Below are 57,671 nucleotides of genomic sequence, written 5' to 3'. Positions count from 1 at the left end.
AATTGCAATAGGTATCGTAAAGGCTGCGCTTCAAAAGGGGATTTCTATTCCGGATGATTTACAAATTATCGGATTTGATGGGATTTCTTTAACAGAGATGATGTATCCATCTATTACAACTGTTGCGCAGCCAATTTATGAAATGGGGAAAGTTGCAACAGAACTGTTGTTAGAGCAGATGGAAGGAAACGTATTAGAAGAGAAACACTATCGTTTACCGATTGAAATTATAGAACGAAATACAACGAAGTAAGGAGATGAAATAGATGCCAAATATTGCAGTAGTAGGTAGTATTTCAATGGACTTAGTGGCCGTTTCAAAAAAACGTCCGAAAGCAGGGGAAACAGTAATTGGTGAAGCATTTCATACAATTCCAGGAGGGAAAGGAGCTAACCAGGCGGTTGCTGCAGCTAGATTAGGCGCAAATGTAGCGATGGTTGGAGCAGTAGGAGACGATAATTATGGAACTGTAGTGAAGAAAAATTTAGAGAACGAAAGCGTTTTTATCGACTATGTGGTACCGGTTACAGATGCGGCGACAGGAATTGCTCATATCGTTTTAGCAGAAGAAGATAACAGTATTGTTGTCGTGCAAGGGGCGAATGCTCTTGTAAATGAGTCGGTTGTAAATCGTTCAAAAGATCTTCTTATAAAAGCTGATATGGTTGTGCTTCAACTAGAGATTCCGCTTGAAACAGTAAAATATGTATTGGCTATTTGTGAGGAACACAAAATCCCGGTTATGTTAAATCCAGCACCGGCACAAGTGTTATCAGAAGATATTTTAGAAAAGGCAACTTATATTACACCAAATGAACATGAGTGCCGCATCGTATTAGATGATTTCACATCGCCAATTGAAGATTTACTGGCTAAATATCCGAATAAACTATTGATGACAGAAGGTTCTAACGGTGTACGTTTCCATAATGGTACGGAGATTGTACATGTTCCTAGCATTGCTGTTGATGTAGTAGATACGACTGGAGCTGGTGATACATTTAATGGTGCATTAGCAGTTGCGCTTTCTGAAGGAGAAACACTTCAAAAAGCAATTCGTTTTGCGAATATTGCTGGTGGTCTTTCTGTAACGAAGCTTGGGGCGCAAGGCGGTATGCCAACGAGAGATAGAGTACGTGAAGTGCAGGTGATTGTCGGGTGAAAAAGCACGGCGTATTAAACAGTGAGATTGCAGCAGTGCTTGCTTCACTTGGGCATACGGATACGATTGTAATCGCTGATTGCGGTTTACCAATTCCTGACGGAGTAAAGAGAATTGATCTAGCTGTTGAAATAGGAAAACCTAGCTTTTTAGATGTATTGCAAGTGGTAGCGGATGATATGGCAATTGAAAAAGTGACGTTAGCAGAAGAAGTCATTAACAACAATGCGGAAGTAAATAAAGAAATCGAGCTAAAATTAATAGAACCAGCGTTTGAATATGTATGTCATGAACAATTTAAAGAGCATACAAAGAAAGCGAAAGCTATTATTCGTACAGGTGAGGCTACGCCTTATGCCAATGTAATTTTACATGCAGGCGTGATTTTTTAATAAAGGGAAGTGATGGGAATGCGTATTGAAATGAAAAATATTTCAAAGGCGTTCAATGGCAATCCTGTTTTGAAGAATGCACAGTTTATGATTGAAACAGGAGAAGTCCATGCATTGATGGGGGAAAATGGAGCGGGTAAATCAACGCTCATGAAGATTTTAACAGGTGTATACAAAAGAGATGGTGGAACGATCACGATTGATGGACAAGAACGAACTTTTAAAAATGCGAAAGAAGCTGAAGAGTACGGTATTGCATTTATACATCAAGAATTGAACATATTACCGAACTTAACAGTAGCTGAAAATATGTTTCTCGGTAAAGAGTTAATGTATGGAAAGACAGGTATTTTACGTACGCGTCAAATGAACGCGATTGCGCAGCAGCAACTAGCAGAGTTAGGATTACATGTAAAAGGCGCTATGTTGGCAGGAGAGTTATCGGTTGGACAACAGCAAATTATCGAAATTGCGAAAGCACTAATGACAAACGCGAGCGTTATTATTATGGATGAACCTACAGCTGCATTAACAGATCGTGAAATTGAAACGTTGTTTACCGTCATTAATAAATTACGTAAAGAAGGTGTTTCGTTCGTTTATATCTCACACCGAATGGAAGAAATCTTTTCAATATGCGATGCCATTACGATTTTACGTGATGGGGAATACGTCGGAAAGAGATCCATTCAGGAAACATCGTTTGATGAGGTAGTGAGTATGATGGTGGGGCGCAGCATTGGTGAACGTTACCCAGAACGAAATAGTCAAATTGGCGATGTTATTTTTGAAATGCGTAATGGAACGAAAAAAGGGAAGTTTGAAAATGTTTCGTTTCAAGTTAGAAAAGGTGAAATCCTTGGTGTAGCTGGCTTGATGGGAGCTGGCCGCACAGATATTATGAAAGCAATATTTGGATACGAACCTTTAGATTCTGGCCAAATTTTTATAAATGGGCAAGAAGTAAAGATTGATAGTCCGATAGATGCGATTAGACAAAGAATCGCATTCATTACAGAGGATAGAAAATCTGAAGGATTAGTGCTAGATTTCTCAATTCGAGAAAATTTAGCCTTACCGAATTTAGAAAGTCTTTCAAAGGGAAGCGTCTTAAGTAACGAACTAGAACAACAGTTTACAGCGGACATGATGAAACTTCTTAATGTGAAAGCATCTAGTGGAGAGCAAGCTGTGAAATCTCTTTCTGGTGGAAATCAGCAAAAGGTTGTTATTGCAAAATGGTTAGGTATTCACCCGCAATTACTCATTTTAGATGAGCCAACAAGGGGTGTTGATGTTGGAGCGAAAAAAGAAATTTACTCTATTATGAATAAGCTTACCGAAGAAGGAGATGCCGTTATTATGGTATCATCTGAACTTCCAGAAGTTTTAGGGATGAGTGATCGCGTTCTTGTTATTCATGAAGGAAAAGTCGGCGGCATTTTAGAGAAAGATGAGGCATCGCAAGAGTCTATTATGGCACTAGCTACAGGGGGAGAGTAAGGATGGCTAAGAAGGGGAATGTATTACAACAACTTGGGTCTTTAATTGGACTAGCGCTAATTATTGTAGTAATTACGGCTTTAAATCCAGCGTTTATTGAAATTCCAAATTTATTTAATATACTGCGTCAAGTATCGATTAATGCGCTTATTGCATTCGGAATGACCTTTGTAATTTTAACAGGGGGTATTGACTTATCGGTCGGTTCTATTTTAGCATTATCAAGTGCACTTGTTGCTGGAATGATGGCAAGTGGCATGGACCCGTTCCTTGCGATGGCAGTTGGATTATTAGCTGGTCTTGTAATGGGAATTGTAAACGGTATCATCATAGCGAAGGGAAAAGTAGCTCCGTTTATTGCGACTTTAGCAACAATGACTATTTTTCGCGGGTTGACGCTTGTTTATATGGACGGACGTCCGATCACTGGTCTTGGTGATCATTTAATGTTCCAAATGTTTGGCCGCGGTTATTTTCTCGGTATTCCAGTACCAGCTGTTACAATGATGATCGCTTTCGCAGTACTGTACTTCATTTTGAAGAAAACGACATTTGGTCGCCGTACATTTGCAATTGGTGGAAATGAAGAAGCAGCAGCATTATCAGGTATTAATGTTACGAGAATTAAAGTAATGATTTACGGTCTTTCCGGAATTTTGGCAGCGCTTGCAGGTATTGTCTTAACATCACGACTAGATTCTGCACAGCCGACTGCAGGTACTTCTTATGAATTAGATGCAATTGCAGCAGTTGTATTAGGTGGAACAAGTCTTTCTGGGGGAAGAGGATGGATTGTTGGTACATTCATCGGTGTACTTATTATCGGTGTACTAAATAACGGTTTAAATTTATTAGGTGTATCTTCTTTCTTCCAACAAGTTGTAAAAGGACTTGTAATCTTACTAGCTGTATTAATTGATCGTCGAAAAGAAGCGTAATGGAGGGACAGTTTATGAAGAAATGGTTACTTATACTCGTTGCATGTATGATGGTCATTACTGCTGGTTGTTCAATGGAACCACCAGAATGGGCAAAGGATTCTAGCGATAAAGGTCGAAATAAAACTATTAAAGTTGGATTCTCTGTTTCAACTTTAAACAATCCATTTTTTGTAACTTTGAAAAAAGGGGCAGAAAAGAAAGCGAAAGAAAGCGGCATTGAATTGATTGCTGTTGATGCACAAAATGATGCAGCAAAGCAAACAAATGATGTTGAAGATTTAATTCAAAAAGGTGTCGATGTAGTTGTTATTAATCCAACCGATTCAGATGCTGTTGCTTCAGCAGTAAGTGCGGCAAATGCAGCGAATGTCCCTATTATTACAGTAGACCGCGTTGCGAATTCAGGTAAAGTTGTTTCTCACATTGCCTCTAATAATATTGAAGGTGGTCAAATGGCTAGTGATTACATTCGTGAATTAGTCGGCGAAGGAGCAAACGTTGCTGAATTAGAAGGAATCCCTGGATCCTCTGCTGCTCGCGAGCGCGGGAAAGGATTCCATAACGTAGCTGATAAGTCTTTAAAAGTAGTTGCAAAACAAGCAGCTGATTTTGATAGAGCGAAAGGATTATCTGTTATGGAAAATATTTTGCAAGCAAATGGTGATATTAAAGCCGTGTTTGCGCATAACGACGAGATGGCATTAGGTGCACTTGAAGCATTGAAGTCTGCTGGAAAAACAGATGTAGTCGTTGTTGGATTTGATGCAACAGAAGATGCTGTGAAAGCGGTTAATGATGGGCGCATGGCTGCAACTGTTGCTCAAAAACCGGAATTAATCGGAGAGAAGGCGATGCAAACAGCAAAAGAGATCACGCAAGGTAAAAAAGTGGACAAATCTATTCCGATTGAATTAGAGCTTATTAAGAAAAATAAATAAATATAAAAATGAAAATTAGGAAGGAAGAATAACAAATGAAATTCTTTATTGATACAGCAAACATTAACGAAATTAAAGAGGCAAATGCATTAGGCGTATTAGCTGGAGTAACGACAAATCCATCACTTGTAGCAAAAGAAGGCGTAGATTTCCACGAGCGCATTCGTGAAATTTGCAACGTTGTAGAAGGACCTGTAAGTGCAGAAGTAATTAGCTTAGAAGCAGATAAAATGATCGAAGAAGGAAAAGAATTAGCGAAGATTGCTCCAAACGTTGTTGTAAAAGTTCCAATGACAACAGAAGGTTTAAAAGCAGTAAAAGCGTTCTCTGACTTAGGAATTCGTACAAACGTTACATTGGTGTTCTCAGCAGTTCAAGCATTACTTGCAGCTCGTGCTGGTGCAACATACGTTTCACCATTCTTAGGTCGCTTAGATGATATCGGTCATAACGGTATGGACTTAATTCGCCAAATCGCAGAAATCTTTGCAATTCATGGCATCGAAACAGAAATTATCGCAGCATCTGTACGTCACAGTGTTCACGTAACTGACGCAGCGTTAAATGGTGCACATATTGCAACAATCCCAGCAAACGTAATTGCTTCATTAGTGAAGCACCCATTAACAGATCAAGGAATTGAGAAATTCTTAGCTGATTGGGAAAAAACACAAGAGAAATAATAGAAAATCAAGAATCCTAGTTTAAGTGACTAGGATTCTTTTTTTTATTTAAAAGAATTTTCATGCAATTTTGCATATTGTCTTTTAAATTTGTTATATAAACTATTTAATATATACAAATCACTCTTTATTTTTCATATTTTGATATAGACAGATAGAGAGTCTGACCAGAAAACTGGAGGGCATGATTCTATAACAGAAGGCTTAATGGTTATAGAATTATGCCTTTTTATATAGGGAGGGCAGAAAGTAGAGCTTTTGATTTAAATGCACTTATTTATCTGAATTTTAAGTTTTATAAAAGGAGAGACATAGAATGAGAAGAAAAGCGCCACTTAAAGTGTTATCGTCATTAGCAATTGCGGCAATTATCGGATGTACATCTGTAATGAGTGCTCCATTAGCGTATGCAGAAACGCCAGCAAAAGAGAAAGAAAATGTGTCTACAACACCAATTGATTACAATTTAATTCAAGAAGATCGTCTAGCGGAAGCGCTGAAAGAAAGAGGAACAATTAATCCAGCATCTTCTAAAGAAGAGACGAAAAAGGCTGTAGAGAAATATATTGAAAAGAAACAAGGGGATCAGGCAAATAAAGAAATTCTTCCAGCTGATACTGCTAAAGAGGCATCTGATTTCGTGAAAAAAGTAAAAGAGAAAAAAATGGAAGAAAAGGAGAAAGTAAAGAAACCTGAAAAAAATGTTAGCCCTGAGCAAAAGCCTGAACCAAATAAAAAACAATTGAATGGACAAGTTCCAACATCTAAAGCAAAGCAAGCGCCATATAAGGGGTCTGTTCGAACGGATAAAGTATTAGTATTACTCGTTGAATTTAGTGATTATAAACATAATAATATCGATCAAACACCAGGGTATATGTATTCGAATGACTTTAGTAGAGAGCATTATCAAAAGATGTTATTTGGTAATGAGCCGTACACATTATTTGATGGTTCAAAAGTAAAAACGTTTAAACAATATTATGAAGAGCAGTCTGGCGGTAGTTATACGACTGATGGATATGTAACAGAATGGTTAACTGTTCCAGGAAAAGCATCTGACTACGGTGCTGATGGTAGCAGTGGTCATGATAACAAAGGTCCAAAAGGCGCACGTGATTTAGTGAAAGAAGCTTTATATGCAGCTGCTGAGAAAGGTTTAGATTTATCTCAATTTGATCAGTTTGATAGATATGATACAAATAGTGATGGAAATCAAAATGAACCTGACGGTGTAATTGATCATTTAATGGTAATCCATGCTGGTGTTGGTCAAGAAGCTGGTGGAGGTAAATTAGGGGATGATGCCATTTGGTCACATCGTTCAAAATTAGCAATAGATCCAGTAGCAATTGAAGGGACAAAATCAAAGGTAGATTACTTTGGTGGCAAAGTAGCAGCACATGATTACACAATTGAACCAGAAGATGGAGCAGTAGGTGTATTTGCGCATGAATTTGGACATGATCTTGGCTTACCAGATGAATATGATACGAAATATACTGGAACTGGTTCACCTGTCGAAGCTTGGTCATTAATGAGTGGAGGTAGTTGGACAGGGAAAATTGCAGGAACAGAGCCAACTAGTTTTTCACCACAAAATAAAGATTTCTTACAAAAGAATATGGGGGGCAATTGGGCAAAAATTTTAGAAGTAGATTACGATAAAATTAAGCGTGGTGTAGGAGTTCCTACATATATTGATCAAAGTGTTACGAAATCAAATCGTCCAGGCGTTGTACGTGTTAACTTACCAGGCAAAAGTGTTGAAACGATTAAACCGGAGTTTGGAAAGCATGCATATTATAGTACAAGAGGCGATGATATGCATACAATATTAGAAACACCGTTCTTTGATTTAACAAAAGGAACAAATGCAAAGTTTGATTATAAAGCAAATTATGAGTTAGAAGCAGAGTGCGATTTTGTTGAAGTTCACGCAGTAACAGAAGATGGAACGAAAACATTAATTGATAGACTTGGAGAAAAAGTAGTCCAAGGAGATAAAGATACAACAGATGGAAAATGGATTGATAAATCATATGATTTAAGTCAATTTAAAGGAAAAAAAGTGAAACTGCAATTCGATTATATTACAGATCCAGCTGTAACATATAAAGGTTTCGCGATGGATCATGTAAATGTAACTGTTGATGGACAAGTAGTATTTTCTGATGATGCAGAAGGACAGTCTAAAATGAATTTAAATGGTTTTGTTGTTTCTGATGGGACAGAGAAAAAAGCTCATTATTACTACTTAGAGTGGAGAAACTATGCAGGATCAGATAATGGATTAAAAGCAGGAAAAGGTCCAGTGTATAATACAGGTCTTGTCGTTTGGTATGCAGATGATAGCTTTAAAGATAACTGGGTTGGGGTGCATCCAGGTGAAGGATTCCTTGGGGTTGTAGACTCTCATCCAGAAGCATTTGTTGGCAATTTAAACGGAAAACCAACTTACGGTAACACAGGTATGCAAATTGCAGACGCTGCATTTTCATTTGATCAAACACCAGCATGGAGTGTAAATTCATTAACACGTGGACAGTTTAACTATTCTGGATTACAAGGTGTTACAACTTTTGATGATTCAAAAGTATATAGTAACAACCAAATTGCAGACGCAGGAAGAAAAGTTCCGAACCTTGGACTTAAATTCCAAGTTGTTGGACAGGCAGATGATAAATCAGCAGGCGCTGTTTGGATTAAACGTTAATAACAGAAAAGCACATTCTTCATATGAAGAGTGTGCTTTTTAAATTGTACAGTAAGTTATTATTTTAGCTTATGTAATACAAGTGTCTGTTCATATGTAGTGTATCAAATTATGTAGGGAAAGGAAATATTTCCGAGGAAATTGTCGAAGTATTGTTGGTATTGATACACTTTTTTTGTAAAAGAAGAAATGTAGTATTGTCTTTATACATAAGTTTATTTACAGTATTACTTGGTTATATGCAAAAGTAATATATATTAGGCGAAAAAAAGACAATGATGGAGTTATCCCATCATTGTCTTTTTTACTTTGCTTTTTGCTTTACTTTTTACTTTGCTTCTTACATAAATCATTCCAGCAAATGTTAATAAGAATGCAGTTCCAATAACGAAGCTGACGCTAGGGGATGCCCCGATTGCTCCAACTGTAAAGGATCCAGCAACAACTCCTAATGAGAAGAAAGCATAAAACAATCCGAATGCTTTTCCGCGTTTATCATCTGTCGTATTTTCAACAAGTAATGCATTTATCGATGGGAAAAGGATAGCGAATCCAATGCCATAAATCATCATAACGATAAAGAGCATGCCTTTTGTTGCGAATAATCCAAGTAAAGATAATGCTAATGCCATTACTGCAATACCAATTAACATTAGTTTTGAACGATTAAATCGATCGTAAATACGATTTGTCGGTAGTAAGAAGAAGAGGATAGCGGTAATGCCGAATACACTTAACATCATGCCTGTTGTAGATGCTTTAAGTGCCAATGCCTCAACTTTCACTGGTAACATATACGTGACAATTCCTTGTGAAAACATGAGTGTGAAAGCACCAATATACGCCTGTAATAACGGTTCTGATTTCAATAGTTCAAACATATCTTCTTTGTTCATCATTTGTGTTCTTGAAGTATCTTTTCTTGATACGTTATTTGGTAAGAAGAATAGAGATACGATTGTACCAAGAACCATTAAAATAGAAATGGTAATGAACACCCACTCTATACCAGCAGTTGCTTTCATAATACCGCTAAAAGCAGGTCCTACAATTGCCGCGGTTCCAACAGCAGCACCAGATAGAGCCATTGCCTTACCTTGTCTTGCTGCATTTGTTTGTTTTGATAAAAACGTAAAGGCAGCGGGAATTAAAAATCCGTCACTAAAGCCATGCATAAAGCGCACAACTAATAGTTGTTCACCACTTTGAACAACAGTGTATAACAAGACTATGAAACTCGTAAGTCCCATGCTTATATAAAGTATTTTTTTTGCACCAAATTTATCGACAGCAGCGCCAGCAATAATATTACCGATCATATTAGCGAATGAGTACATGCCGACAACTAGCCCAATAATAAGAGGGGATCCTCCAAGACTTTGAGCGAACGTACTCATAATAGGTAATTGTGAAAATGTATCTAGAAACGCTACGATAACAATAAAGTAAATAAAATATTTCAAGCGATATTCACCTCTCCTATGCTATTATGGCATAATGCGAATTTCAACCGCAATGAAATTCGCATTAACAGATGTGGAAAAAAGTACAAAGTGACAAAATATTGAACGTTATTTGTTAAAATTTAGTGGAAATGAGATTGTTTTTTTGAAATATATGGATAGAAGTATTATAATAGATTTGTAAACTTCACCAGGTTAAGTATATACATAGAGAGGGATGTATAAAATGAAAGCATTACTTTGGCATAATCAACGTGATGTAAGAGTAGAAGAAGTACCAGAACCAACTGTAAAACCAGGAGCAGTTAAGATTAAAGTTAAATGGTGTGGTATCTGCGGGACAGACTTGCATGAATATTTAGCAGGACCTATTTTTATTCCGACAGAAGAGCATCCATTAACACATGTAAAAGCACCGGTTATTTTAGGTCATGAGTTTAGCGGTGAGGTAGTTGAAATCGGTGAAGGCGTTACATCTCATAAAGTGGGAGACCGCGTCGTTGTAGAACCAATTTATTCTTGTGGTAAATGTGAAGCTTGTAAACATGGACATTACAATGTTTGTGAACAACTTGTTTTCCACGGTCTTGGCGGAGAAGGCGGCGGTTTCTCTGAATATACAGTAGTACCAGAAGATATGGTTCACCATATTCCAGATGAAATGACGTATGAACAAGGTGCTCTTGTAGAACCAGCAGCAGTAGCGGTTCATGCAGTACGTCAAAGTAAATTAAAAGAAGGGGAAGCAGTAGCAGTCTTTGGTTGTGGTCCAATTGGACTTCTTGTTATCCAAGCAGCTAAAGCAGCAGGAGCAACTCCTGTTATTGCAGTTGAACTTTCTAAAGAGCGTCAAGAGTTAGCAAAATTAGCAGGTGCGGATTACGTATTGAATCCAGCGACTCAAGATGTATTAGCTGAAATTCGCAACTTAACAAATGGTTTAGGTGTAAATGTAAGCTTTGAAGTAACTGGTGTTGAAGTAGTACTTCGTCAAGCAATTGAAAGCACAAGCTTTGAAGGACAAACTGTAATTGTTAGTGTATGGGAAAAAGACGCAACAATTACTCCAAATAATCTTGTACTAAAAGAAAAAGAAGTGGTTGGTATTTTAGGATACCGTCATATCTTCCCAGCTGTTATTAAATTAATTAGCTCTGGCCAAATTCAGGCAGAGAAATTAATTACGAAAAAAATCACAGTAGATCAAGTTGTTGAAGAAGGATTTGAAGCACTTGTAAAAGATAAAACACAAGTGAAAATTCTTGTTTCACCTAAATAATATAGAATAGTAAAAAGTAGCTCTTTTCTAGAAATAGAAGAGGGCTACTTTTTTTCTATACAGAAAGGTGATAGACTTTCCTGTAACTACAGGTATTTTGTTTGGAAGGGGAAGTCTAATGCTTTCATTTATGTTGACATTGAAAAGGATGCTAAAAGCTTGTTTACGAGCGTGGAAAGATAAAGAATTTCAAGTATTATTCGTATTAACATTTTTAACATTAACATCAGGTACGATTTTTTATAGTACAGTTGAAGGATTACGTCCTCTTGACGCTTTATATTTTAGTGTGGTCACGTTGACGACTGTCGGTGATGCTAATTTTAGCCCGCAAACTGATTTTGGAAAGATATTTACAATCTTATACATATTTATTGGGATTGGATTAGTGTTTGGATTTATTCATAAGTTGGCAGTTAATGTGCAATTGCCGAGTATATTATCGAATAGAAAAAAAGAGTAAAGCATGTGGATGCTTTACTCTTTTTTTACATTAGTTTAGATAAGCCTTAATAATAGTTTATTAAAATGAAAGTGTATTCATTCATTATATTCACTGTGTATAAAGTTATAATGATATGAAAATCTGCATATTTTAATTTAGTGATAGAAATTTCGTGAAAGGTGGGATATTCTAGTCATAGGTTAACCGGACGACATCATAGGATCCTAACAAAAAGTTTACAATAATTCGATTATAAAATGGAGGATTTCAGATGAAAAAGAAAGTACTTGCTTTAGCAGCAGCTATTACATTAGTAGCTCCTTTACAAAACGTTGCATTTGCTCATGAAAACGATGGGGGAAGTAAAATAAAAATAGTTCACCGCTGGTCTGCTGAAGATAAACATAAAGAAGGCGTAAATTCTCATTTATGGATTGTAAACCGTGCGATTGATATTATGTCTCGCAATACAACACTTGTAAAACAAGATCGAGTTGCACAATTAAATGAATGGCGTACAGAGTTAGAGAACGGTATTTATGCTGCTGACTATGAAAATCCTTATTATGATAATAGCACATTTGCTTCACATTTCTATGATCCAGACAATGGAAAAACATATATTCCATTTGCAAAGCAGGCAAAAGAAACCGGAGCTAAATATTTTAAATTAGCGGGTGAATCATACAAAAATAAAGATATGAAACAAGCATTCTTCTATTTAGGATTATCTCTTCATTATTTAGGAGATGTAAATCAACCGATGCATGCGGCAAACTTTACAAATCTTTCGTATCCACAAGGATTCCATTCTAAATATGAAAACTTTGTAGATACGATAAAAGATAATTATAAAGTAACGGATGGAAATGGATATTGGAATTGGAAAGGTACAAATCCAGAAGATTGGATCCATGGAGCGGCAGTAGTGGCGAAACAAGATTACTCTGGAATTGTAAATGATAATACGAAAGATTGGTTCGTAAAAGCAGCTGTGTCACAAGAATATGCAGATAAATGGCGTGCTGAAGTTACACCGATGACAGGTAAGCGATTAATGGATGCACAACGTGTTACTGCTGGATACATTCAGCTTTGGTTTGATACGTACGGAGATCGTTAAGGATTTAAAAAAGGTCAAATCTCACAATAGAGTATTTGACCTTTTTATTACTATACACATGGAGGTATAAAACGTGAAAGGTAAATTGCTAAAAGGTGTACTTAGCTTTGGGATTGGTTTAGGAGTTTTATACGGAGGATCCTCAGCTCAAGCAGATACGTCTACAGATCAAAACAATACTTTGAAAGTGATGACGCATAACGTGTACATGCTATCAACTAACTTATATCCGAATTGGGGACAAAGTGAGCGTGCTGATTTAATTGGGGCGGCAGATTATATTAAGAATCAAGACGTTGTTATATTAAATGAAGTGTTTGATAATAGTGCTTCAGATCGCCTTTTAGGAAATTTGAAGAAAGAATACCCAAATCAAACAGCTGTATTAGGTCGTAGCAACGGAAATGAATGGGATAAAACGTTAGGTAGCTATTCATCTGCAACTCCTGAAGATGGAGGCGTTGCAATCGTTAGCAAATGGCCGATCGTTGAAAAGGTTCAATATGTATTTGCAAACGGATGCGGACCAGATAATTTATCGAATAAAGGATTTGTATACACGAAAATTAAGAAAAATGATCGTTTCGTTCATGTAATTGGGACGCATTTGCAGGCTGAAGATAGTATGTGCGGAAAAACTTCACCTGCATCTGTACGTACAAACCAGTTAAAAGAAATTCAAGATTTTATTAAAAATAAAAATATACCAAATGACGAGTACGTCCTATTTGGTGGTGATATGAATGTGAATAAAATAAACGCTGAGAACAATAGTGAATCAGAGTACGCATCCATGTTCAAAACATTACATGCTTCTATTCCATCTTATACAGGACATACAGCAACTTGGGATGCAACGACAAACAGTATTGCAAAATATAATTTCCCTGATAGCCCTGCCGAGTATTTAGATTATATTATTGCAAGTAAGGACCATGCGAATCCGTCATTTATAGAGAATAAAGTATTACAACCGAAATCTCCACAGTGGACTGTTACATCATGGCTCAAAAAATATACATATAATGATTACTCTGATCATTATCCAGTCGAGGCGACTATTTCTATGAAGTAGTCTTAAAAAGTTTCTTCTTAATAGGAAGAAACTTTTTTATTTTGTAGAGGAAATTTCAACTTTCTTTCCAATATGTATAAGACATATTGAAAAGAGGAGAGAAAAATGTGGATCGAGGAATTTTTAAAGAAGTTCCATTACCTTGTGCATTTTTGGATGAAGTGGCTTTAGATAGAAATATTCAATCGATTATAGAATTAAGTGGAAATAAGAAGATTCGTATAGCGAGTAAATCGTTACGTTCTGTTCCGATTATGCAAAGGATTTTGGCTGCAAGTGATCGATTTCAAGGTATCATGTGTTTTTCACCTAGGGAAGCTTTGTTTTTAATTGAACAAGGATTCAATGATTTATTGCTCGGATATCCTGCTTATGATGAAAGAGCGTTACATGAAATAAGTTTGCTAACAAAGCAAGGGCTCATTATAACTTGTATGGTGGATTGTGAAGATCATATTGTTTATTTAGAAAAAATTGCCGAGAAGTCTAAAGGATGTTTTCGTGTTTGCTTAGATATTGATATGAGTAGTCGTTTTTTTAAGTTCCATTTTGGGGTCAAAAGATCACCGGTAAAAGATGGGCAAGGTGCTTTGAAAATAGTAAAAAGGTTGAAAGAATCATCATTTTTAATACTAGACGGTGTAATGGGATATGAAGCCCAAATTGCTGGGGTAGGAGATCACATACCGAATCAACGAGTGAAAAGTAAAGTGATTTCATATTTAAAGAAGAAATCAGTGTTAGAAGTTAAAGAAAGAAGAGGACATATCGTAAAAGAAATACAAAATCTAGGTATTGAACTAAGGTTTGTAAATGGGGGAGGCACAGGAAGTATAAAAACAACTGAGCAAGATTATTCAGTTTCAGAGATTACAATAGGTTCGGCTTTTTATGCCCCAAAGCTGTTTGATTATTATAAAGAGGTGCAATTTCATCCAGCTGTCGGATTTGCTTTACCAGTTGTGCGTAAACCAGCCCCAACAATTTACACTTGTCTAGGTGGCGGATATATTGCCTCAGGCGCAATTGGGAAAGATAAAGAACCTGAGATTTGGAGGCCGGGTGGTGCAAAACTATTAGCTTTAGAAGGCGCTGGTGAAGTGCAAACACCGATTTTCTATAACGGTGAGGAACGAGTAGAGATAGGAGATTCTATCTTGTTTCGCCATAGTAAAGCTGGAGAATTATGTGAGCGGTTTCCTTTTTTATATTGTGTGAAAGAAGGAGAGATTGTTGGGGAGTATTCAACATATCGGGGGGATGGCCAATGCTTTCTATAAAAGGACAAAAATGGAGAAATTGGACAGGGAATGTAGAAGGAACACCGCATTATACGATGTATCCAGAAAGTATACAAGATGTAGTAGAAGTTATAGAGCTTGCGCGAAAGAAAGGGAAGAAAATTCGTGTTGTCGGTTCAGGGCACTCATTTACACCTCTTGTGCAAACGGAAGAAATTTTAGTTTCTTTAGATGAAATGAAGGGAATTGTGAATATTGATACGGAGAAGATGATTGCCGAGGTATGGGCAGGAACAAAGTTACATGAGCTAGGGAAGTTACTTGAGGAAAAAGGTTATGCGCAAGAAAATTTAGGGGATATTGATTCGCAATCTATTGCAGGAGCAATTAGTACGGGTACGCATGGAACGGGTATTACCTTTGGAAGTTTATCAACACAAGTTATAGAGATTACGGCAGTTTTATCTACAGGTGAGACTATAGTTTGTTCGGAAACGGAGAATGTGGAATATTGGAGGGCCTTTCAGTTATCACTTGGGATGCTAGGCATCATTGTAAGGATAAAATTGAACATTATTAGGGCGTATTCACTTGTGTATGAAAGTGAAAAACAGTCATTAGCTACTGTAATGAATAAATTAGAAGAATATAAGAAGAATCGTCACTTTGAATTTTTTGTTTTTCCTTATTCAGATGAAGTGCAGGTGAAAGTTACAAACGAAACAACGGGTAAAAAAAGTGATTTGAAATGGCATAAGCTAAAAGTAGAATTACTAGAAAATAAGATGTTTTCTTTGTTATCTAAAGGATGTAAATGGTTTCCTTCTATAAGTAAAGGAGTAAGTCGATTATCGGCTAAAGCTGTACCGAATACAAAAATAATTGGTCCGAGTTACGAAGTATTTGCTACGTCGCGTGCGGTTCCATTTTATGAAATGGAGTATAGTGTTCCTTCAAAGTATATGCAGGCGGTTGTAGAAGAAATTTCAAACCTTATTGAAAAGAAAAAGTATAAAGTGCACTTCCCAATTGAATGCCGTTATGTGAAAAGGGATGACATATGGCTCAGTCCAGCGTATGGAAGAGATTCTGCGTATATAGCGGTTCATATGTATAAAGGTATGAAGTATGCTGCTTATTTTGGTGAGGTGGAGAAAATTTTTCTAAAGTATGAGGGACGCCCGCATTGGGGGAAAATGCATACGTTAACGTACGGAAAATTACAAAATATATATCCAGAGTTGCATTCGTTTCTAAAGGTGAGGAAGTTATTAGATGAAGCAGAAATGTTTTCAAACCCTTACACAGAAAAATTATTTACGATTATGAAAAAAAGCTGACAAAGTATTATTTGTCAGCTTTTTTTAGTATGATCGCATTTCTTGTTTGACTAATGCGCTCGTAAAATAGTAACTTATCACGACTAAATACATGTAATAAAACATGAACAATAAATAGACCGTTAATTACGAGTTGGAATAATACTATAACTATTAATACTAAAGGCTCTTTAAGGTTTAAGATAGAGCTACTCGACAGAATATAGTTGATTCCGCCTAAAATGAAATAGAATATACCGTAACGGATGAATAGTTCCTTCATCGTAATACGATCTGATTTTCCTTTCACATAAACACGAAGCAATGCTTTACCGATTGTTTTTCCATTCGTAAAGTATGGAATGATAATAAAGTAAATCAAGATTGAACACGTTATGAAAATAAGTTCGTATATGTTCGTATAAGCTTGAATATTAGAAACGAAGAAAGAATTTCCTTTGTTTTTAATGACAGGTACAACGATGGATAAGAAAATCCAATCAATTTGCATCGCGATAAAGCGACGAACGAATCCGACTCGTTTCGTTTCCAAATCAACATGACTATCTAATTCGTTTGCTTTCGGAAGGAAGTACATAAATATTGGTGCAATGATAAAGCCAATTACGCCGCCTAATGTATTTAAAAACAGATCATCTATATCAAATAAGCGGTATGCACAATTGTATATACCGTATAGTCCGGTTACTTGTGTTAGCTCGAAAAAGAGTGAAAGACAAAAAGAAATACAAATTGTTTGTAAGAAACTACGTCGGAAATAATAACGTAAGTAAATACCGAATGGAACGGTTAATAGAACGTTAAAAGCGACTTGTAAAAACGCAGATTCTTTTAATAGGTAGAAATAAGTAGCTGGTTTCGTTAAAATTGCCGAAGTACGATTACTAATTTCTTGTATGAAATAAAATGGTGATAGTTGCATGTGCTGCGTATTAGCCGGTTGTAGGCTACAAGTATCATATGTTTGTGGCAACGGCAAAATCACAAGAAAATAGGCATTTAATAAGTAAAGCAATAATGAGTATAAAATAAATGAACGCCATTTATTTAAATAACCATACTTTCGATAATTAAATATTAAAAAAGGGATTAATAGAAACATTGCTAAAAAAGGAAATAAAATAAATGCTGTTTTTACAGGGAATAAATATGCAGTCAAAATGAAGCTCCTTTCAATGAAAATTCGTTTACCATTATAACGTTAAAGGAACCTTAAAACAAAATTAAAATATTTTGAAATAGAAAAAATTATAAATTTTAATAGAATTAAGTTATACTAAGTTTAATATAAGGATATTATGATTATTATAAGTTGAGAGAGGGTACAAGATATGCGATATGAGCTTTTTTCTGTAAGTGGGAATCATATTACAACTTTTGAAAGTGCGTGGCGTTTTCAAGAGGGAGAACAGATTTTTGTTCATGATGATCAAACAAAACGAAATTTTATTATTATCCGGCTAACGCATGATGTATTTCAACAATATAAACATGTTATTCGTTTGTATTGTCAAGAAAAGAAAGTATACGCATAAAAAAGCGAGTCATCCTAGTGTAATAGAATGACTCGCTTTTGATTTGTAAGTTTCACTTTATAAGAAAATAAGAGTAAGTACACCTACGATAATGCAATAGAAAGAGAAATATTTTAAATTTCCTTTTGCCATGATGTTCATAAACCATTTTAACGAAATATACGTCATGATAAATGTTGCGATGAACGCAACGATATATGGTACGAATAATGTGTCTAGATTTGGATCTTTTGCAATGTCTGTAATACTTAGTAATAAACCACCTAAGCTAACAGGGATATATAGTAAGAATGAGAAACGAAGAGCCGTTTCCTGCTTCATACCAAGTAACATCGCGGCTACGATTGTTGCACCAGATCGGCTAATTCCAGGGATTAGTGCGCAAGCTTGTGCTAATCCGACGATGATCGCATCTTTCATAGAAAGATCGCCATCATTTTTACGTCCACGTAAGTTTCTAATAATCCAAAGGCCGACGGCAGTAATAAGAAGCGAAATCCCAACCATCTTCACACCTTTTAAGTACTGATCGATGTAATCTTTAAATAAAACACCAATAACACCTGCTGGAATGGTCGCAATAACAAGGTAAATAATAAAGAAGAAATCTGATTTTGCATCTTCTGCTCTTGTAAATATATAAGATAGACCATTCTTCGTTAGACGAATTAAATCATTTCTATAAATAAGTAATACAGCTAATAATGAAGCTGAATTAACAAGTAGTTCGAAGCTAAACCCTTCTATTTTTAGTCCTAGCAAGTGCTGTGCTAAAACGAGGTGACCGCTTGAAGAAATCGGAATTGGTTCTGTAAGTCCTTGGAACAGACCAAGAATTAAATATTTTAAAATGTAGTAAAACTGTTCCATAATAACCTCCTTGTTTATTATTCGAAAGAAACAACTTATCCATTATAACAAAGATATGGATCAATATTGAGAAGAAATAAATATTCAAAATATAATAAAAATCCCTTATAACAGTATAAGGGATTTTTATTATTAATGAGAAACTACTGTTTCTTCAAGACTTTTCGTTAATTGAACATCGACTTTCTCAGCATCATGAATGTGATTCATAATAGTAGTATTTAACTTTTGGAACATTTGTTGTGTATTAGCGAATTCTCGTAATATATCATCATTACAAGACTTTTGGTTTTCAATAGCTTTAATAACATTAGTAGCACCGTTTTGTAACGTTTGAATCATAATTAAAATATTTTCAATTCTAGCATTTGTATCAGCACTCATTTCTACACCTTCATCGACTAAATGCAAATTATCTTTTGTATTATCGTATGCTTTTTCAATTTCTTCTTGAATTTTTTTCGTTAAGTTGCCGATGTTTTTTGTACTTTCAGCGGTACTTTCCGCTAGTTTTCTTACTTCATTGGCAACGACAGCGAATCCTTTACCGTGCTCTCCAGCACGTGCAGCTTCAATACTCGCATTTAAAGCAAGTAAATTCGTTTGTGCTGCAATGTTTTGAATGACTTCTACAATTTGCTCAATTTCTTTTGAGCGTTCACTTAAATGATTCATACTATTAGACGTGCGCTGTGATTGTTCACCTAATTTATTAATTACAATAAGTAAGCGATGAACAGATTCTTTTCCTTCATTAGAGCAGTCGATAATCTCTTCAATAGATTGAATTAAGCTTTGTTCTTTTTGTAACATTTCATTATTTAATTCATTGGAATGTGTCGTACGCGTTGAAACATTTTCGAAACATGAGCTTAATTGTTGAACTAAATTTTGGAGTGTATTGTGCTGGTTATTTACAAGTTGATGCTCTTGAACAACATTTTGTACACGATCGTGGATAGAAGAAATAGTCTCTTGTTGTTCGATATCTTTTTGTTTTAATTCTGCTTCTAATTCTTGTATACGATTTTCTAATTGATCAATTTTATGTTGGAGTGATTTCTTTTGAGTAAACATATATTTATTTCAACCGCCTTTAGAAGTTATATTTTCTCTATATTTGGATTTTAGCATCTTTTATAATTTTTAAATATAGGAATTGTTAAATATTTAAGAATCTATTACATTTTATTCATAATTCCCTTTTTTTCGTCATGAAAAATAAACTGTATTTAATGGTATTGTAAACAAACTGTAAAATAAATCATGTATAACTGTATAAGAAGGGAGTCGGATTATGAACTATTTTAAGCGAATCAGTAGTCTAGTATTAGCAGGAATTATCGGTCTTTCTAGTACAGTCGCTGTTAAAGCAGAGTCAAACGACGAGAAACTTAACAACATGCAACAGCAATTGCAGCAAAACGATGCAGAAATGCAAAAGAAAGAGCAAGAGAAGCAAGCTGTTAGTAAAGAAATTCAAGGTATCGAAAACGAACTACATAATTTAAATAATACAATTGCAAAAAATAAAGAGGATCAAGCTGCTATTCAACGTAAAATCGATGAAACACATAAGCAGATTGAGCAAAAAAAGAACGAGATTGTCGTTTTAGAGGATAAAGTTCTTGCTCGCAAGGACATTATGAGAAAGCGTATGGTTTCTGTTCAAAACAGTTCAAATACAAGTTTAGTAGTAGAAGTTGTAGTAGAGTCAAAGAACTTTGCAGATTTCTTACAACGTATGAACGCAGTTTCTACTATTTTAGAAGCTGATAAAGAAATTTTACGTCTACAAGAACAAGATCTTCGTCAAATTGAAGAAGATAAGAAAACAATTGATGAAAAAGAAGCATCTTTAGTAGTAGACAAACAAAAATTAGCAAAAGCACAAGCTGAGTTGCAAGATAACTTGAAAAAACGTCAAGCTAACTTACAAACAGTTCAAGCTAAATATAATCAGGTTGCAAGCCAACTTAATTTAGCAGCAGAAGAAAAAGCTAAAATTGAGTCAAATATGAAGGCAGTACAAGAAACAATTGCTCGTGAACAAGAAGCAGCGAGAATTGCAGCAGAAGAGCGTGCAAAAGCAGAAGCAGCTGCAAAGGCTGAGCAAGAAGCTTTAGCTAAGGCACAGGCGGAAGTTGCTGAAAAGAAAAAGCAAGAACAAGCTAGTAAACCAGCTGAACCTGTTGCTAATAATAATTCGAAGGTAGAACCTGTACAACCTTCTAAGCCAACTGCTGGTGGAAGAGAAATCTATGTACATGCAACAGCTTATACAGCAGACCCAGCTGAAAATGGTTATGGACCAGGTCAACAAGTATACTCTGCATGGGGAGGCTATAATTTAACTGCAAACCCAGGAATGAAATTAATTGCGGTAGATCCATCTGTTATTCCATTAGGTTCTCGTGTATATGTTGAAGGATACGGAGAAGCAATTGCAGCAGATACTGGTGGCGCGATTAAAGGTCACAAAATCGATGTTTTAATGCCAGATAAAGCTTCGTCTAGTAAGTGGGGCAGAAAAAATGTTAAGCTTACAATTTTAAGCTAACACAAAATCCAACTTTACATATTGTAAAGTTGGATTTTTTTGTGAAAATAATGTTAAGTTGAGTTTACATTTTGTTAAGGAGAACATACAATAGGATTAAGAGGTGGTAAATTTGACCATTTTAAATAGAGTAAAGGAATTAAGAGCTCGGTTTAATTTTTCGCAAAGTGTATTAGCAGAAAAGGTGGGAGTGACGAGACAAACAATTGCGGCAATTGAAAAAGGGGATTATGTTCCTTCTTTGTTATTAGCACTTACAATTTGTGATGTATTCGAGTTAAAGATGGAAGATGTGTTTGTTTTAAATAAGGAGGGGAAAGAGGATGAATAGAATTGTTGCTTCGTATATTATAAATTTATTTTACAGTGTATTGGCATGCTGGGCATTTGTAGAGTTTTATGATTTTTGGATACAGTTTGCTGATATTATTAAAAATGAGAGTTTACCATCCAAAATAACTATGAGTTTGACACCTGTTGTATTACTATTTATTGTAGCTATCATACTAGCGTTCTTTAAAAGATTGCATAAGAAGAAATATAAAAGATCATCATTGCAATTGTATCCGTTATTATTTCCCCAAGAAGATGAACGCGAGAAGGATATTACAGATAGAGCATGTCGAACAACATTTGTATCATTGTGGTTTGTATTACCTTGTGCACTAGGATTATTAATATTTACACCTGTAGCAAATTTATATATTTCGGCATACCCTTTATATGTTATGTATTTGATTTATTTAATTCAAATGACAGTCTTTCACGTATCACTATACAGAAATAAATTAGCTTAAAAAGAAACCTTCTTGCATCAGCAAGAAGGTTTCTTTTCAGCTTATACTTGTACATACAGCAATATTATCTTATCATTTTATATAGAGTAAGATTTTGTAACGGAAAGGAATTGTATATGAATAAGCAAAGAATTTATAGTATAGTAGCAATCCTCCTATTTGTTGTAGGTGGTGTATTAATCGGCAAGCCATTTTATGATGGATATCAAGCTGAAAAGAAACAGACTGAAAATGTACAGGCCGTCCAAAAGATGGATTATGAAAAACATGAGACGGAATTTGTAGATGCTTCGAAAATTAATCAACCAGATTTGGCAGAAGTAGCGAACGCATCATTAGATAAGAAACAAGTAATTGGCCGTATGTCGATTCCAAGTGTTTCATTAGAACTTCCTGTTTTAAAATCTTCTACTGAGAAAAACCTATTATCAGGTGCAGCAACAGTAAAAGAAAATCAAGTAATGGGAAAAGGGAACTATGCATTAGCAGGACATAACATGTCTAAAAAAGGTGTTTTATTTAGTGATATAGCGTCTCTAAAAAAAGGTGACAAAATTTATTTATATGATAATGAAAACGAATATGAGTATGCGGTTACTGGTGTGTCTGAAGTGACTCCTGATAAGTGGGAAGTTGTTGAGGATCATGGGAAAGATGAGATAACGCTAATTACATGTGTATCAGTGAAAGATAATTCTAAACGTTACGTTGTTGCTGGTGATTTAGTAGGAACGAAGGCGAAGAAATAAAAAAAGATGAGGGAAATCCCTCATCTTTTTTTAATCCATCCATTTCACTAATTTCTTAGAAATTAATAATAAAACACAACCTAATACAATTGCTACAGCGCCAATAACTGTAAATACTTCAGCATATCCAAGTGAAGTTGTGAAGCTTGCAAGTTGTCCACCTAAAATGTTGGCGATACCTGAACTCGCTAACCATACGCCCATTAGTAAAGATGCTAGTTTTACTGGAGCAAGTGCACTAACCATTGATAGTCCAACAGGTGATAAGAATAGCTCACCTAACGTATGGAAAAGATACGTAAAGACGATAAATAATAAGTTTGCTTTTTCTGTAATGTTATGTTCATCACTACCTGTTTTTAATGTAGCGATAACGAGAATGATATAACCGATACCGAGCAAAATCATACCAAGTCCCATTTTTGTTGGGATTTTTAAATCCCCGCGCTTGCGAGTTGCAAGTTTTGCCCATAATGCCGAAATAACTGGAGCAAGTAAAATAATAAATAATGGATTGACCGATTGGAACCAAGATGTTGGAACTTCCCATCCGAACACAGAGCGGTCTACAAATTTGTTTGTATATAATGTTAATGAGCTACCAGCTTGTTCAAAGCCAGCCCAGAAGAAGACAACGAAGCATGTTAAAATGACGATAACTGCAGTACGCTGTTTTTCTTTTTTTGTTAACGGTGTATCTCCTACTGATGGTTGTCCATCTGTTGTTTGCAAATCGCGAGTTGGTTTTTTACCGATATCACCAAGGAAGCGATTTGATAATGTTGTAAATAAAATTTGTCCGATAATCATTCCAATTGAAGCGGCTAAGAAACCGTAACGGAATCCGTAATGTACAACGCCATCAACTGTTGTTTTGAATAAATTTTCTGATAAAAATCCGCAAACGAGTGGAGCTAAAAATGACCCGACGTTAATACCCATATAGAAAATAGTAAATGCACTATCACGTTTTGGATCGTTCTCTTCGTATAATTCCCCAACCAGTGTAGAGATATTCGGTTTGAAGAATCCATTACCGATAATAATAAGCGCTAATCCGAGGTATAGGCCGACTTGGTTTTGCATGGCGAATAGTGTAAGGTTACCGATTGCCATTGTTATACCACCAATTGTGATGGCTTTTCGTCTACCTAGGAACCGGTCTGTTAAGTATCCACCAATCATTGGTGTGAAATAACAGGCTCCAGTATAAAATCCGTAAATGGAGAGTGCCCATGCGGGACTAAACCCAAGACCACCGCTTACTAAAGCTGTCGTTAAATATAATGTTAATAATCCTCGTAATCCATAGTAACTAAATCTTTCCCACATTTCTGTAAAGAAGAGTAAGTATAAACCTGGAGGATGTTTCTTTTTTCTTTGTTGTTCTTTTTCTAGTTGTATCGCTGATTCCATGTTATTTTCCTCCTGACACAAACAAAAACAAAGTTAATAATTTTGTACATTTAATATTTTACCTTATTAACTATTATAAGTCAATAAAGGTTGATTTTTCAGAAGAAATTGGAAAAGAGAGATAGCTATAGAATGGGTGTTTCTTTTATGTTAGACTATGGACTATGTTTTCTTTGTGAGGAATCGCTTTATTGCACTTTTTTATATGTGAAATTGATTTCATAAAAGATGAAATTAAAGAAGGAGAAAGAAATGAAATTGTTACAGAAAAAAGAAATTTTACTTATTAGTCTTATGTTATTCTCGATGTTCTTTGGAGCGGGGAATCTTATATTCCCACCTTTTCTTGGTTATGAAGCAGGCGAACATGTGTGGATTTCATTAGTAGGATTTATTATATCGGCAACAGGTCTTCCTATATTGGGAGTTATTGCGATTGCGAAAGCAGGAAGTTTCCAAACGTTAGCGGGTAGGGTTCATTCCTCATTTGCAATTATTTTTCCGTGTATCGTGTACTTGTTTATTGGGCCAGGACTTGGTATACCACGTGCAGGAAGTTTAGCTTTTGAAATGGGGCCAGGTCAGTTCTTCCCAGAAGCGGGAAGCATAGTTTTATTATGTTATACGGTTATTTTCTTTAGTATTGTGTACTGGTTAAGCTTATCACCGTCTAAATTAATGGGGTTGTTCGGAAAGGTTTTAACACCATTATTATTAGGTATGATTGCCCTTATCTTTATAAAAAGCATGTTTACATCAGTAGGTAGTGTGAAAGAGGCTGCTGGAAACTATGGACAAGCGCCTATGTTCCAAGGGTTTTTAGATGGATATTTAACGATGGACGCATTAGCAGCTTTAATTTTTGGGATTGTGATTGCAAATGCTCTTCGTGCAAAAGGTATTGAAGATGATAAAGGTTTAGCGAAATATATGAGTATTGCTGGAATTGGTGCAGGACTATTATTATCTATTATTTATGTCATACTTGGATATGTTGGTTCAATGAGTGGTTCATTGGGGACATTTGATAATGGCGCGCAAGTGTTAGCACAAGTAATGACTACACTATTTGGACAAGGTGGAGTCGTTTTATTAGGACTTATTTTTACGATCGCATGTTTATGTGTTTCAATCGGACTTGTTACATCGTGTAGTCAATTTTTCGCAAGTGCATTTCCGAAAGTAGCATACAAAGTTTGGGCATTTATCTTAAGTTTTGTTAGTATGATTTTAGCAAATTTAGGATTAACACAAATTTTAAAAGTATCGGTACCAATTCTTGGATTTATTTATCCGGTTGCATTAACGCTTATTATTTTAGGGTTATTCCAGAAGTATATTGGAAAGTATGCATACGTATATGCAGTGACAGTTGGGATTGTAGCCGTATTTAGTGCAATCGATATTTTCAATAAAAATGTAATGTTGAATCAATGGACATCAGTATTAAAGTACATTCCGTTTTATACAGAAGGTGTAGGATGGATTGTTCCAGCTATTATAGGTGCTTGTATTGGTGTTATCGTTAGTTTTGTTTTCAATAAGAAGAAATAAGTAAGAGGTGTTTTCCTATTTCGGAAAACACCTTTCTTTTTTTTGGAAAAATAGTATTGAAAATGAATAGACTAAGAGTATGATAAAGGTAATTGGTAATATATAGGTTTTGAATGAATGATGAGGGGGGAACGTATGAAGGAGGATTTGAATAAGAAAATAGAAGCGCTCGAAACGACAATTGAAACGATGCAAGAAGCACTTTTTGAATTGAAAGCAAAACAAAGAGAAATAGAAGTAGAAAATGCTCAGCAACATGTTAGTAAGGAAAAGAAAGAATATATTGAAACGGTGATAGAGGAAAAACAAAAAGAAGAAGTAGTTACAATAAAAGAACCTGTGCAAGAACGTGAGGTAAAACAAGTAGATATATCTGCTTTTAAACCAGAACCATTTAATATTATTAAGTTTTGCCAAACGTGGTTGCCACGTATTTTTGTAGGAATTATGTTACTTGGAGTAATCTGGTTATTTAAAGCAGGGGTAGATGCTGGACTATTAACACCAGCAATACGAATTGTGTTTGGTATTGTCCTATCAATTGGTTTTTATTATATAGGGGATATTCAAATTAAACGAGAGCGGCAAGCGTTAGGGTTAGTATTAGCAGGAGGAAGTATTACGGGTATAGTTTTAACGACATTTGCGGCACATTATTTATATGGCTTTATTCCAGCAAGTGTTGCATTTGTGTGTAATATTGCATGGGTTATTTTAGGTATTTATATAGCGAAGAGGTATCAATCAGAATATCTTACTATCTTCGTAGCGGTAGGAGCCTTCTTTGTACCATTCTTATTAAATAGTACAACTCCTAATCCGTACATTTTCTTTGGATATGAGATGATACTAACACTTAGCTTATTATGGTATGCGTTGAAAAATCGTTATCAGTATTTATATATGATTTCTTATGCGGTTGCTGCTATTGTTCTTTTTGTCTTCTTTGCTGTTATGTCAATGTTAGTAGAGGATTTACAAGTACAGTTAACAGTAGTTTATGGCTTAATTCACTTACTATTATTTTGGCATATGTTTACGGAGAGAAGTTTTATAGTAGAACCACGCTTGGCAATATTTAGTGCGAATGCAGTTTTCTTTATATTAGCTATTTCAAAAATACCTGAATTTACAACATGGGGATTAATGATAAGTGCACTCGTACACGCTACTATGTTCGTGTTTGAATATAGGAAGAATCGACATTCTACGTTTACAAATCTTTTATTTGGTTTCGCAATGGGGGCATTTAGTTTAGCGATTTTATATGAGTATAGTTTAGTGAATGCAGCGATTGTACTATTATTACAAGGTTTCCTCGGCATGGTGACTTCTATTAAAGGAAAACAACAGATAAAATTATATATTAGTGCGACGATTTATGCGATTGGAATGATACAGACTATTTTTAGCCCATTTGATCATTTCCTTTCAGCTGGTTTCGTTGCTCATATTATTTTAATAGGTACATTTTATTACTGCATGAAGCAAGCGAAAGATGTGTTAATGAGCTTTGGAAAATATGTATATTCTATAGCGCTCTATTGGTTTATGGTTATCATATTTATTGCAATTACTAGAGTTGGTGAAGTCCTTTCTACAGATGGAAGCATAATTAGCGTATCTGTATCGTTATTATGGATGGTATATGCTTTATTTGCAGTTTGGCTTGGACGGAATAAACATATGAATGAAATATTGTATGCTGGATTAATCGTTTTAGTTGTAACGATAGGGAAGCTATTCCTTCTGGACCTACCAGAAGTATCGATGATGATCAGGGCGGTGTTATTCTTAATCGTAGGTAGTATAGGTATCGTTATTTCAAGAATGTTTTTCTCAAAAGAAGAGAAGTAGAAAAAGGCAATCCATATCCGGATTGCCTTTTTCATTATTTCTTATTAATCGTTACAGTCTCACTATATTTCGCTGTTGTATTTTGGCGTAGACGAAGTGTTGCTTGTCCAGTTGTATTTGGATCGATTTGTACGTTCACAATTTTTTCAGCAGAACCTAAGCTGTTTGTTGTGAAAGAAAATGCACTACTATATCCGAAAGTAGATGGCCAAGTGCCGTTTGTATTTTGAACTTTTGCTATTTGTGTACCGCCAGTAGTGAATATACCTAAAGAATAATTATTGTATGTTGTGTTTGGTAATAAGTTATTTACTTGAATTTTGATTTGGAACACTTCATTGTTTGGTAGAGTGCTAGGGTGTGTAACTACGTAGTCATTTGCTGTTACTGCACCGTTATAGCCATATGAACCAGGTTTAAAAGTATTTGTATTAAACCATTGATAACCTGCATTTGGCGCACTCCAAGGTTCAGGTTGTGGCTCAGTTGATAAGCTTGGTTGTTCAAATGTTTGTAAAGTGGTAGGTAAATCAAGTTGTAAACCATTTACTTGGTCTAAACTTGTAAATGTTTCTTTATTCGATAGCCAATTTACGATATTTTCTAGTAAAATCGCATCGTTTTCTTCTTTATATCCATCGTAAGTTTTCTTTGTTTGGCCAGAGTCTTCACGAACGTATTTTGGCGTAGCATCTTCAACAGGAGAAGAGTCTCCAATAAAGGCAGCTTTTCCAAGTCCTACTTTTGCGATAGCAGCATAAGGACCTTCTGCAACACCACCGCCGTTATACACACCGCTATCAACAGCGTTATTCCATTTTGCTGGGTTTTCTGGAAGATAAACAAGTCCTTTTGCTAGTTTTGGATTTGTAATTGCTAAAGTAGAACCAGCATGCATTGCTACAGATGAAACCCCTTCTGTAATTCCGAATGATTGTTCAGGTGATACAATATTTTTAGCGGAAACATCACCGATTGCATTATAGCGGAAGCGAATACCGAAGTTGTCAGATAGCCAATCAGAGCTTTCTACTCCTTGCATAGCTTGTGAATTGGCTTCTTCGTTAGACATTCCTTTCGCTGGATTATCCCAAGCACCGCGTCTATATCCGTTAAATACTTCAGAAGAGTCCCAACGATTTTTATTACGATCTGCATTATAATGATCGGCAATGAAGAAGATACTACCGCCATTTTTCACGTATTGTAACATAGCATCTTGTTCAGATTTTTTGTAAGGAATATTTGCCTCTGGAACGATAAACACATTGTAGTCTTTTAAATCTTCGTATGTAATTGGTGTTGATTTACGTAGTTCTTTTACATGATAGCCGTTTTGAGCGATACCATTTCCGAAATCAGAAAAGCCGCCATCAATAACCCAGTCAGCTGTCCCGGCAGTTTGACCGTGTGTATTATCGAATAATACTTTCTTCTCATTATTTTGGTTTACAACTTTTGCAGCAATTTCAGGAGCTGGGTCTACAGAGCTTTCGGCATAAGTAGACGGTATGAACGAAGCTCCTATACTTAGTGTAATTGCTGTTGCTAAAGAAAATGTAATCCATTTTTTATTCTTCATAGAAGAATCCCCCTAATAATAAATATATGTGCTTTAATAATGTAATTTATTTTTTTGTAAAAATAAAGACGGAAAACATAAAAAATATTAAAAAATTGTAAAAATACCGTGAAATTTGTTGAGAAATATTTATATAGACATAAAAACACCCCTTCCAATCAATAAGGAAGGGATGTTTTGTTTAACTAATTTTTGAATTAGGTGTTTCATCAATCTTATGAAACCCTTTCATGTAGTACACGATAGCTAAGCCGATAAGCCAAATAGGACCGACGATTAATGCGATTCGTGTATCTTCTGAATACGCCATTATACCTAATACTAGTACAAGGAAAGCAAGTGAGAAATATGAACTTAATGGGTATAAGGGCATTTTATACGATAACTTTTGTCTGTTTTGCGTTGGCAAACTTTTACGGAATTTAATTTGAGCGACTAATATGATTCCCCAAGTCCAAATTGCGCCGAAAGTGGAAATACTAGTGAGCCATGTAAATACCTTTGCAGGTACGAGATAGTTTAATATAACGCCAATGAGTAAAACGATCGCAGTTGCTACAATTCCTTGACTTGGAATGCCATTTTTATTTAAACGACCGAATCTTTCAGGTGCTTTCTTCTGCTGAGCCAATGTATACAGCATACGGCCTGTACTAAATAAACCACCATTACAAGATGAAAGAGCTGCTGTTAATACGACAAAGTTAATAATCCCTGCTGCTTTTGCAATACCGATTTGTTGAAATGTTAATACAAATGGACTTCCTTTCTCACCCAGTTCGTTCCATGGATAAATTGCCATCATAACGAATAGAGCTCCAACGTAGAACAGTAATATTCTCCAAAATACGTTATCGATTGCTTTTGCGAGTGTTTTCTTCGGGTTTTGAGCTTCACCAGCTGTAACACCGATTAATTCAACGCCTAAATAAGCGAATAATACCATTTGCATGGAGAGTAGTAACCCAGAAAATCCATTTGGAAACCAGCCACCATGTGACCAAAGGTTTGAAATACCGGTGGCTATTCCGCCATTTCCGAATCCGAATAAAATAATACCAGCTCCAACTACTATCATACAGATAATTGTGACAATTTTAATAAGAGCAAACCAAAATTCAAGTTCTCCAAATACTTTTACGGATAAGAAGTTGAAAGCGCTCATTAATAATAAAGCGAGTAGCGCCCAAGTCCAACGCGGAATATCTGGGAACCAGTACTGCATGTAAATGCCAGCTGCTGTAATTTCAGCCATGCAAGTAACAACCCATAAGAACCAGTAGTTCCAACCTGTAATATAACCAGCTAGCGGTCCGAGATAATCATATGCATATTTACTAAAAGAGCCGGCAACAGGTTGTTCAATTGCCATTTCTCCGAGCGCTCGCATAATGAAAAAAATAACGAGTCCAGCAATCATATATCCTAGTAAAATAGAGGGCCCAGCTAGTTTAATAGCAGAAGCAGATCCTAAAAATAGTCCAACGCCAATAGCTGAACCGAGTGACATTAAAGTAATATGTCGTTCTTTTAAACCGCGGTTTAAAGTTCCAGATTTGTTTGAGTGTTGCATAAGAAGAATCCCCCTTGTAGAGTGAACGATGTTTGAATGCGCTTACTAAATATTTAACTATTTCAAATTATAAAACATTTCTATCTGTTATGCTACAAAAATAATCATAATGAACTGTACTACATCTAGACTTGTCAGACTTAAACTTAAAATTCGAACTATTAGAGAATATATTGACTCTTCTTTTTATTGATTGTTAAGATTAAGTATTATATTTTCTCGCATACTAGTAAGAAGAGAATGTGTGATAATAATTCAGGTGTAGGAAGGGTACATAAGCATGTTTCAATTACAAAAATATAACACTTCTGTGAAGCAAGAGTTTTTGGCTGGCATCACAACTTTTTTTACATTTGCGTATATTCTTGTCATCAATCCGAAAATATTATCTGATGCAGGTGTACCATTTGACCAAGCGTTTACAGCAACAATTATTGCAACTGTTGTTGGAACAATAGGTATGGCGATTTTTGCTAATTATCCAATTGTTATTGCTCCAGCTATGGGGATGAACGCATACTTTGCGTATTCTGTTGTACAGAAAGCAGAAGGGATTACATATGTAATTGCCTTTTCAGCGGTATTTGTAACAGGGATTATTTTTCTTTTATTATCTTTTACTTCGTTTAGGCAAAAGTTAATTTTAGCAATTCCTGATAGTTTAAAGCATGCAATTGCAGGTGGTATTGGACTATTTATTGCTTTTATTGGATTACGCCTTTCTGGAATTATCGTTGATCATCCATCAAATTTAGTTACGATTGGTGATTTTCATTCTCCAGCCGTTATTTTAACTCTTATTGGTTTAATATTAGCGGCGGTATTAATGGCATTGCGTGTGAGCGGTGCATTATTTATTAGTATGATTGTGACAGGAGTTATCGCCTTTTTTACAGGGCAACTGAAGTTCACGGATAAAATTGTTGCGATGCCTCATTTACCAGAGGGTATTATCGTTTCAAACCCAATCAATGCCTTTTCAGATGTAATTGAGTACGGCTTATATGGTGTTGTATTTTCATTTTTACTTGTACTGTTATTTGATACGACAGGTGCATTACTTGGATTAATTAAACAAGCGGGTTTAATTACGGATAATACAGAGAAACGTTTTGGTAAAGCGTTTATTGCGGATGCAATTGGCGGTACTACAGGCTCTATCTTTGGGACAAGTCCAACAGCAGCGACGATTGAATCGTCAGCTGGTATTGCTGCAGGTGGTAAAACGGGATTAACAGGTATTGTAGTAGTCGGCCTAACGATTATAACGGCGTTTTTCAGCCCTGTTATTGCTTCTTTATCAAGTGTAGCTGCTATTACAGCTCCTTCATTAATTATTGTAGGTAGTTTAATGGCACAAAGTATTCGTGATATTAATTGGAATGAATTTGAAGATGCATTACCAGCATTTTTAATTTTCGTTGGTATTCCGTTAACGTCTAGTATTGCGAATGGAATTGCAATTGGATTTTTAGTGTATCCAGTCTTGAAAATTGTGAAAGGGAAAGGGATGGAAGTACATCCATTACTATACTTATTTACAATTTTATTTGGATGTCATTTATTCTTATAATATAGGAGAGGGGGCTTCTTATGAGGGGCTCCTTTTTTGTGTATAATAAAGTGAAACTTAAATTAGTAATGTAAAATATAAATTACTTATTGGAATATATATGTTACAATAAAGGCAGAGGAGGAACATGAATGGCTGTAAGTAAAATAAAAGTCGCGCGTGTTCAGTTAGATTTAACACAGCAACAATTAGCAGAAAAAGTAGGAGTTACAAGGCAAACGATTAGTTTAATTGAGAAGGGCAAATACAATCCGTCTTTAGATTTATGTTTGAAAATCTGTTATGCAGTAGATAAAACTTTGAATGATTTGTTTTGGGAGGAAAAGGAGTGATTCGATGAAAATCGTGAAAGATGAACGTTTAATGATTGAGGGGTTAAAACATATTAGATTAGTTTTCATCTTACAAAATATCTTTATACTAGGTATTGTTTTTTATCGCTACGTTTTGCAAGATGCAGGATATGAAAGTGTTTCGGATTTATTAATGGTATTTATGGGTGGGATTGTAGTTATTAACCTTTTAAATCTGAAAAATTCAGTGGAAGTGTATGAGCATACAGGGGGAGTATCACGTAGCTATTTCATGAAACTATTATTAGTGCCTGTAAGTATTGTTATTGGGATTTTAGCTATTTGTATCGTTGTAACACCAGATATTTCGATAAAGGAAATTAGTATGACAGGACTTATTATGTTTGCTTGTTTTTTAGTTCCTAGTCTGTTTATATACATATATATGAAAAAGATAAAAAGTGAAGATTGAAATATAAGAAGAGCTTTCCTGTTGCGGAAAGCTTTTCTTATATTCTTTTATACAGTACTTTATGAAGGCCAATTGGTTCAATTTCAAAGATTTCACCATGTTCTTGGAAGCCTAAGCGCTTGTAATAGTCAGCTACAGTAATTCGGCCATTACACCATAATATATTTGCTTGACGCTCTTGTAAGATTTGTTCTGCATTCTGAATTAAGGAGCTTCCAGCGTGGTTGTTTCGAAATTCAGGTAATGTTGCCATTCCTCGTAGACGATAATGCATACCTGCTTGTAAGTCAGGATGCATTTCCTTTGAGAAAGAAGCGATACTAATAAGTTTATCATTTATAAATGCGCCTAAGTGAAAGGTATCTGTTTCATAGTCGGAAGAGTATTTACAATCTGCTAATGTTTGACTCGGGCGTAAAATTTTTTGACGTAATACGTAAGTTTCAGATCCATCAATATTTTTCACGGTAATCATATTAACATCCTTTCTTATAAAGCTTTTTCTGTTAATTGTATAAAGAAATAGGCAGGTGCGGCGAAAAGTCCGAGTATGCTAGCGGTTCCGAGAAGGAGTGAAAGTAAGAGACAAGAGTACTTTATTCCATTTGATTTTTTCCATCCATAACTACAAATTTCAATGCTAACACCGATGAGAATAATGGCAACGAGTATTTCTGCTAATAATAAGAGAGCTAAAGTTATAATAGACATAATGTAATCCATCCTCATAATATGTGATAGTAACATTTTACCATATGGAATGGAAAAAAATGCCCCTTAATTATGTAAGGGGCATTTTTCTATTCTAATATGCTTTTTAGTGTATCGATATGTTCTTTCGAGCCTGTTACAAGTAATGTATCACCGTGTTGTAGTCTTGTATCACCATGCGGGATTAATGCTTTATTCCCACGATAAATTTGAATGACTAGTACATCGCCTAAAAACGGAAGGCGACGAAGTGCAACGCCGTTATATTTATTGCTTCGTAGTTCAACTTCACGGACTGTTTCGTTTGCTGTTGTAATTAAGCGAACGAGACTCGGTTTATCAATTAATGCACGTAATAGAATACGTGTAGAGTTAATGGTTGAGAATACGGCGATATGTTCTTGCGTTGCTTTTTCTTGTAGAAGCGGATCTTCTACACTTGCAATAACATGTTCAACACCTAGTTCTTTTGCATGTTCTGCTAATAGTAAGTTTTGTTCATCATCGCTTGTTGCAACAACAACGCGGTCTGCATGAAATGCTGTTTGTTCAGTTAATGATGCAATTGTGATGTCATCTAATTTCACAATAGGGAAGTCGTGCGATTTCGCTTCCTCATCATTTATTTTATTTTGACGCATCATATATAGTGTTACGTCATAATCTTCTCGTTTTAAATCAAGTGATAACGGAAGGGTAATTCTACTCGCACCAATAATTGAAACTTTTGGTTTTGGTGTTTCCACTTTTGGGAACATCTTTTTAAATAATATAGGTGCGAAAATACAAGTAATAACTGCGCTTAAAATAAGGGAGGCAGATAAACTTGGACTAATGATTCCTAGTTTTTCACCAATTTGTGCAGCTGCAATAACTAAAGAAAGTGTCGATGTTAATAAGATGGCACTTCCTAGTACGATATTACGTGGATACCATTTTCGTAAGACGAGTGATGGTATCAGTTTTGAAATAAAGAGTCCTACAATTAAAATTGGGATCATGAGCATGCTAGAAGGTTCTTTGAAAATAGACCAAACTTCTAAATTTACACCAACCATTACGAAGAAAATAGGAATGAAGAAACCGTATCCGATAGAATCCAGTTTTTCAACCATATCTTCATTTGGTGATAATAATGATACGAGTACACCTGCTAAGAAGGCACCTAAAATATTTTCGGCTCCAACGGATTCAGATAACCCAACTAATATTAAGATGAGTGCAAAAACAGCTCTTGTATCAATTTGTACACTACCAGCTTTTAAGCTATCTAAGTATGGAATGTTTTTAAAACGTTTTGCAACGAAGTAAATAACAATACCAGCGCCGAATAGAAGAAGAAGGAGCCACATGCTTTGGCCGCTTTCGGAATTTAATCCGACGAATACAGCAAGTAAAATCATTGTAACTAAATCCGCAATAACAGCGACCAATAAAATGATTTGTCCAATTGCTGTTTTTCCTAGGTTATTCTCTTTTAATGTTGGTACGACAACACCTAAAGAGATTGTTGAAATAATTAAAGTCATAAACATTGCATTATCTACAAATCCTAACCATACGAATAGTAATGATAGGGCATAAGATAAGATGAAAATAAATAAGAAGATAACACTTGCTGCTTGGAATGTGTTTGGTTCGTTTGTCGTATTCTTTTTCCCTTTTTGTTTAAAGATAGAAAAATCAATTTCTAAACCGCTTAAAAACATAAGAAAGATAAATCCTAGTGTCGATAAGACTTGAAGCCACATATCTGGCTCAATAATATTAAACCCACTTTTACCTACAAAGATTCCTGCGATGATTTCTGCAACGACGACAGGAAGTGCTTTTAATTTAAAGCGTTGTAACAAAAGGGGAACGAAAAACGCGATTGCAACGACAACCATAAGTGATAGAACAGAAGTATGATGTTCCATTGCGTTCTCTCCCTTCAAATAAATATAGTAACTATTTAGCCATATAATAGGTAGAAAAGCAACGCATATGGATTCGATTTCATAAAGAAAGAGTTTTCTTAACATTTGTCATAATAAGTATATTTTTCATGATTCTGTTGTTAATTCCGTAATGTGGGTGTAATAGGGGGAGGGAATAAAAAAAGACTGCTGAGAAACCTCAGCAGTCTTTTCATGTACATTACATTGAGAAGAAGATCCATACAGTTAAACCAACTGTTGCTGTTGCAACGAAGAAACTGTAAATCATAGTAAGAATTTGAACTCTTCCTTCTCCTTCTTTTAAATGCATGAACATAATTAATTGTAACAACGCTTGCGCAACAGCCATTACGATAATGGTAGTTAGGATCGTTGATAGTGGCAGGTTTGTGTAAAGTGCCACGTATAGAGCTAGAAACGTTAGTGCAAGCGATAAAATAAATCCGAAAACGTGTGACCAAGGGAATCCGCTATGCGCATGCCCGTTTGCTTGGTTGTTATTTTGACCCATTTACGCCACCATCCCGTTCAAGTAAACTAGTGTGTAAATAAAGACCCAAACTAAATCAAGGAAATGCCAGTATAAGCTGATAATGAATACTTTACGAGCTGTAACTGGTGTTAAACCTCGTTTTAAAATTTGGATAATAACACAAATTGCCCAAATGATACCGCCTGTTACGTGGGCTCCGTGCGTTCCAAGAAGAACGAAGAATCCAGATAGGAAAGCACTTGTTTGAATTGTTGCGCCTTCACCAATATACATAATGAACTCTTCAATCTCGAAGAATAGGAAGCCTGCACCTAAAAGTAATGTAAGGACGAACCATCCAAGCATTGCTTTTTGGTTGTGCTTACGCATTTCGTGAATCACGATACCACATGTGAAACTACTTGTTAAAAGTAGTAATGTTTGAATTAAAAGCGTTTTAAGTTCAAACAGTTGTGCTGGTGTTGGGCCATCTGCCGTACGACCAGCAAGTACTAGATAAGAGGCGAAAAGTGTTGCGAACAGCATAATTTCAGCCCCAAGAAAAATCCAGAATCCTAGGATATTCAATCTGCTTTGTTCGGATTGATATTCCAAAGGTAAGCTTTTATCTAAAGCCGCCATATCATTTCACCTCTCATGCTACATGTTCTGATTTTTTAATTTCATCAACACTAATATAGTAACCTTCATCGTAATCGAATGAACGATAGATTAAGCAAGCTAAAATACCAATGCCGCCGATTGCTGCAAGCCAGAACCAGCTAAATACTAATGCGAAACCTGCAAGACCGAAGAATCCAGACGCAATAATAGGCACACCAGAGTTACTTGGCATGTGAATTGGTTTGATGTCTTCTGCTGCTGGTGTAACTGTTTCTCCGCGTTTCTTCATGTACCAGAAAGCATCAGCTTCTTTGATTTCAGGAAGTTTCGCGAAGTTGTAATGTTGTACAGGAGATTGAGTTGCCCATTCAAGTGTACGGCCGTCCCATGGATCTCCAGTTGTGTCACGTTCACCGTGACGAGCACTCCAAATTACGTTGTAGCAAAGAAGTAGGAAGCCGATACCCATCATTACCGCACCAACAGATGCGATTTGGTTTAGCCATCCCCATCCAAGACTTTCAGAGTAAGTGTACATACGACGAGTCATACCGTCTAAACCTAAGAAGTACATTGGGAAGAAACAGATGTTGAATCCGCTCATAAAGATCCAGAATGTCCATTTACCTAGGCGTTCATTTAACATATGACCAGTCATTTTTGGATACCAGAATGTGAATCCAGCAAGCATAGCGAATACTGTACCTGCGATTAATACGTAGTGGAAGTGAGCAATTAGGAAGTAGCTGTTATGGTACTGATAATCAGCTGCTGCCATTCCAAGCATAACCCCTGTAACCCCACCGACTACGAAGTTTGGAATAAATGCCAATGACCAAAGCATTGGAACTGTAAAACGAATACGTCCTTTATACAGTGTAAACAACCAGTTAAAGATCTTAACCCCGGTTGGAATCGAAATCGCCATTGTCGAAATCGAGAAGAATGAGTTAACCGCTGGACCTGCACCCATCGTGAAGAAGTGGTGAAGCCATACGACGAAACTTAGTAAAGAAATTGCAACCATTGAGTATACCATCGCACTGTAACCGAATAGACGCTTACGTGAGAATGTACTAATGATTTCAGAGAAAATACCGAATGCCGGTAAAATAACGATATATACTTCAGGGTGACCCCATACCCAGAATAGGTTGGCCCATAACATTGGCATACCGCCGCTCGCCATCGTAAAGAAGTGAGCATCGAATAGACGGTCAAATGTCATTAATGCAAGAGCAACTGTTAATACTGGGAAAGCGAAAATAATGATAATTGTTGTAATTAAGATTGACCAAGTAAACATTGGCATTCTCATTAAAGTCATACCAGGTGTACGCATTTTTAAGATAGTAACAAGGAAGTTAATACCTGTCATTAACGTACCGAGACCTGAAATCTGTAATGCAATTGCGTAGTAGTTATTTCCTACACCAGAAGTAAACTCTGTACCTGCCATTGGGAAGTAAGAAGTCCATCCAGCGTCTGGAGAACCACCGATTACGAAAGCGATGTTGAATAACATTGCTCCGACAAAGAATAACCAGAAACTTAAAGCATTTAAGAACGGATATGCAACGTCACGAGCACCAATTTGTAATGGTACTACAAGGTTCATTAATCCCATAACGAATGGCATCGCCATGAAAAGAATCATAACTGTACCGTGTGTTGTGAAGATTCCGTTATAGTGTTCAGCGTTTAAATAAGTTGTTTCTGGGAATGTTAACTGTGCACGGATCATTAAACCGTCCATACCACCACGGAATAACATAATAACCGCAGAGATAATATACATGGCCCCAATCTTTTTATGGTCAACAGTTGTTAACCATTCGTCCCAAAGCCATTTCCATTTTTTATACTTTGTTAGTACGAAAATGATTGCTAATGTCACAAGAACGATAGAAGCGTCTGCACCGTAAATAATCGGGTCACCTGTGACAAAGAATTCATCAAGCTTCACTGTGTTCACTCCAATCTGTTGGAATTATAGCTATTATTTTTTGTTTTTGTAGTAGTTGTAATCACAATATTCAAGTGATTTTGGATCTACATAACTTAAGTGATGGCTAGAGAATGTCATACGACCAACTACACCAGGTTTAACAATTTCGTTGTACTTATCTTCTGTTAGTTTAGGAGCAGTTTGTTGTACTTCTTTAACCCACTTGTCATATTTCTCTTTAGTTTTTGCTTCAACTTCGAACTCCATGTGAGTAAATCCTTCACCAGAGAAGTTCGCGCTACGGCCTAGGTAAGAACCTGGCTTATCAGCTTGTAAATAAAGGTCCATAATCATGCCATCCATTGTGTACTTCATACCACCAAGTTCTGGTACCCAGAAAGCATTCATTGGGCCGACAGAAGTCAGTTTGAATTGAATTGGTACACCAGCTGGGATGTTTAAATAGTTAACGGTTTCAATTTTTTCCTCTGGGTAACTGAATAACCATTTCCAGTTTGCAGATGTAACATAAATCTCCACTGGTTTAATATGTTTGGACTCTTCCGGAACCTCTTCCGAAGCATAAGTTGCTTTTACTGTTGGAATCGATAATGCGATAACGATAATAACAGGAACAAGCGTCCAAATGATTTCTAATAATGTGTTACCGTGTTGTTCAGGTGGCTCATAGTCCATATTCTCTGGTTTTTCACGATAACGAATCAAGATGACTGTAAACAAGATGAATACAATTGCGATAATTAATGACATAAGCAAGAATGACCAAACAATTAAATCATACTGTGCTTTTGCAACAGGTCCTTGCGGATTTAATACTGCGAGTTTTTTATCACAGCCACCGAGGAACAGAAGTAATGATAACGGAAGAAGCGAAGCCAACTTCCAAAACGCTTTCTTTAGTTGCACGATTGAAAATCTCCTTTCTCCTTGGATTGAAACTATGCCAATAAAACAATATAAACCTATTAATTTATAGAAGGCAATAGTTTTTGAGATATTGTTAAAAAATAGACACAAATGCACACTTTTTAAGGTGAATATCATTTGTAACTTGATTACATTGTAAACTATTTTCCAGAGAAAAATGCGATTGTGAAAATTTTAAGATAAATAAAGTTATACCAGGATATCCAAGAAATAGTAAAAAGCTATCTTATTATAAGAAAATAGCTGAATATTTTGTATATTTAGTTTATTCTTTTTGAGATAGTCCGTTGTTGTTCAAATGTGACAATTTTTTTATACTTCATTTGATATAAAATGCAACAAATAACCATAAATGGAATGCCGCAATAAAGAGCAATTCTTTGATCAGGAATGAAAACTAAACTAACAAATGTGAACAATAATTCACAGAATCTTTCTAGCAAACTAGTAAGAAGCAAGGTACAATGATAGGAGGTATGTCTGTAAAATAATAATTAATGGAGTTTTGTTTAAAATGAAAAAGTTAAAATATCTTTTTGTTTTTGGAATTATATTTGCTGCCGTGTTCTTTATAGGAAAAGATAAGATTATACAAAAGGCACAAGTGCTACGCTTAGATTTTCTATCTGAAATGAAAGAAGCGGCTATGATTGAAAATGTTCCGTTTATAAAGCAGTTACCAGAATTACCTCGTGGATGTGAAGTGACAAGCTTAGCTATGTTGCTACAATATAAAGGTGTGCAAGTAGATAAGATGCAACTTGCTAGTGAAATTCATCGAGTTCCATTTGAACAAGATGGTTTGCGTGGAAATCCTTATGAGGGATTTGTTGGAAATATTTATACGAAAGCTGAACCAGGATATGGTGTGTACAATAAACCAATCTTTAATTTAGCGGAAAAATATGTTTCTGAAAAAGTAATTAATCTAACAGATAGAGACGTGAATGATTTATATAAGGTAATTAGTTCTGGTTCTCCAGTATGGGTGATTATTAATACGACGTTTAAGCCGCTAGCTGAAAGTAGTTTTGAAACATGGAATACAAGTTCTGGTGAAGTGAAAATTACATATTTTGAGCATAGTGTAGTAGTAGTTGGATACGATCAAAACTTTGTATATGTAAATGATCCTCTAAAAAATAATCCGCGTTTCGCTGTTCCACGAGCAGAGTTTGAGAAAGCGTGGGAGCAAATGGGGAAACAAGCGATTACTATTTTATAATAATGAAAAAGTCATCATTTTGATGGCTTTTTATTTTTAATTTTTTATAATAGAAAATTCAGAAGATTCTTTTAAAAGTTAACAATTCACGTTATAATAACATTTAACTTGGTGAAGAAGGGGAGAAGAGAAATGGATGTTGCAAAAGAACTTGTTTTGTCAAAGGATCAGTTGGTTGAGTGGAGAAGGCATTTTCATAAGTATCCAGAGTTATCTTTTCAAGAAGAAAAAACATCACAGTTTGTATTCGACATACTTCGGAAAATCCCATGTTTAGAAGTGTCAAGACCTACTAAATATAGTGTAATGGCAAGGTTGATTGGAAAGCAGTCTGGTAAAACTATTGCGGTTCGAGCTGACATGGATGCTCTTCCTATTCATGAAGAAAATGAGTTTGACTTTATTTCTGCATATCCAGGTGTAATGCATGCATGTGGCCATGATGGACATATAGCGATATTACTTGGAGTTGTACATAAGTTAGTAGAAGCAAGAGAGAAGATTAAAGGAGAGGTTCGTTTTCTATTCCAGCATGCTGAAGAAAACTTTCCTGGCGGAGCAGAGGAAATGGTCGCGGCAGGTGTAATGGAAGGGATCGATTATATTGTTGGTGCTCACCTTTGGGCGTCATTAGAGGTTGGGAAAGTAGGTGTAATTTATGGTCCTGCAATGGCTGCCCCAGATGTTTTTAAAATTACGATAGAAGGAAAAGGTGGACATGCTGGAATCCCTCATGAAACAGTCGATAGTATTGCCATCGGCACACAAGTCGTTTCGCAACTTCAGCAAATTGTATCTCGCCTTACAAATCCGTTAGATTCTCTTGTAGTATCTGTTACGCAATTTCACGCTGGGACAACTCATAATGTGATTCCAGAACAAGCGGAGATTGAAGGTACAGTGCGGAGTTTAAAGCATGAATTGCGAGAAGAAACAGAGAGAAGGATTGAACAGATTGTAAAGCATGTGACGGAAGCTTACGGAGCGAAATATACGTTTTCTTATGAATATGGGTATCGACCGGTAGTAAATGATTATGAAGTTACAGAGATTATTGAGAAAACAGCATTACAGCTTTATGGAAGGGAACGAGTTACTCGTTTACAGCCGACGATGGCTGGAGAAGATTTTTCAGCGTTTTTACAAAAGGCACCAGGGACATTCTTTTTTATCGGAGCAGGAAATAAAGAGAAAGGAATTATATATCCCCACCATCACCCTCGTTTTACGATTGATGAAGATGCATTACCGGTTGGCGTGGAAGTATTTGTATCATCGATTATGAATTTCATAAGTAAAGGAGAATGAGATGAAGAAAATACACGTATTAGCGCTTATTCCAGTTTTTTGTTTAGTAGTTGGACCCGTATTTGCTAATTCAGTTACTCCTTACATATTAGGGATGCCATTTTTATTATTTTGGATATTATTATCAGTGCTTATTACATCTCTTTGTATGGGGATTGTGTACGTATTTGATCCTGCTAATAAGGAGGATGTAAAATGACCGCATTACTTATCATTATTTTATTTTTGTTTCTCGCACTATTTTTAGGAATTCGGGCACAACATGGAAAAGATATGAATTTAGAGCAATGGTCAGTTGGAGGGAGAGGTTTTGGTACTATTTTTGTTTTTCTTCTTATGGCAGGTGAAATTTATACGACATTCACATTTTTAGGTGGAAGTGGATGGGCGTATAGTAAAGGAGCACCTACTTTTTATATTTTAGGTTATGGTGCGTTAGCTTATATTTTATCTTATTTTTTATTACCACCAGTTTGGAAATATGCAAAAGAGCATAATTTAGTTTCACAGCCAGATTTTTTTGTGAAGAAATATAAGAGTCAGGCGCTTGGTCTTATCGTTTCTATCATTGGAGTTATTTCGATTATCCCATACCTTGTTTTACAGTTGAAAGGATTAGGAATTATCGTTTCGGAAGCGTCTTACGGAAGGGTATCACCAGTTATCGCGGTGTGGATTGGCGCAATTGTTATAACGATATATGTAATGGTTTCAGGTATACACGGCTCTGCTTGGACGGCCGCTTTGAAGGATATTATGATCCTGTTTATCGTTATGTTTTTAGGTATATATTTACCGTACCATTATTACGGAGGATTTCAGCCGATGTTTGAAGCTGTAGAAGCAGCAAAACCAGGATTTTTATCTTTACCTGATGAAGGAATGAGCATTTCTTGGTTTGTTTCTACTATTATATTAACAGCTCTCGGTTTCTATATGTGGCCCCATACATTTGCCTCTGCTTTCTCTGCAAAAAATGAAAAAGTATTTCGTAAAAATGCGGCCATTATGCCACTGTACTCTTTAGTTTTACTTTTCGTGTTCTTTGCAGGGTTCGCAGCTATTTTGCAAGTTCCTGGATTAAAGGGAGGGGATGTAGACCTTTCGTTATTCCGTCTGGCTCTTCAAACGTTCGATCCTTGGTTTATTGGGATTATTGGTAGTGCTGGAGTTTTAACGGCATTAGTTCCAGGTTCTATGCTTGTCATGGCCGCTTCTACATTATTAGCGAAAAATATTTACCGAACAATGGTCCCATCTGCCTCGGATCGACAAGTGGCAAAAGTAGCGAAATTATTTGTTCCTGTAGTAACGCTTGTAGCTGTTTTGTTTACTTTTAAAGGTGGAGAAACGATAGGAGCACTTCTTTTAATGGGATATAGTATAGTGACACAACTTTTCCCGGCACTTGTATGTAGTTTGTTTCCACGTCAGATTATTACGAAGCAAGGAGCAATTGCAGGGATGGGGATTGGGTTGTTAGTGGTTGCGTATATTACTTTATCTGGTTCAACTATAGCTACGATGTTTCCGGGTTTCCCTCAATATATAAAAGATTTAAATGTAGGTATAGTCGCATTATTAATGAATATGATTGTGATGTTTATCGTTAGCGGATTCACCAAAAATGTATCTATAAAGAAAGACAATATAATAGTAGAAAAGTAATTCGTATGCTAGAGCTATCTTTGAAAAGAGATAGCTCTTTTTTTGTATATATTTTCTTCTATTAGCGGAATCTAACTAAAAACTTGTTGAAAAGGAAGTTAGGTGGGGGACTTGATAGAGCTAAAAGGTAACTTATTTGAAGTTATGAAAGAAATTAGGGATGAGTTAGGTTCGCCTAATGATTTAACAATTAGGGAAGTTGCCCTTGCTGGTAGTTTTACACGCTGTGCTGTTGTTTTTTTATGTGGGTTAACAGATAAGGATAATGTTTATAAATATGTCGTTCGTACACTTCAATATGAAGAAATACAAAAAGACGAAGCTGTTGTTCAAACATTATTGGATCGCTTTATTTCTATTGCAGAAGTAGGTAAGAAGACAACGTTTCCCGATATTATAAATGCGATTTTAGCGGGAGATACAGTTATAGTAATTGATAATATTCAAACTGCTATCGTAATTAATAGTAGAGCTTGGGAAAAAAGAAGTTTAGAACCGCCAGTAACAGAAGATTTAATACGTGGACCGAGGGTCGGATTAAATGAAGATATTAACGTAAATAAAATGTTAATTCGCCGTAGTTTACGTGACCCAAAGCTGAGATTTCAATCTTATATTATGGGGAAGAGATCGCAAAAAGAAGTGACTTTAGTATATATAGAAGACATCATTAATCCTTACATTGTAAAAGAGCTAGATCGGCGTCTTCAATCCATAGTGACAGATGTCGTTTTTGAGACGGGTACAATTGAGCAATTAATTCAAGATAATAATTTGTCACCGTTTCCGCAGTTTTTGAATACGGAAAGGCCAGATAATATTGTGGCCTCATTAGCGAAAGGAAAGGCAGCTATTTTGGTGGATGGATCACCGTTTGCCCTTATAGCTCCGCTAGTATTTGTTGATATTTTTCAATCTGTGGAAGATCACTATGAGCGTTGGGTAATAGGAACTTTATTAAGAATTTTGCGGATGGGTTCTGGTATAGTTGCAATTTTAATGCCAGCGATGTATGTAGCGCTCGTCTCATATCACCAAGGACTTATTCCTTCTAAATTGGCTTATTCGATTGCTGGAGCAAGAGAAGGTGTTCCTTTTCCTGCCTATATTGAAACGTTAATGATGGCATTAACGATGGAGTTAATACGAGAAGCAGGAATTAGGTTGCCGAAACCGATGGGACAAACAATTGGGATTGTAGGTGGTCTTGTAATTGGAGAAGCAGCGGTGAATGCAGGAATTGTAAATCCATTTTTAGTTATCATTATTGCGGTTACAGCTATTGCTACATTTTCACTTCCAGTGTATAGCATCACAATTACGTTTCGGATTTTACTTTTCGTCTTTGTATTAGCAGCAACGGCTTTTGGATTGTATGGAATCATTCTAGCTCTTATTGCGCTTGCTGTTCATATTACAAATTTAACAAGTGTTGGTGTACCGTATACAACTCCAATTGCTCCTGCATTTTATAAAGATTGGAAAGAAGAGTTTATTCGCATGCCAAAATCAATGTTGAAAGAGAGACCGGAATATTTACAAACGAAAGATTCTACAGTACGTCCAAAGGAGCGAAAATAATTGAAACCATTTGAGTATGGCGATGAAGAAATTGGATCTCGGGAAATTGGGTTTGCGGTATCATCGACCATTATTGGTATAGGCGCATTATCTATGCCAAGGGATATTGCAAACCAAACTTTATTTTCAGATGGTTGGATTATTTTGCTTTTGGGTGGATTGATATGTGCAGTTTTAGGTTGGTTTGTAACGAGGGTGGCTATTTTATTTCCAAAACAAAACTTTGTTCAATATACGAGTGCACATTTGACAAAGCCAGTAGCATACACGATTAGTATGGTTTTAGTATTAACGTTTGCTGCTTTGACAGCATATGAATCACGAATGATTGCCATAATTTCGCAAACGTATTTATTTAGTGAGACACCGGTACAGTTACTATCTTTTTTCTTCTTATTAGTTGTTATCTATGGAATAGCAGGGTCGAGAGCAGCTTTATTACGGTTAAATGTTATGTTCTTACCTATTGTTTTAATTGCAATAGTGCTTCTTTCTTTATTAAATATAAATTTAATGGAAATAAACAATTTGTTTCCAGCTTTCCAAACGGAAGTAAGTCAATACGCTGTTGGAGTTAAAAATTCTATATTCACATTTATTGGATTTGAGGTAGCTCTGTTTTATGCTGTGTTGTTGAATGATAAGACAGCGAAAAAGGCACCAATGGCAGTTGCGAAAGCAGTGATAGTAAATGTCCTCTCATACATTTTAATTTATGTAACTTGTATTAGTGTTTTTACGTATATGACAACTCGTGGATTGACATATCCAACAATTGAATTAGGGAAAGAAATTGAAATTGGTGGAGGCTTTTTAGAAAGGTTCGATGCAATTTTTTTTACGACTTGGATTATTACCATTTATAACACTACAGCAATGTATTATGACGTCGCATCTTTATTATTTTGTGCCATGTTTCCGAAAGTGAAGAAACATATTTTTATTTTCGGAAGCGCGCCTCTGATTTTTATGCTGAATATGCTCCCTGGTAATTTAGATACGTTATCAAGTTACGGAACGTATTTAGCGTGGATAGATATGGGGTTTGTCGTATTAGCTCCTTTGCTAGTTTTTATTGTATATAAAATAAAAAGAAGGAATGGTAGAAATGAAACACCTTCTTAAAATTATAATGGTTATGGTTTTAGCTGGATCTATAAGTGGGTGCTCTGAATTAGAAGAAATAGAAGAAAGAGGATTTGTAGTAGGCGCAGCTTACGATATTGTGAAGAAAAAGAAATCAAATCCGATTATGAAAGGGACGTATCAGATGGTACTTCCCAGTAAGTTAGCACAACAAGGTGGACAGGGCGATGGAGATAGTGAAAATTATATTAATGTAAGTGCGAAAGCAGATAGCGTCTTTGAGCAAATAAGAATAATTGCTAAAAAAATTAGTCGAACATTATTTTTTCCGCATATACAAGTCATTATTTTTTCGGATAAATTACTAGCGAATCCGTATGTTTTGCAAAATACGTTAGATGTATATTTTCGTGATCATGAAATGAGACGAAATATTCGTTTGTTCGTTTCCAAGAAAAATGCAGAATCTATTTTAAAACAGAGTGCAAAACCTGAAAACTTACCGGCGCAGTACATTGATATGTTAGCTGAACATCCTCCGAAAAACGCTCAAATGATTGAGGCGGCGAGAATTGGTGAAGTACAAGGGAAAATGATCGCAGATCGAAGTTTTGCATTACCTCTCTTAGGATTAACTAAACAAGGCGTACAAATGGAAGGAGCGGCATTGATCCGTGGAAAGGATAATAAGTGCGTTGGAACTTTGAGTGGAGAACAAACATTAGGAATGAACTATGTAATAGGTAAAAAAATTGGAGGTTTCTTTACTGTTCGTAAAAAGAATCAGCTCATTACATATGAAATTCATAAGTTGCGCCGAAAGATCCAAGTGTCTACTGAAAATGCTACAAAACCGAAGTTTGATATTCATTTGTCCACAGAAGGCATATTAGCTGAATTACATTTTAATGAACCGAAACAAGTGATGAATGAAAAATTTTTAAAGAAAGAGATTTCAAAGGAAATGAAGAAGCGTATTGAAAAGTCTATACAGCTTGTTCAAAAAAAATATAAGGTAGATGTATTGGAATTAGGAGAGGTATATAAGAGGCATAATTATAAAGAGTGGAGGAAAATTAGTAAGAATTGGGATCAAGGCCAGAATTATTTTAGTAATGCTGAAATTAATGTTCACGTTGATCCAACAATTGAACATTCAGGTTCAGCATTACCAAAGAAAGTGAAGTAAGGTGATGGAAGTTGTTTACTGGATTAGGAATTAGTTGCACAATATTAATAGCGATTCTTCCAGGAGCCATATACTTTATTCATAAGAAACTCACAACGTATGGAGCGCAGCCTTGGAATACTGATGTGCAAAAAAAGAAACCTGAATGATTTCAGGTTTCTTTCGTGCAAAGCATATGTGAAGGGGGATACCTTCTATGTATGCTTTGCTTTATACAAGCCCTAACCAATGTACCAATTGTGTAGAGAGGAATGTCACAACAATGGCGATAACGGTAGGGATTGCAAACGATAAGAATGTCCATTTTGCACTTTTTGTTTCTTTATATATGTTAACCAGTGTTGTTCCGCACGGGAAATGAAGAAGTGAGAACAACATTGTGTTTAACGCTGTTAACCAAGTCCAACCATTTTCTAAGAATAAATTTTTAATTTGATTAAAATCATCTATTTCAGTTAAAGCCCCGGTTGATAAATAAGACATTAATAAAATTGGGATAACAATCTCATTCGCTGGTAGTCCAAGAATGAACGCAGCTAGAATAAATCCGTCAAGTCCTAACATTTTAGCAAATGGATCTAGAAAGTTTACAAAATACATAAGTAAGCTTGTGTCACCGATGAAAATATTAGCTAGTAACCAAGTTAATGCAGCCGCAGGGGCAGCTACAACAACAGCTCGTTTTAAAACGTAGACTGATTTATCGAGTGTTGCACGCACAATTGTATTCCAAACTTTTGGCTTACGGTACGGCGGTAACTCAAGTGTGTAGTGAGTTGGAACGCCTTTTAAAGCTGTTTTTGATAGTACCCAAGAAACGGTTAATGTCATAATAATACCAATTACAACCATTCCAACTACAACGCCGGCAGTAACAAGTGTTTGCATACTACCTGTATAACCAGCAGCCATAAATAATGAGGCCATTAAAATTAACATAGGCCAGCGACCGTTACAAGGTACGAAGTTGTTCGTTAAGATTGCAAGCATACGTTCACGTGGTGATTCAATAATACGTGTTGACATAATAGCTGCAGCGTTACAACCGAATCCCATTGCCATTGTTAAAGATTGTTTGCCGTGTGCACCAGAGCGTTTGAATAAGCGATCCATATTAAACGCAACGCGTGGTAAGTATCCGTAGTTTTCCAATAGTGCGAACATAGGGAAAAAGATGGCCATAGGTGGTAACATAACGCTAATAACAGCACCGATACCACGGAATAAGCCAAGTATTAAAATGCCATGTAACCATTCAGGTGCATGAGCCGCGTGGAACCAAGATGTTAAATATCCTTCGGCCCATCCGAAGAACTCAGCAATCATATCAGATGGCACGTTAGCGCCTGCAATTGTAAGATAAAAAATGATAGATAAAATACCGAGCATAATTGGGAATCCCCAGATCGGAGATGTGAAAATTTTATCTAGTTTTTCAGAACGATATAATTTATCCGTATTTGTATATTGAACAGATTCTTTACAGATGCTTGCAGATGTTCGATAAATATCTCCGACAATATCATCTCGTATATCTTCTTTTGAAAGTGTTTGAGCGTGTTGAATAATATAGTCTAATGGAAGAGCCTTACTGGCTGAGTGAGATTCCATTGATTACGACCTCCCTTACAAGTGGTTCGTTATGATGTTTTTGAAGTGCAGTTAAGAAATTTTTATCTCCATCTAATATACGTAACGCAATCCAACGTGCTGGATACGTATCACCGAATACTTTATAAATTTGTGGTTCTAATTCTCGAATCATATTTTCGATTTTTTCACTATAAGTAACTTTAATTGGTGTTGGAATTAGCTTTTTATTTGCTACTTTGGCAATGACATTTAGTAAATGACCGATGCCTACTCGGTTACGAGCAGAAATCTTAACTACAGGTACGCCGAGTGATTTTGCTAATTTCTTTTCATCTATAACGATGCCTTTTTTCTCAGCTTCATCAATTAAGTTAATACAAATAACTACGTTGCTGGTCATCTCCATCACTTGGAGTGCTAAATTTAAATTTCTCTCCATAGCAGTTGCATCGATAACAACTACAGTTACTTCTGGTTTTTCAAATATAATATAATCCCTTGCTACTTCTTCATCCGCAGAATTCGAATATAGTGAGTAAGTTCCAGGTAAATCTATTAATGTATATTTACTACCGTTATGTTCATATTCTCCTTCAGCTTTTAAAACGGTTTTTCCCGTCCAGTTTCCGGTATGTTGTTTTAAACCTGTTAAAGTATTAAATAATGTACTCTTCCCGGTATTCGGGTTGCCAGCTAAAGCAATGCGATGTTTGCTCATCTGAAATCATCTCCTATTAATACCCCGAAAATAAGGGAACTTTCTTCCTTGCGTAGTGCGATAGTTGTGTTGCTTACTTGATAAGCGACCGGATCTCCAAGTGGGCTACGTTGTAATACTTTAATTGTTGCGCCAGGGATAAATCCTAAATCTAATAAACGTCGTTTCATAGTTCCTTCTAATTGTATCTTCTCAATTTGTACAAACTCTCCAGTCTTAAATTCGGAAAGTGGTTTTGTATTAGCCGATACCATAAAAGTTACCTCATCTCTATATTGTTAGTTTGAGTTTAAAAAGTTTCCTTAGGTAAACTTTTTGTTAGTAATATAGTAGACTACATTGGATGATGCTGTCAATTGGTACTTTAAAAATATTCATTTATTTTTAGAATTGTTCCAATTTATTTAGTTGTACTAAAAAATATTACTGAAATTCTGTGTAATGTGTATAAATGAGGCTCGTAAAAGTAACGAAATACAGCGTAATTGTAAATGTAGCTTTAACTAAAAGGGAAAAAGAGTGAAAAACATTTACATTGAATTTACATTGTTAAGAGTAAATTTACATTACAGTTTAATTAGTGTGGATTTTGTTGGATTTTTTAACTATAAATGTTGGGATTCCTAGTTTTTAAGGATTATTATCGTCATTTACTTAAAATTAAAAATTGCTTAACACTCACATAATATTATTGTCCTACAATGAATTTGTGTTCGAAAGAAGTAGACAAATGTGAAAAGTGATAATCCAAATGGGGGTACAAGACATGGTTATGAAAAAGGGTATTAAATTTTCTTTAGCAGCTTTAGTGGTAGCGGGTTCATTAGTGGGATGTGGAAAAGCAGAAGAGACATCAGGTAAAGATGCTAAAGGAAGCGATAATGCAAAACAAGAATTGTCAGGTACGATAGCAGCTGCAGGCTCTACAGCACTTCAGCCTCTTGCAGAGGAAGCTGGAAAGAAATTTATGGAGAAAAATTCAAACGTTTCTATTCAAGTGCAAGGTGGCGGTAGCGGAACTGGAATTAACCAAGTAGCTTCTGGTGCAGTCCAAATTGGTAACTCAGATGTTCCATCTGCAGATAAAATAAAAGATGCTGATAAGGCAAAAGAATTAGTAGATAACAAGGTAGCGGGTATTGCATTCGCACTTGTCGTAAATAAAGATGTAAAAGTTGATAATTTAACAGTACAACAAGTACAAGATATCTTCACTGGAAAAGTAACAAACTGGAAAGAAGTAGGCGGGAAAGATGAAAAAATTAACGTAATCAATCGTCCAGCTTCTTCTGGTACACGTGCTACATTTGAAAAAACAATTATGAAAGATGCGAAAATCAATGATGGAACTGGTACTACACAAGATTCTAACGGTGCAGTAGAACAAGCGATTAACTCTACTCCAGGTTCAGTAAGTTATTTAGCAATGTCTTACATGGTTGGCGAGAAAAAAGGTGCGCTACAAACAGTGAAAATTGATGGTGCTGAACCAAAAGTTGAAAACATTGCGTCTGGTAAATATCCATTCTGGTCTTACGAGTACATGGTAACGAAAGGTGAGGCAAAAGAAGCAACAAAAGCTTACATTGACTATGTAAAAGGTAAAGATTTTGAAAAGCAAGTAGAAGATATGGGTTATATTCCAATGTCTAAATTAAATAAGTAATAAAATTTATGGGGCTGGCTGCAAGGCCAGTCCTGTTCATTTCAATTTATGAAGTGGGGTCTGTCCTGTGATGAAGGGGAAAAAACAAATTAATTACGTGAAAAGTGAATATATAGGAAGATCACTTGTTACGTTTTGTGGTATTTTTATTGTTTTAGTTACATTAGCTATTATTGCATTTATTTGCGGTAAAGGAATTCAATCTTTTACGCAAAGTGGTATCTCGTTCACTGAAATGTTAACATCGACAAAATGGAGTCCAAATGCTGATGATGGAACTTTTGGGGCTGTAATTTTCATTGTAGGTTCAACGGTGGTTTCATTGGGTGCGGTTATTATTAGTGCGCCAATTGCTATAGCTCTTGCTATATTCATGAATTTAATTTCGCCGAAGTTTGGAAATAAAGTATTGAAGCCTGTTTTAGAATTATTAGTTGGTATTCCTTCGGTTGTATATGGGTTATTAGGGGTTACGATTTTAGTACCGCTATTACGTGATTCGTTTGGAGGAGTGGGCTTTAGTTTAATTGCAGGTATTGTTGTATTAAGTATAATGATTTTGCCTACTATTGCTAGTATCGCTTCTGATGCAATACGTTCTGTTCCATTTGATTATTTAGAAGCTTCTTATGGTTTAGGATCAACGAAGTGGCAAGCGATTAGCCGAGTGATTGTTCCTGCTGCGAAAAAAGGGATTTTAACAGGTGTTGTTTTAGGTTTAGCGCGTGCTTTTGGTGAAGCGTTAGCAGTTCAAATGGTAATTGGGAACACGATTAAATTACCAGAAGGAATATATAGTCCGACAGCGACGTTAACAGGTATTTTGACAATGGACATGACAAATACATTAAACGGAACTGCTTGGAACAATGCGCTATGGACTTTAGCAATGATTTTACTTGTTATTTCATTCCTGTTTATTTTAGTAATTCGAGCAATTGGGCAAAGAGGTGAGCGATAATAATGAATGCAAGAACGGTAAATAAAGTTTGGACAGGTATCTTTTATGCGATTGCAGCTTTAGTTGTAGCTTTGCTAGTGTTCTTAGTGTTTGAGATTTTACAAAAGGGATGGGGTTTTTGGGATCCTAATTTCTTGTTTGGAGAACCAAGCAATACAAGAGCTGGTGGTGGGATTGGTCCGCAGTTATTCAATTCTTTCTATATGCTTGTTATAACGCTTATTATATCTATTCCTCTCGGATTAGGTGCTGGAATATATTTAGCAGAGTATGCAAAACAAGGACGTTTTTTAAACTTTGTTCGTTTATGTATCGAGACAATGGCATCTTTACCTTCTATTGTTGTTGGTTTATTCGGTTTGTTAGTGTTCGTTACAATGACAGGATGGGGATACACAGTAATGGGTGGTGCCCTTGCTTTAACTATTTTAAACTTACCAGGTTTAACACGTGTTTGTGAAAATGCGATTTCAGAGGTTCCTTCTAATGTGAAAGAGGCGAGTCTTGGGTTAGGTGCAACAAAGTGGCAAACAATTACTCGTATTATTATCCCGTCGTCACTACCGCAAATTATTACAGGTGTTATTTTAGCGGCAGGTCGTATATTTGGTGAAGCGGCGGCATTAATTTACACAGCGGGTTTAACATCCCCGATTTTAAATTCAGCAGCGGACTTCTCAAGTCCTGCTCATCCTTTAAATCCATTTAGACCAGCTGAAACGTTGGCGGTTCACATTTGGAAGTTAAATTCTGAAGGGATTATCCCAGATGCGAAGTTGATTGCGACAAAATCTGCAGCTGTATTAATTATTATGGTATTACTATTCAATGTTATTTCACGCTTGGTAGCATCTATATTACACAAACGTTTTACAGGAGCGAAAAGAAAAAGTAAAACGACGAAGAAGGTAAAAGCGGCATAAGTTACAAAGAAGAACTCTCTATTTATAAGTAGGGGGTTCTTTTTGCGTTTTAATATAGAAGGAAAAGGTATAGCGATTGTTGAATTTGTAATTCGTTATATAGATAAAGTGAAATTTTAAACAGTGGGGTTTTACTGCTCACAAATAGTGGGATAAAATGATGGATTATATGAGTAGGTAGAGAAAAAGCGTTATCTTCATTCGTGAAGATAACGCTTTTTCATTTAAATATCAGGTGTTTCTGTAGAAGTGTTTATTTTTCTACGAGAGCGTCTTTTTCTCCCGATTTTATCTAATAGTTCATACATAACTGGAACGACTACTAATGTAAGAACAGTTGAAACTGCCAAACCACCGATAACAACAACGGCTAGACTTTTTGATACCATACTTCCAGCTTGTGATTGGCCAAATAGGAGTGGGAGCATAGCAACGATTGTTGTTATAGCTGTCATAATAATTGGGCGTAATCTAGTGGATCCTGCTTCTAGTAAGGCTTCTCTTGTTTCCATACCATGTTCCCGATTTTGTTGCACTCTTTCTATTAATACGATAGCGTTTGTAACGACAATCCCGATTAACATTAATGCGCCGATCAAGGAATTTACATCAACTGGTGTTCCTGAAATAATTAATCCTAAAATACCGCCGACAGCAGCTAATGGCAAGGAGAACAAGATTGCAAAAGGAGCACGCGCCTGTCCGAAGGTAATAACCATAATTAAATATACAATCCCGATTGCAATCCCCATAATCTTGAATAAATCTGTGAAGTTCTCTTGCATAGATTCAGTGGCGCCTGCGATATTTACTTTGGCTCCGCTAGGTAAATCTAAGTCGGCTATCGCTTTGTTCACTTCTGCGCTTACCTTACTTAAATCTTCATTTGAAGCTTCTGCGGTAATTTGAATGGTTTCTTTTCCATCTTTATGGAAGATTTCTGTTTGAAGTTGCTTTTCTGAAATAGTTGCAATGTCTTTTAAAGGAATTGGTCCATTAATAGGTGATAGTATGTTTGTGTTTAAAATGTCTTCTTGTTTAGTAATGCTTTCTTTTTTATGTTCTATCATAATAGTAGTTTTTTCGTTATTGATTGAAACTTCACCAATAGGTGATTTCTTCATAAGGAATGCTACTTGTTGAGCTGCTAATTCTGGTGTTAATCCTAGTTGTTCGGCCTTTGTTTGATCAACATGGATTTGCCATTCTTTCTTAGAGTCTTCTAAATTCGTTTTTACTTTAGAAAGATCATCCATATCTTTTAGTTTTGTTTCGACGATAGTAGCAGCCTCTTTTAAATTCGTTTCGTTAGTGGCTGTTACGTTGAATTGCAAATTATTGCCGCCACCAGAGCTTGAATAACTCATTTTTATATAATCAAGTTCAGCGGGTTCAAAAGTTTTATGTTCTTTCTTTAACTCTTTAATATACTGATCAATATCAGAACCTTTTTTAAAGACTACCAATATACTTGCGAGATTATTTTTGATCGTTTGCCCCCATTGTGCATCTTCTGCGCTAGATCCCATTCGTAAAATAACATCCGTTACATCTGAATTAGAAAGTAGCTTCTTTTCGAAATCAAAGGCTTTTTGTTTTTGTGTTTCAAGAGCGTAATCAGCTGGGAAAGTCATGTTAATAGATAACATTGTGTCGTCTTCAGATTTTATATTCGCTTTCGGTAGTAGTACATAGGCGGCAATCGATCCTGCGAATAATAAAAAAGAAGTAAGTAGAATAATGAATTTATGCGAAAGAGCCCACTTTAATGTAGCGACATATCGTGGTGAAGAACTTGGCTTTTTGTGTTTTATTTTTTTGAGTAGTAAAAAAGCCATAAGTGGAACAACTGTTAGTGCGACGATTAAGGATGATAGTATAGAATATACAACCGCTAATACCATAGGTAACATTAATTTTCCGATTACTCCTGATACGAGGCCGATAGGTAAAAAAACAGCGACCGTTGTTAAAGTAGAAGAAGTAATTGCGACGGCGACCTCTTTCGTTGCATCGAGAATAATATCTTTAGAGAAAGATTCTTTTTGTAAACGGCGGAAAATATTCTCAATGACAACGATGCTATCATCGACGAGACGTCCAACTGCAACGGCTAAACCACCAAGTGTTAGAGTGTTAAGTGTGATGTTAGATTGGTGTAGTAAAAAGAGTGTTAATAAAATAGATAATGGAATACTGACAACAGCGATGAGTGTCGTTCGGGAGTTACGTAAAAAGATTAAGATAATTAGAGTTGCAGCAATTGCTCCAAGGATTACTTCTTTTCCCATACTAGTAACTGCATTTTCAACTTGCTCATGAGTTGATGCTAAAAGTTTAATAGAAAACTGATCTTTATATTGTTTACTTATATCTTTAATTTTCTTATCGATTTCTTTTCCGATTGCAACTGCATTTTTACTTGGTTCTTTCATGATGATTAATCCAGTGCCTTCTTCACCGTTTATATGTGAGATTGTATCGTAGTGTTGTTTAAGTTCAATTTGAGCAACATCTTGCAATTTAACTTGAGGTGCAACAGTGATGTTTTTAATGTCATCTACATTTTTTATATCCCCGATGACACGAAGGTTATATTCTTCTTTATTAACGGTAACAGCTCCAGCTGGAGTGGAAGTTTCTTTTCCTTGTAAAACCTTTAATATTTGTTCCGTTGTTACGTTTTTATCTTTTAATTGGTTTGGATCTAGTATAATAGATAATTCAGAAGTTGATTTTCCGAAAAACATAACGTTGGCAACGCCATCAATGCTTTCGAGTTGTGGTACGATTTCCTTTTCGATTTGTTTTTCATCTGCTTTTGAAAATCCGTTTTGCTTTTGGATTGCAATTTGAGCGAGTGGAATCATAGAAGTATTTAATTGGCTAACTATCGGTTTAGTTGCATCTTTAGGTAATTTAATTGTATTAATGGCCTTTTCAACTTCACGTGTGGCATCTTTCATATTTGCTTTGGATGTATACGCGATATCGATACGCGATAGTCCCTCGTGCGTGGAAGAGGTGATGTTGTCAATGTGTTCTAAGTTGCGAAATTGTTTTTCAAGGGGATCGGTTACTTCTTTTGTCATTGCTTCAGCGTTGAGTCCTGGAGATAAAGTTGTGACGGTGACTGCGGGATTATCGATGCTAGGTAAAAATTCCATAGGTAATTTAGAGCCGGAATAAACACCGAGTATGGAAATGAGAAAAACCATGATGATAACAGCGGCGCGGTTTTTTAATGAAAACTTCGTTAACCTATCCATAAAGTAATTCCTCCATTGGTTTATTTATAGTTGAGTGCGTCCTTTTTACTATATAACAAAAAATGGATATTTTTCATTAATTAAATGTAAAAAAATTCTAACATTAATTTTAATTTGATGTTTTTATTGAGATTTCATTATTTATTCCGCCATTCGTAGGGCGATAAGACTCTCATCTGAAATTGCGGTTGGATTCGTGCTTTCCGTAAAAATTCGATGGGGGAGCGAATCTATTTCCTTTTTTAGTGTGGATGCATTTGTTTTGTATAGTATTAGTTGATAGGGAAGTGAATGAGAGAAGATAGGAAGGGATTATGGAATACAGTTTGGCCAATTAGAGTGTACTGGTATACAATTTAAATAGTTGTTTTTCCTAGGGCGGGATGAGGTTTATCTATATAGAAGAAAATAGGGTTAATATTTTTTTAAAAAAACACTTGTTATTTAAAAACCATGATGGTATATTAATAAACGTCGCTGATGCGGAAACGCAGAAAACGATAAAAAAGAAATTTTAAAACTTAGTTGACATCGAAAAATGAAGATGTTAATATGATGAAGTCGCTTCTGAGCGGCGGACAAGTTCTTTGAAAACTGAACGAAACAAACAACGTGAAACGTCAATTTTTATTTTAGATGCTAGACAAACTAACTTTATTGGAGAGTTTGATCCTGGCTCAGGATGAACGCTGGCGGCGTGCCTAATAC

52 protein-coding genes and 1 pseudogene (1 of these 53 running past the window's edge) are annotated in these 57,671 nt (G+C 35.7%); 34 read left to right on the top strand and 19 right to left on the bottom strand.

The features are described 5' to 3' along the window. The 8 genes from rbsR to inhA2 form a co-directional block, all read left to right on the top strand. Positions 1–253: the end of a ribose operon transcriptional repressor RbsR gene (rbsR, locus tag AC0L0O_RS24380; RefSeq protein ID WP_003287021.1), read on the top strand. It extends 740 nt beyond the left edge of the window; the window shows 253 of its 993 coding nt (coding positions 741–993); its start codon lies beyond the left edge, outside the window; it ends in the stop codon at positions 251–253. 13 nt (positions 254–266) lie between these two features. Next, entirely contained in the window at positions 267–1,163 is an 897-nt protein-coding gene (rbsK, locus tag AC0L0O_RS24375; RefSeq protein ID WP_001132849.1) for a ribokinase, read from the top strand. After that, positions 1,160–1,555, top strand: coding sequence for a D-ribose pyranase (gene rbsD / locus AC0L0O_RS24370; RefSeq protein WP_000716140.1), 396 nt, complete (start codon positions 1,160–1,162; stop codon positions 1,553–1,555). Before rbsK ends, rbsD begins: the two co-directional genes overlap by 4 nt. Positions 1,556–1,573: 18 nt before the next feature. Beyond that, entirely contained in the window at positions 1,574–3,058 is a 1,485-nt protein-coding gene (gene rbsA, locus AC0L0O_RS24365; protein ID WP_473786167.1) for a ribose ABC transporter ATP-binding protein RbsA, read from the top strand. 2 nt (positions 3,059–3,060) lie between these two features. Then, the gene (locus tag AC0L0O_RS24360) at positions 3,061–3,996 is read left to right on the top strand and encodes an ABC transporter permease subunit (RefSeq protein ID WP_001074633.1); all 936 of its coding nucleotides are present in this window, start codon (positions 3,061–3,063) and stop codon (positions 3,994–3,996) included. A gap of 14 nt (positions 3,997–4,010) precedes the next feature. Further along, the gene (gene rbsB / locus AC0L0O_RS24355; RefSeq protein ID WP_072192712.1) at positions 4,011–4,937 is read left to right on the top strand and encodes a ribose ABC transporter substrate-binding protein RbsB; all 927 of its coding nucleotides are present in this window, start codon (positions 4,011–4,013) and stop codon (positions 4,935–4,937) included. A 35-nt stretch (positions 4,938–4,972) separates the two neighbouring features. Beyond that, positions 4,973–5,620 (top strand): fructose-6-phosphate aldolase, encoded by a 648-nt coding sequence (gene fsa / locus AC0L0O_RS24350; RefSeq protein ID WP_000667661.1) that lies wholly within the window; start codon positions 4,973–4,975, stop codon positions 5,618–5,620. A gap of 316 nt (positions 5,621–5,936) precedes the next feature. Then, positions 5,937–8,336 (top strand): M6 family metalloprotease immune inhibitor InhA2, encoded by a 2,400-nt coding sequence (inhA2, locus tag AC0L0O_RS24345; RefSeq protein ID WP_473786166.1) that lies wholly within the window; start codon positions 5,937–5,939, stop codon positions 8,334–8,336. 284 nt (positions 8,337–8,620) lie between these two features. Here the strand turns inward: inhA2 and AC0L0O_RS24340 are convergent, their stop codons facing one another. Beyond that, positions 8,621–9,799 (bottom strand): MFS transporter, encoded by a 1,179-nt coding sequence (locus AC0L0O_RS24340; RefSeq protein ID WP_000873242.1) that lies wholly within the window; start codon positions 9,797–9,799, stop codon positions 8,621–8,623. A gap of 226 nt (positions 9,800–10,025) precedes the next feature. Here AC0L0O_RS24340 and bdhA point away from each other — a divergent pair, with 226 nt between their 5' ends. From bdhA to AC0L0O_RS24310, 6 genes are all read left to right on the top strand, one after another. After that, positions 10,026–11,078, top strand: coding sequence for a (R,R)-butanediol dehydrogenase (gene bdhA, locus AC0L0O_RS24335; protein ID WP_000645822.1), 1,053 nt, complete (start codon positions 10,026–10,028; stop codon positions 11,076–11,078). Between the two features lie 118 nt (positions 11,079–11,196). Further along, the gene (locus AC0L0O_RS24330; protein ID WP_000948234.1) at positions 11,197–11,541 is read left to right on the top strand and encodes a potassium channel family protein; all 345 of its coding nucleotides are present in this window, start codon (positions 11,197–11,199) and stop codon (positions 11,539–11,541) included. A gap of 253 nt (positions 11,542–11,794) precedes the next feature. Beyond that, a complete protein-coding gene (gene cerA, locus AC0L0O_RS24325; RefSeq protein WP_000730994.1) occupies positions 11,795–12,646 on the top strand; it encodes a phospholipase CerA in 852 nt (283 codons plus the stop codon). Positions 12,647–12,719: 73 nt separating this feature from the next. Then, entirely contained in the window at positions 12,720–13,721 is a 1,002-nt protein-coding gene (gene sph, locus AC0L0O_RS24320; RefSeq protein WP_473786165.1) for a sphingomyelinase C, read from the top strand. A 107-nt stretch (positions 13,722–13,828) separates the two neighbouring features. After that, positions 13,829–15,001 (top strand): amino acid deaminase/aldolase, encoded by a 1,173-nt coding sequence (locus AC0L0O_RS24315; RefSeq protein ID WP_473786164.1) that lies wholly within the window; start codon positions 13,829–13,831, stop codon positions 14,999–15,001. Then, complete coding sequence (locus AC0L0O_RS24310) at positions 14,989–16,302, top strand: D-arabinono-1,4-lactone oxidase (protein ID WP_000948927.1); 1,314 nt, start codon at positions 14,989–14,991, stop codon at positions 16,300–16,302. The genes AC0L0O_RS24315 and AC0L0O_RS24310 overlap by 13 nt, the downstream gene beginning before the upstream one ends. Positions 16,303–16,309: 7 nt before the next feature. Here the strand turns inward: AC0L0O_RS24310 and AC0L0O_RS24305 are convergent, their stop codons facing one another. Continuing rightward, positions 16,310–17,461 carry a VanZ family protein gene (locus AC0L0O_RS24305; protein WP_473786163.1) on the bottom strand — a complete coding sequence of 384 codons (1,152 nt, stop codon included), beginning with the start codon at positions 17,459–17,461 and terminating at the stop codon, positions 16,310–16,312. A 172-nt stretch (positions 17,462–17,633) separates the two neighbouring features. Here AC0L0O_RS24305 and AC0L0O_RS24300 point away from each other — a divergent pair, with 172 nt between their 5' ends. Then, a complete protein-coding gene (locus tag AC0L0O_RS24300; RefSeq protein ID WP_473786162.1) occupies positions 17,634–17,837 on the top strand; it encodes a hypothetical protein in 204 nt (67 codons plus the stop codon). 57 nt (positions 17,838–17,894) lie between these two features. On the opposite strand, the gene AC0L0O_RS24295 is transcribed toward AC0L0O_RS24300, so the two are convergent. Beyond that, positions 17,895–18,707 carry an undecaprenyl-diphosphate phosphatase gene (locus AC0L0O_RS24295; RefSeq protein ID WP_000434782.1) on the bottom strand — a complete coding sequence of 271 codons (813 nt, stop codon included), beginning with the start codon at positions 18,705–18,707 and terminating at the stop codon, positions 17,895–17,897. 132 nt (positions 18,708–18,839) lie between these two features. Next, positions 18,840–19,520: a methyl-accepting chemotaxis protein gene (locus tag AC0L0O_RS24290; protein WP_370174618.1), complete on the bottom strand. Its 681-nt coding sequence runs from the start codon at positions 19,518–19,520 to the stop codon at positions 18,840–18,842. A gap of 484 nt (positions 19,521–20,004) precedes the next feature. Here AC0L0O_RS24290 and AC0L0O_RS24285 point away from each other — a divergent pair, with 484 nt between their 5' ends. The 4 genes from AC0L0O_RS24285 (at position 20,005) to AC0L0O_RS24270 (ending at position 22,813) form a co-directional block, all read left to right on the top strand. Continuing rightward, positions 20,005–21,267 (top strand): 3D domain-containing protein, encoded by a 1,263-nt coding sequence (locus tag AC0L0O_RS24285; protein ID WP_001105815.1) that lies wholly within the window; start codon positions 20,005–20,007, stop codon positions 21,265–21,267. Between the two features lie 112 nt (positions 21,268–21,379). Beyond that, complete coding sequence (locus tag AC0L0O_RS24280) at positions 21,380–21,598, top strand: helix-turn-helix transcriptional regulator (protein WP_000154010.1); 219 nt, start codon at positions 21,380–21,382, stop codon at positions 21,596–21,598. Next, entirely contained in the window at positions 21,591–22,064 is a 474-nt protein-coding gene (locus tag AC0L0O_RS24275; protein WP_001080034.1) for a DUF2178 domain-containing protein, read from the top strand. Before AC0L0O_RS24280 ends, AC0L0O_RS24275 begins: the two co-directional genes overlap by 8 nt. Before the next feature lie 116 nt (positions 22,065–22,180). Then, positions 22,181–22,813 carry a class A sortase gene (locus AC0L0O_RS24270; protein WP_001041731.1) on the top strand — a complete coding sequence of 211 codons (633 nt, stop codon included), beginning with the start codon at positions 22,181–22,183 and terminating at the stop codon, positions 22,811–22,813. Positions 22,814–22,843: 30 nt separating this feature from the next. Here the strand turns inward: AC0L0O_RS24270 and AC0L0O_RS24265 are convergent, their stop codons facing one another. Continuing rightward, entirely contained in the window at positions 22,844–24,229 is a 1,386-nt protein-coding gene (locus AC0L0O_RS24265) for a peptide MFS transporter (protein ID WP_000443134.1), read from the bottom strand. Positions 24,230–24,481: 252 nt separating this feature from the next. On the opposite strand from AC0L0O_RS24265, the gene brnQ1 reads away from it, so the two are divergent. After that, positions 24,482–25,783 (top strand): branched-chain amino acid transport system II carrier protein BrnQ1, encoded by a 1,302-nt coding sequence (gene brnQ1 / locus AC0L0O_RS24260; RefSeq protein WP_000771669.1) that lies wholly within the window; start codon positions 24,482–24,484, stop codon positions 25,781–25,783. 135 nt (positions 25,784–25,918) lie between these two features. Continuing rightward, a complete protein-coding gene (locus tag AC0L0O_RS24255) occupies positions 25,919–27,640 on the top strand; it encodes a DUF2339 domain-containing protein (RefSeq protein WP_134189191.1) in 1,722 nt (573 codons plus the stop codon). A 34-nt stretch (positions 27,641–27,674) separates the two neighbouring features. On the opposite strand, the gene AC0L0O_RS24250 is transcribed toward AC0L0O_RS24255, so the two are convergent. Beyond that, positions 27,675–29,222, bottom strand: a complete 1,548-nt coding sequence (locus AC0L0O_RS24250; protein ID WP_473786161.1) for a DNA-binding protein — start codon at positions 29,220–29,222, stop codon at positions 27,675–27,677. A 181-nt stretch (positions 29,223–29,403) separates the two neighbouring features. Next, entirely contained in the window at positions 29,404–30,795 is a 1,392-nt protein-coding gene (locus AC0L0O_RS24245; protein ID WP_001164821.1) for an amino acid permease, read from the bottom strand. Between the two features lie 280 nt (positions 30,796–31,075). On the opposite strand from AC0L0O_RS24245, the gene AC0L0O_RS24240 reads away from it, so the two are divergent. From AC0L0O_RS24240 to AC0L0O_RS24230, 3 genes are all read left to right on the top strand, one after another. Then, a complete protein-coding gene (locus AC0L0O_RS24240; protein WP_000487177.1) occupies positions 31,076–32,368 on the top strand; it encodes an NCS2 family permease in 1,293 nt (430 codons plus the stop codon). A 131-nt stretch (positions 32,369–32,499) separates the two neighbouring features. Continuing rightward, positions 32,500–32,700, top strand: coding sequence for a helix-turn-helix transcriptional regulator (locus AC0L0O_RS24235; protein WP_000301182.1), 201 nt, complete (start codon positions 32,500–32,502; stop codon positions 32,698–32,700). 4 nt (positions 32,701–32,704) lie between these two features. Then, positions 32,705–33,133, top strand: a complete 429-nt coding sequence (locus AC0L0O_RS24230; protein ID WP_375361684.1) for a hypothetical protein — start codon at positions 32,705–32,707, stop codon at positions 33,131–33,133. A gap of 37 nt (positions 33,134–33,170) precedes the next feature. Here the strand turns inward: AC0L0O_RS24230 and AC0L0O_RS24225 are convergent, their stop codons facing one another. The 8 genes and pseudogenes from AC0L0O_RS24225 to AC0L0O_RS24190 all read right to left on the bottom strand — a co-directional run. Then, complete coding sequence (locus AC0L0O_RS24225) at positions 33,171–33,608, bottom strand: GNAT family N-acetyltransferase (protein WP_001984729.1); 438 nt, start codon at positions 33,606–33,608, stop codon at positions 33,171–33,173. Positions 33,609–33,622: 14 nt separating this feature from the next. Next, positions 33,623–33,880 carry a DUF4022 family protein gene (locus AC0L0O_RS24220; RefSeq protein ID WP_003296716.1) on the bottom strand — a complete coding sequence of 86 codons (258 nt, stop codon included), beginning with the start codon at positions 33,878–33,880 and terminating at the stop codon, positions 33,623–33,625. A 53-nt stretch (positions 33,881–33,933) separates the two neighbouring features. Continuing rightward, positions 33,934–35,763, bottom strand: coding sequence for a monovalent cation:proton antiporter family protein (locus AC0L0O_RS24215; RefSeq protein WP_000399994.1), 1,830 nt, complete (start codon positions 35,761–35,763; stop codon positions 33,934–33,936). Between the two features lie 220 nt (positions 35,764–35,983). Then, entirely contained in the window at positions 35,984–36,295 is a 312-nt protein-coding gene (gene qoxD / locus AC0L0O_RS24210) for a cytochrome aa3 quinol oxidase subunit IV (RefSeq protein WP_000531382.1), read from the bottom strand. Continuing rightward, positions 36,296–36,898, bottom strand: a complete 603-nt coding sequence (qoxC, locus tag AC0L0O_RS24205; protein WP_000729317.1) for a cytochrome aa3 quinol oxidase subunit III — start codon at positions 36,896–36,898, stop codon at positions 36,296–36,298. It abuts the gene before it with no gap. A gap of 13 nt (positions 36,899–36,911) precedes the next feature. Beyond that, on the bottom strand, positions 36,912–38,846 hold the full coding sequence (qoxB, locus tag AC0L0O_RS24200) for a cytochrome aa3 quinol oxidase subunit I (RefSeq protein WP_000762372.1): 1,935 nt from the start codon (positions 38,844–38,846) through the stop codon (positions 36,912–36,914). A gap of 33 nt (positions 38,847–38,879) precedes the next feature. Further along, complete coding sequence (locus tag AC0L0O_RS24195) at positions 38,880–39,755, bottom strand: cytochrome aa3 quinol oxidase subunit II (RefSeq protein ID WP_001176160.1); 876 nt, start codon at positions 39,753–39,755, stop codon at positions 38,880–38,882. Between the two features lie 281 nt (positions 39,756–40,036). Then, positions 40,037–40,189 (bottom strand): annotated as a pseudogene (locus AC0L0O_RS24190) (amino acid permease); the annotation flags it as partial. A gap of 101 nt (positions 40,190–40,290) precedes the next feature. On the opposite strand from AC0L0O_RS24190, the gene AC0L0O_RS24185 reads away from it, so the two are divergent. The 7 genes from AC0L0O_RS24185 (at position 40,291) to gerLC (ending at position 47,833) form a co-directional block, all read left to right on the top strand. Beyond that, complete coding sequence (locus AC0L0O_RS24185; RefSeq protein WP_000734476.1) at positions 40,291–41,001, top strand: C39 family peptidase; 711 nt, start codon at positions 40,291–40,293, stop codon at positions 40,999–41,001. A gap of 132 nt (positions 41,002–41,133) precedes the next feature. Then, entirely contained in the window at positions 41,134–42,309 is a 1,176-nt protein-coding gene (locus tag AC0L0O_RS24180) for an amidohydrolase (protein WP_473786160.1), read from the top strand. Between the two features lies 1 nt (position 42,310). Beyond that, positions 42,311–42,508: a DUF3311 domain-containing protein gene (locus AC0L0O_RS24175; RefSeq protein WP_000719856.1), complete on the top strand. Its 198-nt coding sequence runs from the start codon at positions 42,311–42,313 to the stop codon at positions 42,506–42,508. Further along, a complete protein-coding gene (locus AC0L0O_RS24170) occupies positions 42,505–43,977 on the top strand; it encodes a sodium:solute symporter family protein (RefSeq protein ID WP_000125910.1) in 1,473 nt (490 codons plus the stop codon). Before AC0L0O_RS24175 ends, AC0L0O_RS24170 begins: the two co-directional genes overlap by 4 nt. 102 nt (positions 43,978–44,079) lie before the next feature. After that, positions 44,080–45,558 carry a spore germination protein GerLA gene (gene gerLA / locus AC0L0O_RS24165; protein ID WP_473786159.1) on the top strand — a complete coding sequence of 493 codons (1,479 nt, stop codon included), beginning with the start codon at positions 44,080–44,082 and terminating at the stop codon, positions 45,556–45,558. Beyond that, positions 45,559–46,683 carry a spore germination protein GerLB gene (gene gerLB, locus AC0L0O_RS24160; protein ID WP_000801996.1) on the top strand — a complete coding sequence of 375 codons (1,125 nt, stop codon included), beginning with the start codon at positions 45,559–45,561 and terminating at the stop codon, positions 46,681–46,683. It abuts the gene before it with no gap. Further along, the gene (gene gerLC / locus AC0L0O_RS24155; protein WP_473786158.1) at positions 46,667–47,833 is read left to right on the top strand and encodes a spore germination protein GerLC; all 1,167 of its coding nucleotides are present in this window, start codon (positions 46,667–46,669) and stop codon (positions 47,831–47,833) included. The genes gerLB and gerLC overlap by 17 nt, the downstream gene beginning before the upstream one ends. A gap of 210 nt (positions 47,834–48,043) precedes the next feature. Here the strand turns inward: gerLC and AC0L0O_RS24150 are convergent, their stop codons facing one another. Genes AC0L0O_RS24150 through AC0L0O_RS24140 form a run of 3 tightly spaced genes read right to left on the bottom strand, consistent with a single transcriptional unit; the run spans position 48,044 to position 50,398 of the window. After that, positions 48,044–49,444, bottom strand: coding sequence for a nucleoside recognition domain-containing protein (locus tag AC0L0O_RS24150; protein ID WP_000443594.1), 1,401 nt, complete (start codon positions 49,442–49,444; stop codon positions 48,044–48,046). Next, entirely contained in the window at positions 49,422–50,144 is a 723-nt protein-coding gene (locus AC0L0O_RS24145) for a FeoB small GTPase domain-containing protein (RefSeq protein ID WP_000033855.1), read from the bottom strand. The genes AC0L0O_RS24150 and AC0L0O_RS24145 overlap by 23 nt, the downstream gene beginning before the upstream one ends. Beyond that, positions 50,141–50,398, bottom strand: a complete 258-nt coding sequence (locus AC0L0O_RS24140; protein WP_000252989.1) for a FeoA family protein — start codon at positions 50,396–50,398, stop codon at positions 50,141–50,143. The genes AC0L0O_RS24145 and AC0L0O_RS24140 overlap by 4 nt, the downstream gene beginning before the upstream one ends. Before the next feature lie 512 nt (positions 50,399–50,910). Between AC0L0O_RS24140 and AC0L0O_RS24135 the strand changes: the two genes are divergently transcribed. From AC0L0O_RS24135 to pstA, 3 genes are all read left to right on the top strand, one after another. Next, positions 50,911–51,810 carry a phosphate ABC transporter substrate-binding protein PstS gene (locus AC0L0O_RS24135; RefSeq protein ID WP_000245119.1) on the top strand — a complete coding sequence of 300 codons (900 nt, stop codon included), beginning with the start codon at positions 50,911–50,913 and terminating at the stop codon, positions 51,808–51,810. 70 nt (positions 51,811–51,880) lie between these two features. Further along, the gene (gene pstC, locus AC0L0O_RS24130) at positions 51,881–52,771 is read left to right on the top strand and encodes a phosphate ABC transporter permease subunit PstC (RefSeq protein WP_042511921.1); all 891 of its coding nucleotides are present in this window, start codon (positions 51,881–51,883) and stop codon (positions 52,769–52,771) included. Positions 52,772–52,773: 2 nt separating this feature from the next. Next, the gene (gene pstA / locus AC0L0O_RS24125) at positions 52,774–53,694 is read left to right on the top strand and encodes a phosphate ABC transporter permease PstA (protein WP_000994131.1); all 921 of its coding nucleotides are present in this window, start codon (positions 52,774–52,776) and stop codon (positions 53,692–53,694) included. A gap of 224 nt (positions 53,695–53,918) precedes the next feature. Here pstA and AC0L0O_RS24120 read toward each other — a convergent pair whose 3' ends face one another. Continuing rightward, complete coding sequence (locus tag AC0L0O_RS24120; protein ID WP_473786157.1) at positions 53,919–56,963, bottom strand: efflux RND transporter permease subunit; 3,045 nt, start codon at positions 56,961–56,963, stop codon at positions 53,919–53,921. Positions 56,964–57,671: the final 708 nt, after the last annotated feature.

The sequence above is a fragment of the Bacillus sp. GS3m_15504 genome (genome assembly GCF_055825275.1).
Note: the sequence above shows the minus strand (reverse complement) of the source record. Positions and strands in the feature narration are given on the sequence as shown.

Coding starts and splice junctions, on each gene's coding strand:
- AC0L0O_RS24135 (WP_000245119.1), top strand. CDS start 50,911: ATGGTTATGAAAAAGGGTATTAAATTTTCTTTAGCAGCTTTAGTGGTA.
- AC0L0O_RS24170 (WP_000125910.1), top strand. CDS start 42,505: ATGACCGCATTACTTATCATTATTTTATTTTTGTTTCTCGCACTATTT.
- AC0L0O_RS24290 (WP_370174618.1), bottom strand. CDS start 19,520: ATGTTACAAAAAGAACAAAGCTTAATTCAATCTATTGAAGAGATTATC.
- AC0L0O_RS24245 (WP_001164821.1), bottom strand. CDS start 30,795: ATGCAACACTCAAACAAATCTGGAACTTTAAACCGCGGTTTAAAAGAA.
- AC0L0O_RS24215 (WP_000399994.1), bottom strand. CDS start 35,763: ATGGAACATCATACTTCTGTTCTATCACTTATGGTTGTCGTTGCAATC.
- rbsA (WP_473786167.1), top strand. CDS start 1,574: ATGCGTATTGAAATGAAAAATATTTCAAAGGCGTTCAATGGCAATCCT.
- brnQ1 (WP_000771669.1), top strand. CDS start 24,482: ATGAAATTGTTACAGAAAAAAGAAATTTTACTTATTAGTCTTATGTTA.
- AC0L0O_RS24140 (WP_000252989.1), bottom strand. CDS start 50,398: ATGGTATCGGCTAATACAAAACCACTTTCCGAATTTAAGACTGGAGAG.
- AC0L0O_RS24180 (WP_473786160.1), top strand. CDS start 41,134: ATGGATGTTGCAAAAGAACTTGTTTTGTCAAAGGATCAGTTGGTTGAG.
- AC0L0O_RS24220 (WP_003296716.1), bottom strand. CDS start 33,880: ATGTTACTATCACATATTATGAGGATGGATTACATTATGTCTATTATA.
- AC0L0O_RS24150 (WP_000443594.1), bottom strand. CDS start 49,444: ATGGAATCTCACTCAGCCAGTAAGGCTCTTCCATTAGACTATATTATT.
- AC0L0O_RS24225 (WP_001984729.1), bottom strand. CDS start 33,608: ATGATTACCGTGAAAAATATTGATGGATCTGAAACTTACGTATTACGT.
- AC0L0O_RS24310 (WP_000948927.1), top strand. CDS start 14,989: ATGCTTTCTATAAAAGGACAAAAATGGAGAAATTGGACAGGGAATGTA.
- AC0L0O_RS24265 (WP_000443134.1), bottom strand. CDS start 24,229: ATGGAATCAGCGATACAACTAGAAAAAGAACAACAAAGAAAAAAGAAA.
- AC0L0O_RS24295 (WP_000434782.1), bottom strand. CDS start 18,707: ATGGAACAGTTTTACTACATTTTAAAATATTTAATTCTTGGTCTGTTC.
- AC0L0O_RS24230 (WP_375361684.1), top strand. CDS start 32,705: ATGAAAATCGTGAAAGATGAACGTTTAATGATTGAGGGGTTAAAACAT.
- AC0L0O_RS24270 (WP_001041731.1), top strand. CDS start 22,181: ATGAATAAGCAAAGAATTTATAGTATAGTAGCAATCCTCCTATTTGTT.
- bdhA (WP_000645822.1), top strand. CDS start 10,026: ATGAAAGCATTACTTTGGCATAATCAACGTGATGTAAGAGTAGAAGAA.
- cerA (WP_000730994.1), top strand. CDS start 11,795: ATGAAAAAGAAAGTACTTGCTTTAGCAGCAGCTATTACATTAGTAGCT.
- rbsB (WP_072192712.1), top strand. CDS start 4,011: ATGAAGAAATGGTTACTTATACTCGTTGCATGTATGATGGTCATTACT.
- inhA2 (WP_473786166.1), top strand. CDS start 5,937: ATGAGAAGAAAAGCGCCACTTAAAGTGTTATCGTCATTAGCAATTGCG.
- qoxD (WP_000531382.1), bottom strand. CDS start 36,295: ATGGGTCAAAATAACAACCAAGCAAACGGGCATGCGCATAGCGGATTC.
- AC0L0O_RS24235 (WP_000301182.1), top strand. CDS start 32,500: ATGGCTGTAAGTAAAATAAAAGTCGCGCGTGTTCAGTTAGATTTAACA.
- AC0L0O_RS24275 (WP_001080034.1), top strand. CDS start 21,591: ATGAATAGAATTGTTGCTTCGTATATTATAAATTTATTTTACAGTGTA.
- AC0L0O_RS24255 (WP_134189191.1), top strand. CDS start 25,919: ATGAAGGAGGATTTGAATAAGAAAATAGAAGCGCTCGAAACGACAATT.
- qoxC (WP_000729317.1), bottom strand. CDS start 36,898: ATGGCGGCTTTAGATAAAAGCTTACCTTTGGAATATCAATCCGAACAA.
- AC0L0O_RS24250 (WP_473786161.1), bottom strand. CDS start 29,222: ATGAAGAATAAAAAATGGATTACATTTTCTTTAGCAACAGCAATTACA.
- AC0L0O_RS24285 (WP_001105815.1), top strand. CDS start 20,005: ATGAACTATTTTAAGCGAATCAGTAGTCTAGTATTAGCAGGAATTATC.
- AC0L0O_RS24360 (WP_001074633.1), top strand. CDS start 3,061: ATGGCTAAGAAGGGGAATGTATTACAACAACTTGGGTCTTTAATTGGA.
- AC0L0O_RS24145 (WP_000033855.1), bottom strand. CDS start 50,144: ATGAGCAAACATCGCATTGCTTTAGCTGGCAACCCGAATACCGGGAAG.
- AC0L0O_RS24300 (WP_473786162.1), top strand. CDS start 17,634: ATGCGATATGAGCTTTTTTCTGTAAGTGGGAATCATATTACAACTTTT.
- gerLC (WP_473786158.1), top strand. CDS start 46,667: ATGAAACACCTTCTTAAAATTATAATGGTTATGGTTTTAGCTGGATCT.
- AC0L0O_RS24330 (WP_000948234.1), top strand. CDS start 11,197: ATGCTTTCATTTATGTTGACATTGAAAAGGATGCTAAAAGCTTGTTTA.
- AC0L0O_RS24185 (WP_000734476.1), top strand. CDS start 40,291: ATGAAAAAGTTAAAATATCTTTTTGTTTTTGGAATTATATTTGCTGCC.
- AC0L0O_RS24240 (WP_000487177.1), top strand. CDS start 31,076: ATGTTTCAATTACAAAAATATAACACTTCTGTGAAGCAAGAGTTTTTG.
- rbsK (WP_001132849.1), top strand. CDS start 267: ATGCCAAATATTGCAGTAGTAGGTAGTATTTCAATGGACTTAGTGGCC.
- pstC (WP_042511921.1), top strand. CDS start 51,881: ATGAAGGGGAAAAAACAAATTAATTACGTGAAAAGTGAATATATAGGA.
- pstA (WP_000994131.1), top strand. CDS start 52,774: ATGAATGCAAGAACGGTAAATAAAGTTTGGACAGGTATCTTTTATGCG.
- fsa (WP_000667661.1), top strand. CDS start 4,973: ATGAAATTCTTTATTGATACAGCAAACATTAACGAAATTAAAGAGGCA.
- AC0L0O_RS24120 (WP_473786157.1), bottom strand. CDS start 56,963: ATGGATAGGTTAACGAAGTTTTCATTAAAAAACCGCGCCGCTGTTATC.
- AC0L0O_RS24175 (WP_000719856.1), top strand. CDS start 42,311: ATGAAGAAAATACACGTATTAGCGCTTATTCCAGTTTTTTGTTTAGTA.